This window comes from Rhizobium sp. RSm-3 (assembly GCF_001854685.1).
In the GTDB taxonomy this organism is placed as follows: domain Bacteria; phylum Pseudomonadota; class Alphaproteobacteria; order Rhizobiales; family Rhizobiaceae; genus Rhizobium; species Rhizobium ecuadorense.
This window is the reverse complement of sequence record NZ_MAWZ01000025.1, coordinates 1-41,266: the sequence shown is the minus strand read 5'-3', so window position 1 is coordinate 41,266 and position 41,266 is coordinate 1. Positions and strand designations below refer to the sequence as shown.

The 41,266-nt window shown below is 59.5% G+C and carries 37 protein-coding genes and 11 pseudogenes; 31 read left to right on the top strand and 17 right to left on the bottom strand.

Annotated elements, in window-relative coordinates:
• Window positions 1-91: 91 nt before the first annotated feature.
• Window positions 92-219: pseudogene (locus tag BBJ66_RS34300) on the bottom strand (IS3 family transposase); the annotation flags it as partial.
• 1,016 nt (window positions 220-1,235) lie between these two features.
• On the opposite strand from BBJ66_RS34300, the pseudogene BBJ66_RS33450 reads away from it, so the two are divergent.
• The 3 genes and pseudogenes from BBJ66_RS33450 to BBJ66_RS21545 all read left to right on the top strand — a co-directional run.
• Window positions 1,236-1,683: pseudogene (locus BBJ66_RS33450) on the top strand (Tn3 family transposase); the annotation flags it as partial.
• 525 nt (window positions 1,684-2,208) lie between these two features.
• Entirely contained in the window at window positions 2,209-2,595 is a 387-nt protein-coding gene (locus BBJ66_RS21550; RefSeq protein WP_012489436.1) for an ectoine synthase, read from the top strand.
• 453 nt (window positions 2,596-3,048) lie between these two features.
• Complete coding sequence (locus BBJ66_RS21545) at window positions 3,049-4,170, top strand: saccharopine dehydrogenase family protein (RefSeq protein WP_049731164.1); 1,122 nt, start codon at window positions 3,049-3,051, stop codon at window positions 4,168-4,170.
• Window positions 4,171-4,430: 260 nt separating this feature from the next.
• Here BBJ66_RS21545 and BBJ66_RS34290 read toward each other — a convergent pair.
• Window positions 4,431-4,530, bottom strand: a pseudogene (locus BBJ66_RS34290) (transposase domain-containing protein); the annotation flags it as partial.
• 45 nt (window positions 4,531-4,575) lie between these two features.
• On the opposite strand from BBJ66_RS34290, the gene BBJ66_RS33445 reads away from it, so the two are divergent.
• The 8 genes and pseudogenes from BBJ66_RS33445 (at window position 4,576) to BBJ66_RS35895 (ending at window position 11,297) form a co-directional block, all read left to right on the top strand.
• Entirely contained in the window at window positions 4,576-4,893 is a 318-nt protein-coding gene (locus BBJ66_RS33445; RefSeq protein ID WP_225882929.1) for a tyrosine-type recombinase/integrase, read from the top strand.
• A pseudogene (locus tag BBJ66_RS35425) lies at window positions 4,890-5,372 on the top strand (tyrosine-type recombinase/integrase); the annotation flags it as partial. The gene BBJ66_RS33445 and the pseudogene BBJ66_RS35425, both read left to right, overlap by 4 nt.
• A 43-nt stretch (window positions 5,373-5,415) precedes the next feature.
• Window positions 5,416-5,619 carry a hypothetical protein gene (locus BBJ66_RS33435; RefSeq protein WP_225882931.1) on the top strand — a complete coding sequence of 68 codons (204 nt, stop codon included), beginning with the start codon at window positions 5,416-5,418 and terminating at the stop codon, window positions 5,617-5,619.
• Between the two features lie 114 nt (window positions 5,620-5,733).
• Window positions 5,734-5,835 (top strand): annotated as a pseudogene (locus BBJ66_RS33430) (transposase domain-containing protein); the annotation flags it as partial.
• Between the two features lie 508 nt (window positions 5,836-6,343).
• Window positions 6,344-7,399: a D-alanine--D-alanine ligase family protein gene (locus BBJ66_RS21530; RefSeq protein ID WP_225882928.1), complete on the top strand. Its 1,056-nt coding sequence runs from the start codon at window positions 6,344-6,346 to the stop codon at window positions 7,397-7,399.
• A gap of 511 nt (window positions 7,400-7,910) precedes the next feature.
• On the top strand, window positions 7,911-8,804 hold the full coding sequence (gene dapF, locus BBJ66_RS21525; protein WP_049731162.1) for a diaminopimelate epimerase: 894 nt from the start codon (window positions 7,911-7,913) through the stop codon (window positions 8,802-8,804).
• Between the two features lie 475 nt (window positions 8,805-9,279).
• Window positions 9,280-10,500, top strand: coding sequence for an ATP-grasp domain-containing protein (locus tag BBJ66_RS21520; protein WP_012489441.1), 1,221 nt, complete (start codon window positions 9,280-9,282; stop codon window positions 10,498-10,500).
• Between the two features lie 563 nt (window positions 10,501-11,063).
• Entirely contained in the window at window positions 11,064-11,297 is a 234-nt protein-coding gene (locus BBJ66_RS35895) for a CPCC family cysteine-rich protein (protein ID WP_086004647.1), read from the top strand.
• Window positions 11,298-11,400: 103 nt separating this feature from the next.
• On the opposite strand, the gene BBJ66_RS35665 is transcribed toward BBJ66_RS35895, so the two are convergent.
• Entirely contained in the window at window positions 11,401-11,529 is a 129-nt protein-coding gene (locus tag BBJ66_RS35665; RefSeq protein WP_274534087.1) for a hypothetical protein, read from the bottom strand.
• Between the two features lie 501 nt (window positions 11,530-12,030).
• Here BBJ66_RS35665 and BBJ66_RS21510 point away from each other — a divergent pair.
• From BBJ66_RS21510 to BBJ66_RS35420, 3 genes and pseudogenes are all read left to right on the top strand, one after another.
• Window positions 12,031-12,264: a hypothetical protein gene (locus BBJ66_RS21510; RefSeq protein ID WP_016737406.1), complete on the top strand. Its 234-nt coding sequence runs from the start codon at window positions 12,031-12,033 to the stop codon at window positions 12,262-12,264.
• 67 nt (window positions 12,265-12,331) lie between these two features.
• Window positions 12,332-12,897 (top strand): annotated as a pseudogene (locus BBJ66_RS33415) (ATP dependent DNA ligase); the annotation flags it as partial.
• Window positions 12,898-14,093: 1,196 nt separating this feature from the next.
• Window positions 14,094-14,330 (top strand): hypothetical protein, encoded by a 237-nt coding sequence (locus BBJ66_RS35420; RefSeq protein WP_049731160.1) that lies wholly within the window; start codon window positions 14,094-14,096, stop codon window positions 14,328-14,330.
• 69 nt (window positions 14,331-14,399) lie between these two features.
• Here the strand turns inward: BBJ66_RS35420 and BBJ66_RS21505 are convergent, their stop codons facing one another.
• Window positions 14,400-15,416, bottom strand: coding sequence for a sensor histidine kinase (locus tag BBJ66_RS21505; RefSeq protein WP_012489446.1), 1,017 nt, complete (start codon window positions 15,414-15,416; stop codon window positions 14,400-14,402).
• A gap of 222 nt (window positions 15,417-15,638) precedes the next feature.
• Here BBJ66_RS21505 and BBJ66_RS34275 point away from each other — a divergent pair.
• A pseudogene (locus BBJ66_RS34275) lies at window positions 15,639-16,167 on the top strand (PAS domain-containing protein); the annotation flags it as partial.
• Here the strand turns inward: BBJ66_RS34275 and BBJ66_RS21500 are convergent.
• From BBJ66_RS21500 to BBJ66_RS21470, 7 genes and pseudogenes are all read right to left on the bottom strand, one after another.
• Window positions 16,145-17,105 (bottom strand): annotated as a pseudogene (locus BBJ66_RS21500) (ISNCY family transposase); the annotation flags it as partial. The pseudogenes BBJ66_RS34275 and BBJ66_RS21500 sit on opposite strands and share 23 nt — an antisense overlap.
• A gap of 240 nt (window positions 17,106-17,345) precedes the next feature.
• Window positions 17,346-18,335, bottom strand: coding sequence for a hypothetical protein (locus BBJ66_RS21495; protein WP_012489447.1), 990 nt, complete (start codon window positions 18,333-18,335; stop codon window positions 17,346-17,348).
• Between the two features lie 101 nt (window positions 18,336-18,436).
• Window positions 18,437-19,096, bottom strand: coding sequence for a DUF1007 family protein (locus BBJ66_RS21490; RefSeq protein WP_071089672.1), 660 nt, complete (start codon window positions 19,094-19,096; stop codon window positions 18,437-18,439).
• A gap of 505 nt (window positions 19,097-19,601) precedes the next feature.
• Window positions 19,602-19,727, bottom strand: a complete 126-nt coding sequence (locus BBJ66_RS35660) for a hypothetical protein (protein ID WP_257784634.1) — start codon at window positions 19,725-19,727, stop codon at window positions 19,602-19,604.
• Between the two features lie 93 nt (window positions 19,728-19,820).
• A pseudogene (locus tag BBJ66_RS21480) lies at window positions 19,821-20,715 on the bottom strand (nucleotidyl transferase AbiEii/AbiGii toxin family protein).
• Complete coding sequence (locus BBJ66_RS21475; RefSeq protein ID WP_012489450.1) at window positions 20,708-21,301, bottom strand: DUF6088 family protein; 594 nt, start codon at window positions 21,299-21,301, stop codon at window positions 20,708-20,710. The pseudogene BBJ66_RS21480 and the gene BBJ66_RS21475 overlap by 8 nt, the downstream one beginning before the upstream one ends.
• 121 nt (window positions 21,302-21,422) lie before the next feature.
• Window positions 21,423-21,632, bottom strand: coding sequence for a hypothetical protein (locus tag BBJ66_RS21470; RefSeq protein ID WP_004672578.1), 210 nt, complete (start codon window positions 21,630-21,632; stop codon window positions 21,423-21,425).
• 323 nt (window positions 21,633-21,955) lie between these two features.
• Between BBJ66_RS21470 and BBJ66_RS35415 the strand changes: the two are divergent.
• A pseudogene (locus tag BBJ66_RS35415) lies at window positions 21,956-22,909 on the top strand (hypothetical protein); the annotation flags it as partial.
• A gap of 134 nt (window positions 22,910-23,043) precedes the next feature.
• On the top strand, window positions 23,044-24,564 hold the full coding sequence (locus BBJ66_RS35410; protein ID WP_225882927.1) for a hypothetical protein: 1,521 nt from the start codon (window positions 23,044-23,046) through the stop codon (window positions 24,562-24,564).
• Between the two features lie 208 nt (window positions 24,565-24,772).
• On the opposite strand, the gene BBJ66_RS35405 is transcribed toward BBJ66_RS35410, so the two are convergent.
• Window positions 24,773-25,063: a hypothetical protein gene (locus tag BBJ66_RS35405; protein ID WP_004672580.1), complete on the bottom strand. Its 291-nt coding sequence runs from the start codon at window positions 25,061-25,063 to the stop codon at window positions 24,773-24,775.
• A gap of 25 nt (window positions 25,064-25,088) precedes the next feature.
• Here BBJ66_RS35405 and BBJ66_RS21460 point away from each other — a divergent pair, with 25 nt between their 5' ends.
• The 12 genes from BBJ66_RS21460 (at window position 25,089) to BBJ66_RS21405 (ending at window position 35,657) form a co-directional block, all read left to right on the top strand.
• Window positions 25,089-27,629 carry a hypothetical protein gene (locus BBJ66_RS21460; protein ID WP_225882926.1) on the top strand — a complete coding sequence of 847 codons (2,541 nt, stop codon included), beginning with the start codon at window positions 25,089-25,091 and terminating at the stop codon, window positions 27,627-27,629.
• 304 nt (window positions 27,630-27,933) lie between these two features.
• A complete protein-coding gene (locus BBJ66_RS21455) occupies window positions 27,934-28,191 on the top strand; it encodes a hypothetical protein (RefSeq protein WP_049731157.1) in 258 nt (85 codons plus the stop codon).
• A 50-nt stretch (window positions 28,192-28,241) separates the two neighbouring features.
• Entirely contained in the window at window positions 28,242-28,718 is a 477-nt protein-coding gene (locus BBJ66_RS21450) for a hypothetical protein (RefSeq protein ID WP_004672583.1), read from the top strand.
• Window positions 28,715-29,545 (top strand): type III secretion system inner membrane ring lipoprotein SctJ, encoded by an 831-nt coding sequence (gene sctJ, locus BBJ66_RS21445; RefSeq protein ID WP_049731156.1) that lies wholly within the window; start codon window positions 28,715-28,717, stop codon window positions 29,543-29,545. Before BBJ66_RS21450 ends, sctJ begins: the two co-directional genes overlap by 4 nt.
• 2 nt (window positions 29,546-29,547) lie before the next feature.
• Window positions 29,548-30,177 carry a hypothetical protein gene (locus BBJ66_RS21440; RefSeq protein WP_049731155.1) on the top strand — a complete coding sequence of 210 codons (630 nt, stop codon included), beginning with the start codon at window positions 29,548-29,550 and terminating at the stop codon, window positions 30,175-30,177.
• Window positions 30,174-30,737 carry a type III secretion system stator protein SctL gene (sctL, locus tag BBJ66_RS21435; protein WP_004672586.1) on the top strand — a complete coding sequence of 188 codons (564 nt, stop codon included), beginning with the start codon at window positions 30,174-30,176 and terminating at the stop codon, window positions 30,735-30,737. Before BBJ66_RS21440 ends, sctL begins: the two co-directional genes overlap by 4 nt.
• Window positions 30,730-32,049, top strand: coding sequence for a FliI/YscN family ATPase (locus BBJ66_RS21430; protein WP_029875511.1), 1,320 nt, complete (start codon window positions 30,730-30,732; stop codon window positions 32,047-32,049). Before sctL ends, BBJ66_RS21430 begins: the two co-directional genes overlap by 8 nt.
• Window positions 32,046-33,065, top strand: coding sequence for a FliM/FliN family flagellar motor switch protein (locus BBJ66_RS21425; protein ID WP_049731154.1), 1,020 nt, complete (start codon window positions 32,046-32,048; stop codon window positions 33,063-33,065). Before BBJ66_RS21430 ends, BBJ66_RS21425 begins: the two co-directional genes overlap by 4 nt.
• Window positions 33,065-33,718: a type III secretion system export apparatus subunit SctR gene (gene sctR / locus BBJ66_RS21420; protein ID WP_049731153.1), complete on the top strand. Its 654-nt coding sequence runs from the start codon at window positions 33,065-33,067 to the stop codon at window positions 33,716-33,718. The genes BBJ66_RS21425 and sctR overlap by 1 nt, the downstream gene beginning before the upstream one ends.
• Before the next feature lie 65 nt (window positions 33,719-33,783).
• Complete coding sequence (locus BBJ66_RS21415; protein ID WP_004672590.1) at window positions 33,784-34,053, top strand: flagellar biosynthetic protein FliQ; 270 nt, start codon at window positions 33,784-33,786, stop codon at window positions 34,051-34,053.
• 10 nt (window positions 34,054-34,063) lie between these two features.
• A complete protein-coding gene (locus BBJ66_RS21410) occupies window positions 34,064-34,873 on the top strand; it encodes an EscT/YscT/HrcT family type III secretion system export apparatus protein (RefSeq protein WP_049731152.1) in 810 nt (269 codons plus the stop codon).
• The gene (locus BBJ66_RS21405) at window positions 34,860-35,657 is read left to right on the top strand and encodes an EscU/YscU/HrcU family type III secretion system export apparatus switch protein (RefSeq protein WP_012489462.1); all 798 of its coding nucleotides are present in this window, start codon (window positions 34,860-34,862) and stop codon (window positions 35,655-35,657) included. Before BBJ66_RS21410 ends, BBJ66_RS21405 begins: the two co-directional genes overlap by 14 nt.
• 60 nt (window positions 35,658-35,717) lie before the next feature.
• On the opposite strand, the gene BBJ66_RS21400 is transcribed toward BBJ66_RS21405, so the two are convergent.
• From BBJ66_RS21400 to BBJ66_RS35025, 4 genes are all read right to left on the bottom strand, one after another.
• Window positions 35,718-36,632, bottom strand: coding sequence for a pectate lyase (locus tag BBJ66_RS21400; protein ID WP_049731151.1), 915 nt, complete (start codon window positions 36,630-36,632; stop codon window positions 35,718-35,720).
• 42 nt (window positions 36,633-36,674) lie between these two features.
• Entirely contained in the window at window positions 36,675-38,606 is a 1,932-nt protein-coding gene (locus tag BBJ66_RS21395) for a flagellar biosynthesis protein FlhA (protein WP_049731150.1), read from the bottom strand.
• 23 nt (window positions 38,607-38,629) lie between these two features.
• Complete coding sequence (locus BBJ66_RS21390; protein WP_225882925.1) at window positions 38,630-39,517, bottom strand: SctD/MshK family protein; 888 nt, start codon at window positions 39,515-39,517, stop codon at window positions 38,630-38,632.
• A gap of 169 nt (window positions 39,518-39,686) precedes the next feature.
• Window positions 39,687-39,845 (bottom strand): hypothetical protein, encoded by a 159-nt coding sequence (locus tag BBJ66_RS35025; RefSeq protein WP_004672595.1) that lies wholly within the window; start codon window positions 39,843-39,845, stop codon window positions 39,687-39,689.
• Window positions 39,846-40,098: 253 nt separating this feature from the next.
• Here BBJ66_RS35025 and BBJ66_RS21385 point away from each other — a divergent pair, with 253 nt between their 5' ends.
• Window positions 40,099-40,647, top strand: a complete 549-nt coding sequence (locus BBJ66_RS21385; protein WP_008534289.1) for a hypothetical protein — start codon at window positions 40,099-40,101, stop codon at window positions 40,645-40,647.
• Between the two features lie 9 nt (window positions 40,648-40,656).
• Window positions 40,657-41,070, top strand: coding sequence for a hypothetical protein (locus BBJ66_RS21380; RefSeq protein WP_008534291.1), 414 nt, complete (start codon window positions 40,657-40,659; stop codon window positions 41,068-41,070).
• A 4-nt stretch (window positions 41,071-41,074) separates the two neighbouring features.
• Here BBJ66_RS21380 and BBJ66_RS21375 read toward each other — a convergent pair.
• Window positions 41,075-41,266 (bottom strand): annotated as a pseudogene (locus BBJ66_RS21375) (helix-turn-helix domain-containing protein); the annotation flags it as partial.

Genomic DNA, 41,266 nt, shown 5'->3' with positions numbered 1-41,266 from the left:
TCTGAAATCGACATATGTCCAAGCCCTCTTTCGAGGCTGAACATCGACAATCATACGCTGATCCGGAAGGTGGGGTCAGCACAGCGCTTACGGTGTGAGCAACCGGCGGAAACGCGAAGCCTTCATCTTGCGTAGCGTTGGAGCCGGTTGCGGCATTGTATCGGCATAGCTTGCCGGGGTCTGGTATCCGAGCGATCAGTGCGGCCGGAAATGGTTGTACAACACGACGACAGAACACCCACGGGACCGAGGTTCGCGAGCTTTTGTATCCGTGGCATCCCTGGTCCGGGCAACCCGTTCACGTGCATGAGGCGGTGTCCAAAGGGACGCATATTTCCGCTGCAGCCTTTCTGGTTCTTCTTCTGGTCGACTTCTTGAGGTCCCATCGTGGATTTCGACCGATCAGTGAGTGGTCGTTGGCGCAGCCTGGCGGTCCCGCACGTCGATCTCGCAAGCCTGCATTCTTTGGCAAGATTGCTGAAGGACGCTGATGCCTCATCGCAATCTTCGGTAATGGGCGCAGCACTTTGGTCGACTCAGCCTATTCAACGCCATGGTGAGGCAGCTACAATGCTGACTTCCAAGAGAACCTTGAGCCTGCCATCGATGCAAAATAGCTAAAAGAGCCAGCCTGCCCGTCTAACCAACGCGAGCAGAACTCTCGGGACATTGTCACCCAACTTGTAGAGGGCCATCTTCGGCGTCAAGGCGCAGACCCTAACCGCTTCCGAGCAGAGAACTACGTAGGGTGCTGGACATATTTGTGAAGAACCCAACACGGCACAATACTTTTATCATCACGGAACGGGCGCGGCAGTCGGCCAGCAGCCAGGCGCCTGTAAAATCCAAGTGTCGAGCCGACAGGGCCTTGAAGGCATGCCTGAAACCAGGATGAGGGAACATATCGCCGGACTGGGCCGAGTTGAAGAACGTTGTGGGCAAGAATCTGTGCCCTCGCCTCATCAGTCCAATTCCGCCGCTGCCGCCGACAGGTGATCACCTTGATGAAAGTCTGGTGCCGGAAGCCGGGCCAACTTGCTCAACGATCGGCAAAGGCCGGCTTGCCCAAGACAGTGTTTGTTGCGGAGAGCGCAGAACCCGACGTGAACGTTTCGGCGGCTGCTAGCGTTGGGGCGTCAACCGCGGCTTTGGATGAGGAACTATAGGACGCAACCCCGTAGCTTACGCCAACTGCGTCCGCCACCTCTGCCAGACGGGAGACCACGACACCGGCATGTCCGACCGGACAATCGATTGGCGCCATGCTCGAGCAGGTTTTCCTGTGGTGCCGGGACCGTTGCATATACGGCCCGTCACACAAGGAACTGGAACGCCTGGTGCGTTCGCAACGGCAGCATTATTTCGATAGCTGGTTGACCGGGGTGAGCGCTCGCCTTTCAGCAACTACTGTCGCATTGCTGGAAGGGTCTATTGCCGAGGCAGACGGGCAGACCGGCTTCAATACGATGAGCGGTGATGCTGGCCAGGCATCTCTCGACAACAACCTCAGCATGACGGCGAAACTTGCCTTCATTCAGAAACTTGATCTACCACGGAATATCTTGTCGACGACCGGCAAGGGCATGGGTGGAACCGATCGTCCGCCGCGTCGCCGGCGAAAAGGCCTGGGAGATGCGGCGGCACGCGCCGGCCAGACAAATCGGCCTCTATGCGATTTATCTTTTTCCCTTTCTCCGACGGTAACATAGTCGTGGAGCATCTGCTTGACCGACATCCGACATCTTGTGTTGGTACTGTCGGGTCCGCAACATAGGCTTGTATGGCCAAATCTCATGGTCAACCCTAGTTTAAATAGCTGAAGAGCCGTCAGAATCACTCTTCTAGGCCTCGACCACTAAATTGGCACAAGTTTTGTAACAGCCAATTGCGAGTCCGGAGCCGTCCACCGTTGATTCCGCAATCACTAAGGAAAGCAATGCGTCAGACGCTTAAGCAGCTCGCTGAGGGCCGTTACAAGACTGGAGGCCATTGAGGCATGCCCGGACGCGGCGCGGGCCTGTTCGAAGCAGTTTAGTAGAAAGGAGATCATCAGAAGCGGCAGTCGCTGCCCGTAACTGCATACGCTTTGGGCGATCTCGCCGTATCGGGCTGCCATCGTGAGGCGATTGCGAAATGCTGCCAGATAGGAAGGAATATTTGAACTGGGATTACGGCAACTTTGAAATCTTCTGACATGAGGAGGACGCGATGTTTGTGCGCAGCCTACTGGACGTCGAAGCTACGGATCACTTCGTGGAGTGGGGCAGCGGTACTAGCCACCGTCTGCTGACGGAAAAGGACGGCATGGGCTTCACCGTCTGCCATACGGTGGTGAGGGCGAACACCGTGTCGCTGCTTCAATACCGCAACCATCTCGAGGCTTGCTACTGCATCGCCGGGGAGGGCGAGGTTGAGGACATGGAGGGCAATATCTATCCGGTCCGCCCAGGCGACATCTATGTGCTCGACAAGCACGACAAGCACTATTTGCGCGGGGGCGGCGACCGAGACCTGATCCTCGTCAGCATCTTCAACCCGCCGCTCACGGGGATAGAGCGCCACGACCTCAATGACCAGTCGGGTTCAGCATACTGAGTAAGGCGGCCGTAACTCGGACCTCTTTGATGCCATGCCTCATGGCGAACGTGTCCTAGACAGAACGCAATCTGGGACATTATCGAAGTTGCTAGCCGACTATCCCGAACGTCGCGATCAGTGATATTGCGCGGCGTCCGCAAACAAGTACTTGCAAGATGCCGCGCTTTGACTTCGTTGTTTGAGGAGATATATCTCCTCGAGTGCAACTTTGGGGATTGGCAAAAAATAGCATATTCCGGGCTATGATCAGTGGGCACGGCATGAATGTCATCGACTTGCTATCTTTGCTTTGCAACTCCAAAATATCAGGGAGCCTCATGTCGTGAACTTGGAAGAGACACCCGCTTCAGGTGCCGCCACTTTTGATAAATCTTTAAACGGCGCTGGTGACAATCTTGATATGAACTACGTCCGCGATCGCAGAAGGTGGATAGTTGCAAGGGAACTGATATGAAGGATGTAGTGGTCATTGGCGCAGGCAAGATTGGCGGCGCTATCGCTTTGATGTTGGCTGCGACGAACGACTACACCGTCGTGGTAACAGATCGCGATCAGGCGCAGCTAGATAAGCTCGACAAGCATACTGCGATTTCGAGTAAGGTAGTCGACATCACCGACAAGACTGAGCTCGTAAAGTTGCTGAAGGGAAAATTCGCCGTTTTGTCCGCGGCGCCATTCAACCTGACCGGCAAAGTGGCCGAGGCCGCATTGGAAGCTTCCGTTCACTACCTCGATCTCACGGAAGATGTCGCAACGACAAAGAAGGTCGAAGAGCTTTCCAAGTGCGCCAACGTTTCTTTCATTCCTCAGTGCGGTCTTGCTCCCGGTTTCATCTCGATTGTTGCCAATGACCTCGCAAAGCGTTTCGACACGCTGGATAGCGTTCGGATGCGCGCCGGCGCACTGCCGCAATACCCGTCCAACGCTCTCAACTACAATCTCACCTGGAGCACGGATGGTCTGATCAACGAATACATTGAACCGTGCGAAGCTATTGTAGAGGGCAAATTCGTCACGGTCCCTGCACTGGAGGAACGGGAAGAATTCTCCTTGGATGGCATCACCTATGAGGCCTTTAACACATCCGGCGGTCTGGGCACCCTGGCCAAGACGCTCGAAGGCCGCGTCCGCAATATGAACTATCGGACAATCCGATATCCCGGTCACCAGGCGATCATCAAGGCTCTGCTGAATGACCTCAATCTGAAGAATCGCCGAGACCTGCTGAAAGACGTCTTCGAGAACGCTCTGCCTGCTACGATGCAAGACGTTGTGGTCATCTTCGTCACCGTCTGCGGATGGAAAGACGGTCGCTATTTGCAGGAGACCTATGCCAACAAGGTTTACTCTGGCGTGGTGGCGGGTAAAGCGATGAGCTCCATTCAGATCACGACCGCCGCCGGCATCACAACGGTTCTTGACCTTCTGGCCGACGGAAAGCTGCCTCAGAATGGCGTCGTTCGGCAAGAAGAGGTCGCACTGCCCGACTTCCTGAACAACCGGTTTGGCCGGGCCTATGACCCGGAGGCCCTGCGCTTGAAGCTGGACCTAGAGGTCCTGCCGATGGACTAGGTGAACTTTAACGGCCCTTGTCACCGGTGACGGTCGACTGCCGGCTGTAGTTGTGATGGCTTAAGACACGTGTTTACGACTCGTTTGCGAGGTGTCTTAGGCGAGGCTCGCGATGCGCGTGGAATTCTTGGTCACGAACGGCGGCGTCGATGGGGTGATGCACAGAAGCTCGACATTTCATGTCGGTTGGGATTTCTGAAACTCCGTAACCATCCGGCTAGGGTGTTGTAGGGTTGTAGGGACTTCGGTGGCTGCCAATTTCAGGGGAGCAATTGTTCGAGCCTGCTGATCGAGGTGTCGGGTGCGAGCGAGCACATCGGCGAGCCACGCTTGTGGATCGAGGTCATTGAGCTTGGCGCTGCTGCGTCACGACGTCGGAACAGCGATCGTCGCTTATAATCCGGCATGGGCGGCCCGCTTCGGCGTGTCGACGCCGTTTTCTTGCGAACACTTGCGCCGCACGTGGGATTTGCCTCCGGCTGCGCCATCACAATGATCGCGAAGCAGGCGCTCGAACTGGCAGGCATTGACGGCTATGCGCACCAAGGTGCTCACCTCTTTCGCCACAGCCTCGCGACCGACCTTTTGCGGTCGGGCGCCAGCTTTGCCGAGATCGGCCAACTGCTCGGCCATCGAAGCATCGACAGTACAAGAATCTATGCCAAGCTCGATATTGAGAAGCTGCGTGAACTGAGCCTACCCTGGCCGGGAGGTGTCCAATGAGCCGGCTTCGCACCGCGTTTGAGCGCTACATCGGCATGCGCCAAGGGCTGGGATACAAATATGACGGTCCGGCAAAACGATTGTCGGAGTTCGTCGCTTTCATGGAAGCCTGCGGCGCCGAGACCATCAAGAATGATCTGGCAATGGAGTGGGTCACCTCGATGGACCGGCAGCCGAGTTGGTCAATCCGACTGGCTGATGTGCGCTGCTTTGCCCAGCACCTGACTCATTTCGATCCTTTGACGGAAGTGTCACCGAGCGACGCTGTGGCGCCGACACGGCGGACAAAACCCTACATCTATAGTGAGGTCGAGATTCAGGCACTTCTGGCGGCAGCACTGTCGTTGCCGCCGGCCAACGCCCTCCGGCGCTGGACATATCACTGCCTGTTCGGGCTGATAGCAGTGGCCGGACTGCGCCATTCCGAAGCGCTCAGCCTGCTCCGGGCCGATGTCGATCTCGACCAGGGCGTCCTCACCATCCGAGAGACAAAGTTTGGCAAGTCACGGCTGGTGCCGCTGCATGCCAGTTGCTGCAGGCGGGCGTCGACTGCTCGGTCATTGCCCTGTGGTTGGGCACGAAGCGATGGAAACGACGCTGACCTATCTTCATGCGCATCTCGTACTGAAGGGATCTGCACTCGCAGAGCTGAAGCCGTACGAACGCGCCAAGGCCGAGCGATTTCGACCAAGCGACCGGCTTCTCGAATTCCTGAACGCCCTCTGAGCATGAGGACTATGCCAAGCGCCAAACAACGGCGACCCGCCGAACCGGCCGGGAACGCACGGTTTGATGCAAACAAGAGAAGAGGCGCTCGGCATAGTTCGACGGTCGGCATAAACCGCAAAGCTGAACGGCGGCGATCCAGAGGCTTACCTAGGAGACGGCCTCACTCGCATCGCCGATCACTCCATCAACCGGATCGATGAACTTCTGCCGTGGAGGCTCCAACTTCCCCGCGGAGGGCTTGACCGGACGCTTACTGTCATCGGAGTTGGTTGCGCCACCGACGGAAACCGGGAAGACGGAGGTCAACTTCGCCCTCTTGGAGGCGAGGACAAACTGGGCCGAAACGCTGAGACTACAGCACCCCGACACACCTTCCGTCGACTTTGTGCAATTGATGACACGGCGGTGTTCAGCCCCGCGTCCTGCCGTACTCTCATCGAAGCCATTCAATAAAAAGCAGACATTTCGTGGTGGCTCTTTTTGGCCCAGTTGGCACGCCTGTTGCTGCAATCGATGCAAGTTGCGTGCAGCTGCCAACCGGACTTTAGGTCTGGGCGACAGTGTGAGCGACGAGCCGAGGAGAAAAGCACGAAGTCAGGGTAGCATCGTCATTCAAACCGAGAAACGCGCTGTTTCACTTGTAGGCCCTCACGCCCAGCCCAGAGCCATTGAAGGGACGGCGTCCGGGTCTGGAGCGATGTGTACGAAAAGGTACGTCGAGTTGTTCGACGATGCCGCCCAGGCGGGTAATCAGAACGAGTTCGCCAGCAAGGAGGACGACAAAATGCATGACGCGAAACTGCTATCGGCCGCACGAGAAGTTCTATCCCCGTTGCGGCTAGTTCTTCTTGCTGGAGGATCATCAACTGAGCGCGCAGCATCTCTTGAAACTAAAGATGTACTATTGCCGCACCTCCAGAACCTTTGCCGTTCAGTTGAATTTGTTGAGCCGAACGATGTAGAGCAATTGCTCCGCGCCGTCCTCCAATGCGACTTCGTGCTCAGTGTGGTCTATGGCGCAGGAGGCGAAGATGGTACGATGCAGGGGTTCCTTGACATCCTGCGCGTTCCCTACTCCGGGCCATCAACGCTGCCCTCCGCAATTGGAATGAACAAAGACATCTTTGTCTCATTGCTTCGAGATTGGGGCTATCCAGTCCCGCGAGGCCGTTTAGTAGCAGCCCTGGGAGACCCTCGCTCCTGGCCGCTCGAACTACAGCAGTCGCAGGTACTGGTCCTTAAACCGATTGGCGAGGGGTCCAGTATTGGAATCAAGATGCTGGATGGCCATGCTGCAGCCGCGGAGGCGATTGCCCGAATCGAACCTACTGATTGCTCCAGGTGGCGCCTTGAAGAATTCATCGAAGGGCCATCTGGCACCGTCGGTATCTTTCAAGTGGGATCAGAGCTTATCATCGGAGATGTCGTGTTATTCGACCTTCCAATCGGCTGGCGCTTCTACGATGACCGGCTGAAGCAGAGGTCGGTCGATGAGCATGCTATACCCAAGATACTCCAAGGACCGGCGGCAGAACGTATCCGCGATGATGTCCTCAGGCTTTATAAACAGCTGGACTGTAAGGGGCTTGTACGCTTCGACTTTATCTATAATGACGGCGCCCCCGTCTACCTCGAGGTTAACACCATCCCAGGACTGCTCCCTGAAAGCAATGCGCCGCTCTCGTTCCAATCACGGTTCTCATTCGAAGATCTCATCACACTAAGCACTGCTGCGCAGATACCCGGGCAGCTGATGATCTCTACTAAGGTTGTGTGACGTAGGCTAGTGTCGTGAGGAGGTGCGTAATGAATGGAAACGTCTCCGGCCCGCGCATTTGACGCCGGAGCAGATGGAGGAGTGCTGTCTGACAGCCGCGGCTGCGTTACGCTAGGGGCGGCTTCCCCAGACTGACATCGCCCGATAGATCGGCGTCAACTGCGCGAGTGTCTGTCATTAGGGGCGCTACGCTGGCGCGCCGGCGCCGATTGGCTGCCAAGACACGGGACGGCCGCGGCTTGAGTACCAAGCCTGAGGCCGGCTAGGCAGCCTCCTGGCTAAGGGGTGACGGCTGGCTCTGCCACCGAGTGTTAGACGCGTAAGTGCCATTGCGGGGCTGGTAGAGGGGACCTTGGAGTGCACTAACATCGGCGCAATCTGGAGCGCTGCTTGAAACGCTCAAGGGCTCAGCATGGTCCTGCCACACGAGCCAAGGAGCGGGTGAATCGCAGCCTAGCGTAACACGATTGGATTGCTTTGAGTTGAACACTTTATCTAGCTGGACAGAACAATGAGACACATCAACTTTCTCTCATGCCCTCCACCAGTTGACTTGCCCGGGCAGTGGCCATTTATCAAGATGCACGGCTTACACAACTATTTTGTGATCGTAGATCGGCGCGACGGGTCGAAGTCTTTCGATCGTGAGGACATCGTCCGCATCTGCGATTGCCACACCGGTCCGGGAGGCGAGCAACTGCTCACCATCGAACCGGCCTCGGACAAGGGGCGCAACGTCGGTGCCTACGCGGCGATGAGAATCTTTAACATAGACGGCAAGGAAGTCGGTGCATGCGGCAATGCCACGCGCTGCATTGCGTATCTTCTTCTCGAGGAGACCGGCGAGGACGAGGTGCAGATTGAAACGAAAGCAGGTGTCCTTCACTGTCGAAGAGCAGGGCCAATGCAAATCAGCGTCACGTTTGGGCCAATCAGCATGGACTGGCGCAGGATTCCCCTGTCCAGAGAGGTAGATACGCTTCACTTGCCAGTACAAAGCGGACCACTGAAGGACGGCCTCGCGCTCGATATAGGCAACCCGCACGCTGTCTTCTTCGTCGATTGCCTCGAACTCTTTGACATGGCTCACCATGCGCCGGTGGTGCAGAACGACCCCCTCTTTCCCGAGGGCATTAATGTGGACGCCGCCGAGGTTCTGGACGGGCGGACACTGCGGCTCGCCGTCTGGGAGCGTCCGGGCATATTGACCAAGGCATGCGGAACCGGCGCATGCGTCGCCGCCTATGCGGCACTGAAACGAGGCCTCGTCACTTCCACCAGAATTGCGGTCCACCTTCCGGCCGGATTGCTGAAAATCGAGATCGCAAACGGAGACATGGCTGTCATGACCGGGCCTGTCGCGTTCTGCTGTCATGGCTTTATAGAAGGAGGCAAGAAGTCGTAGGCTAACGTCAGTTAGCTCTTGCGAGGTTGCGCGGGTTGAGGGGCTGAGTGAGCCAGGCAAGTGGATCGACGTTGTTCATCTTCCCCATTTATGCCGACCGTCGACCTATCCCGAGCACCTCTTCCCACATTGACCTTGCCACCAAGTTTTATCCAGCTTTGAGTTCGCTCCAGCGGTTTGAGTTGCTGCGACGTACATCACAGCGCAAGACTCGTTCCACCCTCGTTCTTCCTTTGGCTGACCAATCTCTGACGGATATATCGCGGACGAGCGTAACCCCGCAGACTCAGCAATTTTCTCACGTCCAAAGAAATGCCGTTGTCGGATATATGACATTGACGATAGTCAGCCATCGTCCCTTTCTCCCTCATCTGAGCACTGAACATTAATGATAGAAAGTGCCCCGATGTTTGTGCGGCTGGCACAACTCTTGCTGGTGTGAATTGAAGAGCGGGAGCCGACGAGAGTGCCGAGAGTGACGAGAAGAGCGCTAGTTTTTATCGAAGGTAATACCGCCGGTACCGGACAACTTTATGTCCGGGCCGCGCAGGATCTTGGGCTCCATCCAATAGTCCTGGCAGCTCCGCCCGTCCAATACGACTATCTTAAGGAAAAATGTATCGAGGCAATCGTAGTTGATACGAAAGATCTTGATGCGCTTATCCGCGAATGTTCCCGCCTCCGTTCAACGTATGACGTAGCTGGGATCACCTGCGCCAGAGAGGCATTCTATGCGACTAGTGGCAAACTCTGTCGGCATTTTGGGCTACCAGGCCCCAATCCGGAGGCGGTAGAAAGATGCTGCAACAAATTCACGCAACGTCAGCTCCTTAAGGAAGGAGGCGTTTCCGTACCGTCATATTTTCTAGCAGTGAATACTACCGAAGTTATATCCGCCGCTGCAGAGATTGGCTTCCCTGTAGTTGTTAAGCCAGTCGTAGGTGTTGGTAGTGCCGGTGTACGACTCTGCTGCAATGTCGATGAGCTGTGTGAGCAGACGAGCCATTTGCTGAACAGCACTGACGTGCGAAATTTCTCGTCAGGCATACTGATTGAAGAATTGGCGCGAGGCCCACATTTTTCGGTTGAAACAATGGGGACTGACGTTATAGGGGTCTGTGCCGCTGATTTCGGCCCACCGCCGCACTTCGTGTATCGTCATTTCGCATTTCCGGCCCCGCTGAATGAATACGAGTACCAGCGTATCGTCGACGTTGCACAGAGTTCTTTGCGAGCTCTCGGTCTTGAATGGGGACCGGCCAATATCGAACTCCGGTGGACGAGTCGTGGACCCGTCGTTATAGAAGTCAATCCGCGCCTTGCTGGAACGCCGGACCCACAATTGATTCTCTTAGCATACGGTATCGACCTCATCACCGAGCACATCAAGCTTGCTATCGGCGAGGAGTCGACGTTGCACAGGAGACGTTCGCACACTGCGGCCGCCCGAATACTAGTTCCTGACCGCGACGGCACACTAACGTGGTCTGATAGCGAGAGCCGGTTGGCCGTTTTACCAGGTGTCGCCGAGGTCAAATTGTATCTAGCTACGAACACGCCGATCATTAGGAAAGGAGATGCCCGAGACTGGATCGGGCACGTCATAGCGGTTTCACCGAGCCTAGCCCAGTGCGAGGCGATCCTTCAGAATGCCGTCGATCAAATCGATTGGACAATAACTCCATTTCCGACGTAAACGCCTATTTCTGCCCACATCGCCAGGCCTTTGATCTTCGGTTCCAGCTAGAGGCATTTGTGAGCCGCGTTCCCGCCGTATCGTGTTTCGTCAATTCGCATTTCCGGCCCCGCTGAACGAATACGAGTACCGGCGTATGGCCGACGTTGCACAGATTTCTTTGCGAGCGATCTCACCATCAGTGAAGCAAAAGTAGAGAAAACCCGGACAACCGGCTGATAATTTACGATCGTTTGACGAAACAGCGCGCGCGCATCTTGCAAATACTGCTCATATGCCTGCAGTTGTTGTTCTGCTTCGATTGTGATCGACCTCAATCTCTTCGGCAACGCCAGTTGATCAGGGTCTGGACGGCGAAACGGGTGACGGAGATCATCAATCCGTGGAGCGTCGCGATTGCCCTCCTGCCGTAATCCGATTGCCGGGATAGTCACCAGAACACGCGGTGCGGCAGCAATTTGCCGACCGATTCGGCGACGAAGTAATAGGCACTGCGCGGCGTACTAGGCCCTGTTGACAAAGTCTGTGACTGAGGTGAACCTCTCGCAATGTAGTTTCGCAACATCATTGAGCCTTACGTTGAGGGGCAGGCATACCGGTGCCCGTGCTGCCATTTCGCGACCCTTTCAGAGCGAGGCGGCTACGAGATTCGCCCTGTGTGTTTTTGGGAAGATGATGGGCAAGACGATCATGATGCTGAGTTGGTCCGAGGCGGTCCGAACGGCCCGCTGTCGCTGGTCCAAGCGCGACTGAATTTCGCAGAATCCGGCGCTTGCAACCTTCCACCATCGCAATAATATACGTCCGCCTACCGAAGCTGAACGCTAACGATCCCCAAATGAGCTGAACTCTGATTCAAAGCTGCTCTTTGCTACCAGGAGGACGCGTCTACCCACCAGATCAGAAAAGCTCATGCGCGCGTGCAAGTCCGGTCGCAATTGCAAGCTCCTCGAGGCTGTAGCCTCTGGAGATACGAGCAGCCCTGCGGCTTGCTGCCGGGGTCGTATCTGACATGACAATCTGATCCATGTTCTTTATCTCCAATTTTGCGTGCAAGAAATGTCCTAAGAGGCATTGAGTTCCTAGTGCCGCGAGCTAGTCCGCAGGCGCCCTCTTGCTCTTCTCCTCGCGTAGTCGCGACATCCTCAGACCTTCCGTCAGCGGCGCGCTTGAGTATGCCATCTTCACTACTGAGGAGAAGGGCAGGGTCGTCGACTGGCCGCCCGGTTGTGAGCAGGCGATATTCGGCCGGGTGCTGGACGAGATGCCGGGAAGGCCGCTGCCATTAAGCTGGGCACCCGAAGATTGGGCCGCAGGGGTTCCGGAAGCGAGCTTTCATGTTCGCCGCAACCGCAGCAGACCTCACCGGATCTCTCGTCTTGTTCATGTTCCGAAGCCGCATGAGGTGACCGTTCTCGACTGTGGCGTCCTTTGAGTGGGGAACGACCGCCGTCAGGATCCCGAAGAGTTGGAGACTGAGGTCTTGTTGTAGATCGCTCCTCCGCTATGTCGATAGCTGGAGGATGTCACATGCCAACGCACGACAAACACTTCCGCATGCTTTCGGAAGCGGTACAGGCTTGGTACCGCTATTACGAAGTCGAACCCGACGACCAGGCGTCGCAAACCTTGTGCTCGGCCGCCATCGAGTTCTTCAACGAAGGCGCGAGATCGTTAGAGGATGTCACGACGCTGCTCATCGGCACCTATGTCGGCAGGTGGGCAACACGTGTAAACGCGCCGACGTCGGCTGCCGTTCACTGACCTGCCCGATTGACTGCATAACCAGGCTTCGCCCTGAGCATTCTTAATCGATCGACAGCTTCCAGCCGACGGCCACGACCTCACTGGAACCGAACTCGCCTCGCGACGCCATCTTCTGGAAGGGCTGGTGCCGGCAGGCGGCGAAGACGCCCTTCGACTGTCCGAGGATCGAGACGGACGGAGAGGTTCTCCTGCGCATCGCCTGCGACCACGGGCTTGAGGGGATCATCGCCAAGCGAAGGGACGCCACCTATCGACCCGGTCGGCTGGGTGAAGATCAAATGTGTCCAGAGCGATGGCTTTTTAATCATTGGGCATGAGAAGTCGACGGCGTCATTGCGGGCATTGGGCGGCTGCTGCTCGCCGCGCAGAGGAAAAGAGCTGGTATGTCGGGGGAGTGGGAACCGGCTTCAGCGAATGTTCTGCGGGTGAGTTCCGGAAACAGATAGACAAACTGACCATCGGCAAGCCCCCTGTCGATACGGACGGAAGTGAAATGCGGTCTTCGTCGATCCGAAGCTTGTTGCCGAGATCAAATATCGAGCGTGGACGCACGACGGGAAGCTGCGGCACGCGTCATTTAAGGGGCTGCGCGACGCTGCTGATAACGCAGGCGTTTATGAGGTGCAATAATTCGCCGGCGCCGCTACGACCCGTAGCGGCCAATTCACGCCCGCGATGGGCTGAAATCCGTCCCTGGTCGCTGAATGAGGTTGCAGTTTACAATTTCTTCCGGTCCTCCTGCTTAGGTGTGATTATCCGCACGAAGCGATAGAGCCATGGAACCGGCTGGAAACCTGCGACACGACATCGAGGCGGCACTGCAACGTCAAAACTTGACGGGTTGGCAGCGAACGTTTCTTGCCGACATTCACGCTCGCCTTGAGCGTTCTGGCGGAAATGCTCGCCTCTCAACAGTGGCGAAAGACTTTCGAGATTCTAAGGCAGCGCTCGGCCCGCCCCATCGCAATCCGCGGTCGTTCCCTTTCCCCGATCTCGCCACCAGCCCAAGAAAATGTTCGTCCCCAGTTTTGGTAGAGCAGGCAGACGGCTGGCCATTGGGCTCCTGATCGTTGCTGCTGTGGCCGTCGCACAGCAGGTATCCGATTTGGGAGGGCAATTTCAGTCAACTCCGGCACAGCGAGGACATCTGTGGCCCAGGAATTCACGGTGACCGACGGAGACACCGTACACGTCGTTGGCGATGCCGCCGGAACACGTTTGGTGGGCTTCAACACGCCGGAGAAGTTCTCGCCCCAATGCTAATATGAGCGCCAACAGGGCGAGCGGGCGTCGGCGCGGCTTCGAGAGCTGGTTGCCGGCGGCAGCACCGAACTGAGAAAAGTCGCGTGCTTTTGTCCGCCGGGCACCGAAGGTACGAAGAAATGCGACCATGGCGCTCTTTCGGGATGCTGTTGGTTGACGGGAAGGATGTCGGCAGCATTCTGATCAGCGAAGGCCTTGCAGTACCATTCGTCTGCGGCCGCAAGAGCTGTCCTCCGAGGCCGAGACCATGGTGCAAGGCATAGCCGACGAAATCCGGTGGACCCGTTGGATAGTGAGCGCCTTATGACGACCATCGAAAAAAGCGCCCCTGACTCCTTTTTTGAAAGGAACAAAATGGGAACATTCCTGAGGCGCTCTATTCCATCTCGAATACGGAGGATCCGGCATGCCTACGGTGTTGTTCAGACACGACCAAGACATCTCGCTTAACGATGTACTGAAGATTGCAGTCTACGCGAAGCACGTTGCAGGCAGTGCTATGAAGTGTTCGCGGAAGATGGTTCGAGGTCTCGTCGGACGCTCTGTCGCGGCGAGCGCGGGACGTGTCTGATGCCCTCGATTTCAGTGAAGAACCATATTTCTCGCCGGAGACGACGAGGAAGGTTCTTAAGCTTCGCAATGCGGTGTGGGGTATGTGCTTCGACTATCTCGGTGAATGCGGCCACCTGGGCAAATCAACCGACCTTCTCAGGATGGACCAGGACCTGGAATACGTCGTCGAAAAACTCGTCATCTACCACCTGTCTCCTCAGGAGATCGAAGGCCGAGTAGGCGCATGAAGGCCAGTTGTTTCGCTGATCTTGGCATCGGCGACGACACGGAGCCTCGGGGCAGCATTTGACATCTCTTCATACTTCAAGATCCGGACAATTTTGATATTGCAGTTTCTGAAGCGATGCCTCGAGGTCGAGCTTGAAGCCGGTTGCGGCGTAGTCAAACGAGACGTCTCCGAAAGCGGACAGGCTCGTATTGACCAAGCGGGAGCCGAAGCCCTTCTTCTTTGGGGCTTCCACGGCTGGGCCACCGCTCTCTTGCCAATGGAGATTGAAGCGATCGTCGCCGACATTTTTGCGCACGGACCACTCGATCTCGACAGTTCCTGTATCCCCTGATAGAGCCCCGTACTTTGTCGCATTGGTGACAAGCTCATGCAGCACGAGGGCGAAGCCAAGAGCCGCTTGCGGGTTCAGGCTGACTGCCGGACCGCTTGCTTTGATGCGGCTCGGTTCAACGCCGAGATTCACCGTGGTCGCTTCGATGATCGTATCGACGGCTGCGGATAACCAGTTCTTCTGCAGCAAAATATCGTGCGCGTTTGCATATGCCTTGATGCGCGACGAGATCGACTGCTCCGCGGCTTCGATGCTGGCGGCGTTCCGGAATGACTGGTTGGTGATCGCCTGAACGACTGCCAGCGTGTTCTTGATGCGGTGAGAAAGTTCGTGCATCAGGACGCGCTGTCGCTCCTCATTTTCCCGCTGCTCGGTTCGATCCCTGAGGATCTTCACGAAGCCTTCGAGTTCGCCATCATCCGATCTCAACGCCATCATCTGGCCCGACGCCCAGAATAACGAGCCGTCCTTTCGAAGGTGCCAGCGCTCATCATCTCCATGGCCCTGGGTCAGTGTGGCGGTCATTTCCCGTTGAGGAATGCCCGCCGCGCGGTCTTCCTCAGTGAAAATAACGGCCACGGGATGGCCGACGATTTCGGTCTCATCCCATCCGAGAATTCGGCGGGCACCCTCATTCCAGGTGATCACTCGGGAGTCGAGATCCAGGGCGATGATCGCATATTCGATGGCACTCTGAAGGATTGCTTCGAGAAAGCGCTCCCGAGCGCGACTGGAGGTGGAAATGGGGTTCATGATTTTATTCTGCGCCTGATCCTTCCGGTCGCGCAAGCGGAATTGCCTTACCTCATCCCATACAGGCGCAATGACAACGCCATCGAATCGTGACTCCCGGACGGGCTGGTCGGGAAGCCTGCCGCATAGGCCAGTCGGTCGATCGTCTTTTAGGAAAAAGACGGCGTGCGACGTTATCGGACCTCTTATTGAGCGTGGAAGCATGACGACCCAATTTGACAACTGCACGGCGACTTACCTTCGGTATCGTCAGAAGCAGCCTTGGCCGACCGGAAAGAACTTGCGGCGGTCGCGTTCGAACGAATAGGATGCCGATGGTCGTCAATGGCGCGCGCAAGCCGGATCTGCCGATCGTGCTGGCCTACAGATCATTCCTCGAGCTGACCGGTTGCGCCGCCGGAGAGGTGCTGGGCCGGAATTGTCGTTTCCTTTAGGGCCCGGCGACGTCTCCGATCGCCGTCGCCGAACTTCGCGCTGCATCGCCGACGAGCGGGAGGTGAGCGTCGAGATCTTGAATTATAAGAAGAACGGGGAGCAGTTCTGGAACCGCTTGCATTTAAGTCCCATCCATGGGGACGACGGAAGGATGCTTTATTTTTTTGGATCGTAAATCGACATGACGGAGTACCGGCGGATAGAGGCGCTGGAAGCGTCCGAGCATCGGCTGCTGACGGAGGTCGGCCACCGGTCGAAGAACGTCCTCGCCATCGCGGACAGCATTGTTCGCCTCACCAACGCCGACGATCCGGCCGGAGGCGGGCAAAGAGGGCGAGATTGTAAGCGACCACCGATGACCAGACATAAGCCTTGAAGTGGTCGAGCCCACGCCAGGTGCAGCGCCCCAAGCCACAAGCGCGTTTCAAACATGAGATGCCGGCCTCGATGCCGGCGCGGAAGTTTCTGAGCTTGCGATCGACCCCGGCTACCGACCATATCTTCGATCTTGAGGCCGCACTTCTTGTGGAAGGCCATGTCGCGGATGCCGCAGGCTTTGGCTCGGCTCAAATTATCGCGGCTGGCATAGCCGGCCCTGATGCGGCGCCTGGCCATAAAAGGCGATGTGGCGTTCCAGCATCGGCAGCAAACGCTTGCTGTCTGCCGGTTGCCGGTTTCGACGACGAGGTCGAGGACCAGTCCGCTTCTGCCGGTGGTCAGATTGAGTTTGTGGCCGTAGTCGACGTCGCGGCTGCCTTCGACGATGATGTCGGCATGCGGCTCGAAGAGGCTCACCAGCTTCTCGCCAGCCGGCACCGGCTCGCCGGCCAGGACCCGCCGTTCGGTCTGGCCGATGATCCGGTCGATCAGCAGCTTATAGTGGCGGAGCTGGGTCTGCCACAGTTCGCCGGCCGGGCCAGCCGTCAGGGGCAACTGTTCACTCGCCTGCTGCAGATAACTCAAGGTCGTGCGCGTGATCTTGAGCAGTTCGCGGTAGTGCTTGATCCGTTTGGGGCGGCCGCGGGTATTCGATCGCTCGAGCCCGCTTCTTTGCCGCGCGGCGGTGGTCGTGCCATGGGATGGCGCTACCCAGTGCCACGGCCTGCTGCAACAGCCGCACCGTCACCCGGACAGCGTCCCATAATAGGCTACTGTCGCTCGGCTCATGGATCAGTGCGGCGGTGACGTGCTGTCGACGCGCACGACCTTGCCACTTTCCAGCTTCTCCTGCCGGGCGCTCGCCAGCAGCACCCTGCCAGAATAATTTTGCCCTGCGAGGAAAAGCAAAATTCGTGCGTGTTTGTGCCTGTGGTTCCCAAGGTTGCGAGTGTCGCGGCATTCAGGATAGAACGAGCGAGTTCCATCTCAGTGTGCTCCAAGCATTGGCGGCGACGAGGAGGCTGCTGCAGCAATGTTATACGCAGAGGACTTTGGTCGTCAAAGCTAAAGGTGACATTCAAAACGACGATCGTTTTCTCAGATGCCACCCGCTTTTCAATTGGATGCTTGGCAGAGGGGAATTGGACGCGGCGGTGGTGCTGGATGATCCTGCTTATATCTTGCGATGATCGGCTCCAGCCGCTCTTTCGGCCAGAACTGCGGAGAGCCGATCTCGCCAAGGCAGGTAGCGTTCCAGTATGATCCAGCGCTTACTGGCGACTTGCCCGATGTCGTTGCCCGGCCGACCGCGGCGATGTCGCGCGCCTCCGGGTAGATATAGAGCGTCGTCGGATTATCCTTGACCATCGACAAGACTTCCGGGGTCTCTTCCGGCGACCAGCTGGTGCATCCGTCGCTTCGCCCGCCCGCATAGGTGACCAACTTCCCGACAGGGACATAGCCTTTCCGATCGGCATATGGGCTCTCCGGCTTTTTCTGCATGCAGATCCCAGAGACGAGCGCCGCAGCATGCCCGCCGATTGCGCGTTGTCTGGCGTTGGCGGTATCGCCGATCCCATCGAATTGAACAAACGAGCGGGTCAAAACCGCCTCTCTGTTAGAAGGCGCCAGATAATAGCCTTTGAACGAGGTCTTGATCTCGCTTGTCAGATACGCGCCACCGGCGGTCAAGTTTGAGTCCAGCGCGTTGCCAAAATTCTTAGCGCATTCCCGGCCGTTGGAGAAGTTGACCACGCCAGGGAGGTTGAGGCCGCCACCATGCCCTGCCGAGATCACCCGAAACGACTGCTTCGCCTCGCAGATCACGTAGAACCGGCCAACTGTCAGATCGTTGGGTCGTGTCGCATCCATTGCGAAGTAACAGGCGTTCTTGACCGTTCCCTCCGCGACCTTCTCCAGATATAACCTCCGCGCCCGCTCCAGAACCACGCGCGTGATCTGGCCTTTCCCGTCGCCGACGTAGTCTGCTATCCAAGCCGGGAAAGGCGAACTCTTGCCCGCGGCACGTGCGGGAGTTGATCCGGACAGCATTGGTGCCAGGATGACCAACCCCGTTGCTAGCAAAAGGTTGAGCCTGGAACGCATCTGGTGCTCTCCGTGATGTAAACAAAGACCTGAATGACATCGATCATCATGACAGAGGCGACAACGAGGTTCGATAGTTCGCAATTATGCCTCGACACTCCTTAACAGCGCACTTCCAATCGGGTCGCAACAATCTGCGAGTAGTCTGTGCCCACTGGATCGTTGAAGAACATCGTCGTCAGCATCGCCTGATTTTCGGAAAGGATTTCTTTCGAGCCAGGCCTGACGACTTTGTGAGTGCAACCGCTAAAGCCTTCGCCCGAGATTTTCAGATCGGCATCGCTGGCAAAATCGAGAGCAGTATAGAGTGTCGGATCATAAACGCCGAAAACAATCAATCCTTTGAGCGGCGTCTTGGCCATTGGCTTCTGTGCGAAAGACAGGGTGAGGGAGCCGTTCTCATAGGTCCCATGCAGGATGTCCGGCTTCGCAAGCGCGAGTGTTTTCCCATTGATCGTGATGTTCATATAATAGTTGTACTGCGCAAGCGACTCCCGGACTGTTTTGGCGACGGCAGCAACTTCCGCAGGGTCGAGGGCATTGTTGCGGTTCTTGTCGTAGTCGAGCAGCACTGACGACGAAAACACCTCATCGAACTGCCATGTGTCGCGCAGCTCCTGGAGGCTTCCATCGGGCGCCGCGACCGCCTCGAATTTTGCATCAACGAAGATATGGGGATGGGCGAACGTGTTAGTCGGCATCCCGAGGAAGAGAAGTGAAGTTGCGATAGTGGCGTGGCGGCGTTTGTTCGCGAGGCTCATGCTACGTGAGTGTCGAGAAGATTGCGACGGATTTAAGTTTCGATCGCCGTGGTTTACCGGAATGCACCTTCCGCTATTTCGCCGCCGAGACGTTGGTCGAGTTCCTCGTGCTGGCCGTTGCGGCAACTTGGCGATTCACGCCGCCACCGCGCGCCTATCGCTGCGGCAGCACAGCCGGCTTCGACGCATCTTCATTCAGACAAGGCGATGGCAAAAATCATCGTCACGCCCGGGCGCGCTGGCCCTGTCGAGATTGCGGCCTTCCTGATGAAAGGCGACATCGATCCGCTGGACGCCAAGAAGTGACCTTCGTCTTGTCGACCCCCCCCTGCGGGAATAGAGCCAATCAAGCGTGCGGCGCGCCAGTGGGAGGACGCGTGCCGTTGCGGCAAGTGGAACATCCGTGTCGATTCTCGCGTCAGCGATTTTGAGCTTGCTCGGGCTTCCGGCGAGATTGAAATTGGGAATTAGAATGCCTTCACTGCAAACACACCGGATCTTCATTTTACGTGGCGCAACTTTCCTCAAACGAACCCGCACCCGTGCGGTATTTGGCCACATCCTCGCCGAGGCCGGAGCCGGAATAACCGGGTCCGAGCTTCACTCTCATCACATCAAGGGTGCCTGCCACGAGCAAACGCCTAATAATTGGCGCGAAGCCAAACCGCGTCGGTGACAGGGCACTCACAGTAATGGGCAGGTGCGGCTGTGGGCCGGCAATTGCTTATTTTGACGCGTCGCTTTTGTTGGCATGCGCCTGAATTTGCGTGCATCGCTCGAACAGGTGCTCGAACGGCTCGGAATCGCCGAGCAGCAGACCGTCGTCGACCATGCGCGCGTAATCCTCACCGAGTGCGCGCAGACCTTCTCCGGAGGGTGTCAGAACCAGATTGCCATTGACGGCTGCGGCGTAGTCGATGGGCGAGCGGTCGGCCGCCTTTTCCGCAAAGAACATGGATTTGTGTTTCGCCACGGCATTGGCAAGCTGCCGATCCGCGAATGCCTTGTCGGCGAAACCAGCATCGTTCAACCGGACGACGTCATGCCAATGACGAGCAAAACGATCACCGCGGAGGCGCTCCTGCAGGCAGAAGACATGGATGGCGGTCGCTTTCTCCCAGAACGTCCGCTCCGCGTGCATGACGCGGGGAGTCGCTTTCGGAAATTCGACACCATCAACCTGACCCGACGCGTCACAGTCGACATCGCGAATACTGGCCGGCTCGCCGGTGGATCGGTCCCCGAATTCGAGCATGACGCTCCGGGCGACATAACCGGATCCGCTGCTCACCGCGTCATAGTCCACGCTTCTCCTCGCTGCGGGTTTTCGGCAGCGCCTCATCATTGTCGCCGACCAAGTCCGGCGCCAGGGCGCGGATATCATAGGTCAGGTCGACATCCTCGGAGAACCTTTTGATGACACCGTAGGCTTTCGATAGCGAAGTGCCGCCCTTGAAGACGAGATGCTCACCGAGCTTGGACGAAAAGAGCGTCTGCAGCGTCCAGACGACCCAGACATCCTTTTCGAGGAGATGAATGGGCCGTCCGGTGCGGTCGGCCGCCACCGCCAAGGCTTCGCGTCGGTTATCCTTTGACAAGGTCAGAAACAGATCAGCGATGCGCAGCCTTTCCTACGCTTCTTGCAAGCCAGGTCGGAAACTGCGGAGCCGCCGCCACCAGCTCGCCGAACGCGTCTGGCGGCAGCTTTCGCTTGATCCGCGACAGTGCTTCATCGGCCCTCTCCGGCCCAAGCCATGCAAGTGCGCGGACCGCCACGCCAGCAGGTCGATCTGCCAAGGCCAATTGCCAGCGCGGCACGTGCTTGAGCTCGACCGTCTGCTGTCCAAGGGTCATCGTCCGGCTACGGCCGGATGTCAGGTAGACGGAGCGGACCGGGACCTGGGAGGTCAGGCCCAGGGCATTTGCCGCGGCGGCGCCATTCGAGACGATGACCTCACCGCGCTGCTGCGCCACCGCCTCTACGGCCTGTTCGACCGTCGGCGGCCGACTGCCAAAGCGACTTTTGACGGGCCGCATATAGATACCACGGCCCGCCCGGACGAGCTCGCCACGCTCGGCCAGGCGCGACAGAGCCCGATCCAGGGCGGCTCGATTTCCGAGATGCAAAAAGCTCTTTGCCGAAAGCGCGGATCCTTCCGGCAGTCGTTCAGCATGTCCCATGATTTGCGATGTCAGCTTTTGCATGGCATTTCTCTTGTCAGAAATATATGCAAATTTCTGACAGTTTGCAATGAGAGGGGAAGACGGCGAGCCCGGACGGTGCTGACCAATTTTTATCGGTCAGTGACCCGCTGTCTCTTCACAATCACGATTCATCTATCAGGCCGTCAAACACTTCCACCATCGCATCGCTGATGGCCTTGCCTAGCGCGGCTGCAGCGTTTGCAAGCGCCTCGTCGTCCATATCGCGAGCGGCCATCGCAAAAGCAGTTCCCTCGGACGTTACGATTTCCCGCGCCCGCTCAATTGCCCAAAGGCCGAAGTCGCTGCGGCTGCTGATTTCCACGGTTTCCATGTTGTCTCCTGATTTGTTCGAGAGGACGGCTTATACCGATTTGCCGGACAATGCAGTCTGAAAACCGAGCCCGAGGACCGACTTCGATCTGTCTCGTGAGCGCATTCCCTACGGGACCGTGCTCTATTGCGCCGCACCTTGGCGACTGCGGTGTCACCAGCATTTGTACTGCGGTATAATTTGGAAGCGCTATGTGGGGGTCAATGGTTCAATTTTGCCGCTCCGATAGCACCCATTTGTCATATCACTGAAAAACTTCTGACCTAACGAGGCTTTCCGGGCCTCCGTTCAGGGTGCGGCCGTCGATCAGGAGTGACGAAATCATGTTGCAACGTGTTGGCAGCGGATCGAAAGAGGTCGAAACCCTGGTCGTGGACCTCGGCCAGAAAGACGTGACTGGCCGTTTTGCATCGACAAAAACCATCGACGCCGGCGAAATACGAAAGATCGCGCCGAGCGGTAACGGGCAGGCACTCGACATCTCCGCTGCGCGGGGCTTCGTCGGGTTTACCCAGAGCAAAAGCGGCGCCACCGCGATCCTGGTCGATGCAAAGGTGAGCACGCCCGAAACCGACCCGGGCAACGATCTCAAGATCGACCTGGACGGTTTGAAGAAGGTTGCCGCTTCCGAATTCGGCAGCACCGTGCCCAACAATATCACCCACCTGTTCAACCCGACCATCCAGGCGATGGCCAACCAGCTTTACGGGGGAGACAGCCCCGAGGTGCGCGATCAGTTCAAGGCCGACGTCAAGGCGCTTCTCGGTCCGCTGCTCGACAAGGTCGGTGCCGGAGAGGTCAGTCAGGCTGATCTTGGCGGCCTTCTGGAGCGCCTGACGTCGCAGTTGGCGGCTCCCGGCGGCAAGGAAGTCTGGGGTTACCGCCACGCGGTGCAGACCGCGCTCGAAGGGCTCGTCATGGGCGCCAGCCTGGTCTCGAAGTTGCCGGCCGATGCCGAGTGGGACAAGAGCGTCTCGCCGCTGCCCTCCAGCAATCTCGCCAGCTATTCGTTCAACGACGTCATGGCGGCGATCATGATCGGCACCGGGCTGGCCGGCAAGGGCATTGCCGCCAACGGCTCAGACGGCGGGCGCTTCTTCGCCGGCAGCGGCGGCGACGCCTGGATCGCCGAGCGCATGTTCGCCACCAAGGACAATGGCTGGAGCAAGACCATCCAAAGTCTCGATCTGCCCTATATCGACAGCGACTATCTGACATCCAGCCTCAAGAAGATGGACCTTGTCATGTCGGGCTCGGATGCCATCGAGCCGGTCGTGGAGCGCCCGATCGACGAGAACGACATCCTGGAAAGCAAGGTGCTGCGCGGCTACGCTCCGTCGACCGCCTATGAGCCGACGCTGAAGAAGCTCGACGAACTCAAATACGGCATTCTCGGCGACGCCGTGAAGACGTGAACCGGGATTTCGTCGCGCCCGACAACATGGACCACCTCGACCAGCTGACGCCGGAACAGAAGGCGACGCTGCTCTACGATCTCATCGAGATCAAACAGCAGTTCAATGGCTATATGAACCAGTATGGCGACAGCGTGCCCGATGGCGAGCGCGTCGGCAAGGACCTCGATGCGCGGATCGAAAAGCTGACGGCCGATCCGGCGACGCAGCAGCATCTCTCGGATATCTTCGCGAGCGGCATGAAGGAATATCTGCAGCGACCGGAGAATTCCGATCTGCTCACCAACATCGAGGACGCCTATCTGATCGACATCGGAGGAGGCAAGGCGATCGACCGGGCGCTGAGCGCCGGCAAGAGCTTCGAAGATGCCCTGAAGGATTATTATTCCGAACTCAACACCCTCGTCGATCTCCTGCCCCAGGATTATATCGATGCGCATCTCGACGCCGCGAACGTCACCTTCGCCAATATCGTCAAGGAACATTATATCGGCGACGGCCAGGGTGTCGATCTCGAGCCGCTGCTGTCGGGGCCGGATGACACCTTCGAGCCCGGGGCGACGAATGACGCCATCAGCCAGTTGGCAACTACGTTCGCCGAGGATTTCATCAGCAAAAACGGCCCGGCCGATGGCGGCGAAACGCTGAAACAGAACCTGGCGCAGGATATAGCGCGCGACGTCGACGGCGTTCTGCGGATGGTGCGCGGCGGTATGAAGCTCGACGATGCGCTCGCCTCCTTCAAGGATTCGCTCGATCTGCCGCGCCAGACCCGGACACCTGCCGGCATCGATGCCGAGGTGTACAAGGCCGGTCTGGTGCACGCCGTGCAGATGCTGACGATGTCGAGCGTGCTGGTGGCGCGCGGCCTCGGCGCCGGCGGCAAGTGGACGCCGGCCGATATCGCCGCCGCGGTCGGCTCGGCGACGCAGATCGTCGGCATGACGATGGAAGGTCTCGGCAAGAACCTCGACGTTGCCGGCAAACCGTTCAGCGCCTTCGGCAATCAGCCTGGCAGCTGGGGCAAGGGGATCTCGATGAACTTCTCGCCGAAGACGATTGAAGCGGCAGGCAAGATCCTCGGCGCGGCCGGCGGCCTCGCCATGGCCGGCCTCGGCTTCTATTCGGCGTCGCGGTCGATGAAGGCCGGCGACCGCGCCAAGGGCGCGCTCGAAATAATCGGCGGCATTGCCGGTACCGGCAACGCGCTGATCGGTTTCTCCGAGGCGATGCTTTATCTGACCAATGCCATGTCCCGTGCCTTTTCCGGACTCGCAACGGTGGCGCCGGAAGTCGTGACCATCTTCAGCAGCGCCGCCAAAACCGGCCTTGCCGCGGCCGGACTGGTCACCGGCCTCGTTGCCTCGGCCGTCGGGCTGGCGCTTGGTCTGTGGGATATGGCCAATGGCGTGAAGAAGCTCGACAAAATGGAAAAGCAGCTGAACGAGAAGCTTGAACGCTACACCGGCGAGTCCGTGCATCTCGAATTTGGGCCAGACCCGTCATTCATCTGGTAGAGGCAGAGGGGCGGCAACGATGACCGCCACAGCCTGGGAAATACCCTGCGACCCCTCGGTAAAAATGTGATTTTTGATCTCCAGGCGCGAGGCCGCTGCATTTTATGCAACCGCGATGTCGCGATCGGGCTTGAATTATCACGCAAAGGTCGATCTTATGCCTAACGTAAGGTAAACGACGTCATCCGCGAAAAGCGGAAAAAGAAAATCAAAGGGAACGCATGTCATCGATCGCACCAGCATCTTCGGATATCGATACGGTTTCATTTCTCCGGCTAAACGCCAATTCCGATCCAAAGTCCGAAAATTCCACGAGCCAGGGCAAAACCACGAGCACCACGGTCAAGAAGGCATCGCCTTTTGCCTCTGACGGGACCACGACGGCAGCCCTGACGATTTTCTCCTCTATATCGGCGCAGACGAGCAGTCCGAAGTTCGTTTCGCTGGCCGCCACGTCGAATGGCACGTCCCGCCCTACCGCGCCGATCCAGCCGGTCATCGATCTCCTGTTCAATTCCGATTTCATGAGCGAGATCAATCAGGGCTTCATGGAAGGGCTGAAGGACAAGGACAAATCCTTCGAGAGCATCGACGTCGTCAAAAACCCTCACAATTACACTGCCGAGCAGAAACTGATCATGTATCTCGATCTGCTTCAGACCAAGGCGACCTTCGGCCAATACAAGGACAGCCTCGGCGACAACCAGCGCGGCATCTACAACGACCAGGAGATCCTGAAGGATCTCGACAAGTCGATCGCCATCCTGGGCTCGGACCCCGACGTCAACTCGCTGATGACGGAGAAGGCGCTGAAGGCCTTCAAGCTGATCTTCTCCGGTTATCGCGTGGCGCCGCCCGATACGAACAAGGACGCTTCCGAGATCATCAACGACACGATAACGCGTGACGAGAAGATGAAGGACCTGCGTACGAAGGTCGAGGATGCCTTTGAGCGCGACATCGTCAATGGCGGCCTGCTGAATGACGGTCTCAAATCCGGCAAGGACGTCACCACCATTCTCAAGGAATATAATGCCGCCCTCGGCTTCTATTCCATGGTGCTTCCCGACGATTTCGTAAAGCAGCGCTCGGCGATTGCCGACAAGACCTATGCCGAATTCTTCGACAAGAACGTGCTGCCGACGATCTCCGATCCGACGACGGCGCTCGATGGCCTGATCCGCATGGGACTGGCCGGCAACAAGACCGAGCGGGAACTGAAGGGGCTCGGCTCCATCCTGCCGGTTGTGGATTTCGACCAGTCGCTCGGGCTCGGCGGGAGCCTGTTCCCCGATCTCAAGATCGACCTCGACGGTTTGAAAAAGGTTGCCGCTTCCGAATTCGGCAGCACCGTTCCCAACAATATCACCCACCTGTTCAACCCGACCATCCAGGCGATGGCCAACCAGTTTTACGGGTCAGACAGCCCCGAGGTGCGCGATCAGTTCAAGGCCGACGTCAAGGCGCTTCTCGGTCCGCTGCTCGACAAGGTAGGCGCCGGAGAAATCGGCATCGGCGATCTCGCCGGCAATCTGGAGCGCCTGACGTCGCGCCTGAGCGCACCCGGCGGCAAGGAGGTCTTGGGCTACCGCCATGCGGTGCAGACCGCGCTGGAAGGGCTCGTCATGGGCGCCAGCCTGGTCTCGAAGTTGCCGGCCAATGCCGAGTGGGACAAGAGCGTCTCGCCGCTGCCCTCCAGCAATCTCGCCAGCTATTCGTTCAACGACGTCATGGCGGCGATCATGATCGGCACCGGGCTGGCCGGCAAGGGCATTGCCGCCAACGGCTCAGACGGCGGGCGCTTCTTCGCCGGCAGCGGCGGCGACGCCTGGATCGCCGAGCGCATGTTCGCCACCACGGACAATGGCTGGAGCAAGACCATCCAAAGTCTCGATCTGCCCTATATCGACAGCGAATATCTGACATCGAGCCTCAAGGACATGGGACTTTCCATGTCAGGCCTGATGAAGACGCTGATGCCCGGCACGGATGTGATCGATCCAATCATCGTCGACGGCAAGACCGCCGAAGAGGCGATCAAGAAGATCATCGCCCCGAGCCTCGACGCGCTGGCGGAAACCCTGTTCAAGGGCAATGCCGATGCCATGGCGCAATACAAGACCAATTTCACGACGATCTTCACCGCGCTTTGGGCGACGATGCGACCGGGCGGCAGCGTCGAAACGATCAAGGCCGACCTTGCCAAGCTGATCGACAAGACCGCGACGGCGGCGCCGGCAGGGGTCGATCCTGTCAAATACAAGGCGGCGCTCTCTTCCGGCGTGATGTCGGTGCTTACCGCATCCCGCTCCATCTATGCCGGCCTCAACATGACGAGCCCGACCTGGGACAGCATCGGCATCGTGGTTCTGCACGCCCTTGGCGCTCTCGCGCACATGGGCAGTGCGCTCGGCTCGGCGATCAAAGCCTCGAATTTTTCGCTGCTGGATGGGATCAGTTCACTCGTCGGCGTTTCCGACGAGCTGGCGCGGGCGCAGCGCAGCGTGCTCTCCGCCTTTTTCAAGAATACCGGGACGACGGTTGGCGCCGTTGCCGGCATCGCTTGGCTGCCGGTGGAATATTACCAGTTCCTGCAGGGGCTCACCAGTGGCAAGGGCGATCCGGTCGATCTCATCTTCATGGGTATCGGAACCGCGGCGGACACGGTCGGCGCGATCGAGGGCATCGCAGGCGTTGCCAATATGCTGGTGAATTCCACCTTCCTCGGGCGCACGGGCGCAACGGTAGCGCTCGTCTCCGGCGGCTTCTCGCTCGCCTTCGCGATCGCCGGCGCGGTGTCCTGGGCGGCCTGGGCGGGCTTTGCCATCTACCAGAGCATCAAGCAGGAAAAAGCCTTCCACAAGCAGACCGACATGATGAACGACATGCTTAAGCGCACTGTCAACGACACGGTCGGCATCTACGCCAAAACAGGTCAGCGCGTCGGCGCCAAGGGCGGCGTCGCCCCCGCGCCCCGCGACCCGGAACAGCGCGAGCTGACCCCTGAGAACTGGGACGCGATCATCGCCGATATCGAGAAGCGCCGCGGTACGGCGGTGGGCTGATCCGGGACGCTTTCGCAACACCAAATATCTGGGTACTCACAGGCCCGGTTGGCGTAGAGGCGGTCGGGCCTGTGAACATTTGATAGCAATAAATTTAAGTATGAATTTCATGCGCAATCTGGATATCTGCTGCGCTTTATGGATAAAAACGTTCAATTTTAATATAAAGGTCGAGAAAGTTGTCAAAGCCGATTGTAATTTCCGAAAATTAACCATCGGTTAAGTTTAAACAATTGACCGGCCGTTTTTTTATCCATATCAAATCATGCATTCATTTTGATAACTCCTTGATGGAAGTGCTCATATGGCCGTAGATGCAGTGAATTCCGACCTGAACCTGGCGCCTGCAAACCCTGTCTCGGTGGGGCTGACGACTGATAAGACAGGTTCCAAGGACACCACCGGCAGCACGACGAAAAAGGTCGATCCGAACAGCGAGAGCGAGATACTCTCCGCTGCCGTGGACGCGTTTCTGCCAGGCATGATTTCCAACACCCTGATGCTGAACAATTCGCTTTTCAATTTCGCCAAGGAGGCGATCGACGAAGGCAGCGACGAGTAGCGTTCCCGTTCATCGTTTGCAGTTGACGTGTACCGAGTTGAGGAATTGCAATGAGCGGAGAAGAACTTACCGGCCGCGCCTTTACGCCGCCCGTTGATGGCGTATCGACAGGCAATGTGCTGAAGACCTCGGAGATCGTGGCGGAACGGATCGGGCTGCAGCCGGCGGATTTCGCCGGCCTTCGGCCAACCGAACTCACCTCCATTCCCAACATCCAGGGCCGCAAGATCGCGCCTGAGTCCGACGCCGTCCCGCCCTCCTATTCACCGGAAGGCAATACCAGGCCCTCCAGCATTCTCGACCGGCTGTCGGCATTCTTCATGCCGGTGGCCGGGAACGGCCAGCCGGAGACGCCGCTGGTGCGATTTGCCGCGGACAAGGATCACAGCGGCCCGAAGATCGAAGACATCACGACATCGATCGACCGGCTGGAGAAATCACAGCAATTCGCGACCGGCACGACGCTGCTGTCGTCACTCACCCAGTCGGTGATGTCGTCGTCCAAACGGCTGACGCAGGGCCAGTGAATATCATGATCACATCGGCCCTTGCGAGATCACCGATCACTTCGCCCGCGCGCAAAGTCCTTCCGAAGGCCGCCATGCTCGCCCTCTGCCTGTTCCTCGCCGCCTGCAGCCAGGACGTGCTGACGGGACTCGATCAGCGCGATGCGTTGGATGCTCAGGTCCTGCTCGAACGCGCCGGCATCTCCGTCACCATGAAGAGCGAAAAGGGCGGGACCTATGCGATCGCCGCTGAATCAGCCGATCATGCCCGGGCGATCGAGTTGCTGGCGGACGCCGGTCTGCCGCGTCAGTCGTTCGGAAATGTCGCCGAACTCTTTCCCGGCAACGGCTTCCTTGTGACGCCTTACGAACAAAAAGCCCGGATGAGCTACGCCATCGAGCAGCAGCTTGCCGAAACGCTTTCGGGGCTTGACGGCGTGGCGACGGCGCGCGTCCATGTGGTGCTGCCGGAGGAAAACGGCCGCGGGCTCATCAAGGAAAAGGCGAGGGCGGCGGCCGTGTTGCAATATCGCCCCGGCGCCAATCTCAACGAGATCGACATGAAAAGCCGGTCCGTTCTGGTCAACAGCATCCGTGATCTCTCTTACGAAGATGTCTCGGTGGTGGTCAGCCCCTGGTCGGAGGTCGGCGCGCCGGCGGCCCCGCCGGCAACGGCAGCATCGGCCCCGGCGGCAACCGTGACGCCGGCACCCGCCGCAGCGCCATTCTCGATGGTGCAAAGCGCTCTCTCGGCTTTCAAGGCCCCCAATCTGGCCGTGATCGGCGCAATTATCCTCGCCATCGGGGCATGCCTGCTGCTGCTGTTGCCGCAGCGGAAGGAGCGCTGAGCATGCGCACGCCGCGTTCGGACGGCGAGGCGATCTCGGATGCGGCGAGGATCCGCAGGGCAGCGCTGCTTTCCGCGGATATGCTGACGGCCGCCCGATGGGATGGGACCGCGCCGCTCCTTGCCGATGGGTCTACCCTGTCGCGGCGGCTGCACCGGCGGCTTTTCACGGAGATCGCAGAAGCCCATGGCGACCCCGCCACATTTGCCGACGGCGCCCGCCGCCTGATTTCCATGGACGCGGACGGACTCGCAAAGGCCGCGTTCCGGGCGGGCTTCGCCTATCATCTCGCAGCCTTCTGCCCCGCGGTCGATCGCCCGACCCTTGCGAGGCTCAGGGCCGCCTACGGCGAGGAAGCGGTCGCATTCGCCCTCGGCCACATCAATCTTTCCACGGCAACGCCGCCGCTTGATCTGTTGAGCGAGCAGGCAAGGCATGTCGTCGAGGCCGATGGCTGGTCGATGCTGGCGCTTCTGGCAGACGAATATCGGATCTCTGCGGCATGGCGGTGGGCGGGCTGGCGCGACATGGCCGAAAACGGCTCGGCTTCCCTGTTGAAGAGCCCGGCGCTCGTTCTGGCGACGGCCGCCGTCGACGAGGTCGCCTCCACACAGGAAGGCGCCGGACGATGAGCTCGGGATTTGCACGCCACGACCGCATCATTCCGGCGGAAAACTTCGGCCAGATCAGGGAGGCGGCGCAAATTCTGGCGGCTGCCCGCCAGGACGCCGCCCAATCCCAGGCCACACTTGCAGCCGCCAGCGAGCAGGCCGCCCAAAACGGCTATCGCGACGGGTTCGAACAGGGCGTTCGTGATGCCGCCGCACGGCTTGCCGCCTCGCTCGGAAAAGCCGAACAGGAGATTGCCAATCTCGACAGCTGGGTCGAGGCGGTGGTTCTGAAATCGGTCGGATTGATCCTCGGATCGATGGAGGCCGACGAACGCACCAGGCGATTGGTCCGCCACGCCATATCCCAGACCGCAGAGGCCCAGGAGATCGCCCTCCATGTCGCCCCCGAGGATGCCGCCATGATCGCCCAGGCAATTGCGGATATCGATCATCGCATCACTATCGAAACGGATCCGCTGATGTCTGCCGGCGAGATCGTCCTGGAGACATCGGCGGGACGAAGCCAGATCGGCTTGAAAGACCAGCTCGCCACCGTAATCGAGGCCCTCGTCCATGGCTGACGCATTGCTTCGCATGGAGCGGACGCTCGAACAGACGGACGTGCGACGGCAGAGCGGCCGCGTGACGAGTGTTTCGGGCCTGCTGGTGCGGGCGCTCATCCCCTCGGTTCGGATCGGCGAGCTCTGCGAACTGCATGAGCCGGGCAGGGGCCGCATCGGCCTCGCCGATGTCGTCGGTATCGACGGCGAGACGGCACTTCTCTCGCTTCACGGCGAAACCCGCGGCATCTCCCAGCGCACGGAAATCGTCCCGACCGGCCGGGAGCCGGCGATCTCTGTCGGCAACTTCCTGCTCGGCGCGATCGTCGATGCGCACGGCAACGTCCTGCGTCCCTCCGCCAATCCGGCCGGCGAGGACGCGCGTTTCCTGCAGCCGCTCTACGGCCAGCCGGTCAACCCCTTGTCGCGCCGTCCCATCCGCCAGCCGTTCACCTCGGGAATTGCCGCCCTGGACGGATTGCTGACCTGCGGGCAGGGCCAGCGCATCGGTATTTTCGGCGCGCCTGGCGCCGGCAAGTCGACGCTGGTGTCCCAGATCGTCGCCAACAACAAGGCCGATGTGATCGTCTGCGCCCTGGTGGGCGAACGCGGACGCGAGGTCGGCGAATTCGTTGCCGGCAACATGCCGGAAGGCGTCCCCTCGAATGTGACGCTGGTTGTCGCCACATCCGACCGCCCGGCGCTGGAGCGGTTCAAGGCGGTGATGACGGCAACGGCGATCGCCGAATATTTTCGCGAGCAGGGAAAACACGTGCTGCTCGTCATCGACAGCGTCACCCGCATGGCCCGCGCCTTGCGCGAAGTGGGGCTTGCCGCCGGCGAACCGCCGGTGCGGCGCGGCTTTCCGCCTTCCGTATTCGCCGTCCTGCCGCAAATCTTCGAGCGTGCCGGCAACAGCGCAAACGGCATGATGACGGCTTTCTATACGGTGCTCGTCGAAGGCGAAGAGCAAGACGATCCGATTGCCGAAGAAACCAGATCGCTGCTGGACGGCCATATCGTGCTCTCCGACAAGATTGCCAAGGCAGGCAATTTTCCGGCGATCGATGTGCTGGCCAGCCGAAGCCGGACGATGAGCGCAGTGGTGAGCGAGAGCCATCGCCAGGCAGCCGACAGGCTGCGCGCCCTGCTTGCCCTCTATGACGAGGTGGAACTGCTGATCCGCGTCGGCGAATATCGCCAGGGGCGCGACGCCGCCGTCGACGAGGCCGTCGCCAAACACGGGCTCATCCAGCGCTTCCTGTTTGACGGCCAGGGCAAGCCGCAGCCGTTCGGCGCGATCGTCGAAGCGCTCGAGGAGCTTGTCCGATGAATATCGCCGCGCCCGCATGGCCCCGCTCATCGATGGCCGGGAGCTTCTTTTCCCGTTCCGGCACGACGATGCGCGCCGCCTGGCAAATTCCGGTCCGGGAGCAGACGCTTTCCGTTCGCCCGCTGTCCCCCGATATCGCAGCCGCGCGGATTGCCGATCCAGTCGGCATTCTCTGCCGCGTCGGCGAACGGGAGCAGATGCTGATTGCGTCGGCCGGCGCATTGTGGTTGCTGGCCGAAAGGCTTGAACCGCTGCTCCTCTGGGAAAAACTGTCACCGCACGAACAGGCGGCGGTGGTCGAACATCAGTTCGTCGAGGCCTTCGAGGAAATCGAGAACAAGATCGGCATCAGCCTGTCGCTGCTGCAGATCGGTGCAGAGCCGCAGCCGGATTTCAGCGGCAATTTCGGCTTCGAAATCGGCTGGAGCGGCATGAGCCTGCCCTTGAGCGGCCGTTTCGATGAAACCTTCCTTGCCGGCCTCGTCGGCTGGGCAAGCCGCCTACCGCGCCGCACGCTCAATGCCCTGACGACGGCGGTCAACATCCGGCGCGGTTATGCCGTGCTGTCGGTCGGTCAGATCAAATCCCTGCGATTGGGGGACGGCATCGTCATCGATGGGGGGGCAGCGGAGACCGTGGTCGCGATCACGGGTGAACGTTACCTTGCAACCTGCATGCGCTCGGACAAAGGCGCGGTCCTCACCGAGCCGCTCCTGTCGACGCCAACCGGACCAATGAGGCATTTCATGACGAATGACACCGTCGATCAGGAATTGCAGGGCGAGCCGCGTCCGTCGCCTGTCGATAGCATCCCGATCAAGCTGGTCTTCGATGCCGGACGGCTGGAGTTGCCGCTGCGCGCACTCGAGACGATCGGCGAGGGCTATGTGTTCAACCTCGACAGGCCATTGTCGGACGCCGTCGATATCATCGCCCAGGGCCGCATTATCGGACGGGGCGAAATCATTTCCGTGGATGGGTTGAGCGCCGTTCGCGTCACGGCGCTGCACGACTGATGGAACAGAGCTTTCCTCTTGCCCAGAGCCTCGCGGCAATGGCGGCGATCTCGATGCTGCCGGTCATTGCCGTGATCGCAACCTCCTTCACCAAGATTTCAGTCGTCCTGCTGATCGTGCGCAATGCGATCGGCATCCAGCAGACGCCGCCGAATCTCCTGGTCTTTGCGATTGCCATCGTGCTATCGGCCTTCGTGATGAACCCGGTGCTGCAAAACAGCTGGCAATTGTTGCTCGCCCATAGCGGCGATTTCGGCACGGTCAGTGGCATGGCGGACGGCATGATCAAAGTGGCAGCGCCGCTGAAGGATTTCATGCTGAAATTTTCCGACGCCGAGGTGCGCGACTCTTTCGTGCAGGCGTCGCAGAAGATCTGGGCAAACGCGCCGGCAACCCCCATTGCCTCCGACGATATCACCGTGCTGACGCCGAGCTTCCTCGTTTCGGAACTGACGCGGGCCTTTGAAATCGGATTTCTGATCTATCTGCCCTTCCTGATGATCGACTTCGCCGTCTCCGCCATTCTGGTGGCGCTCGGCATGCAGATGATGTCCCCGACCGTGGTGTCGACACCGCTGAAGCTGCTGCTGTTCGTCTCGATCGACGGCTGGCGGCGATTGCTGGAAGGTCTGGTGCTGTCCTATGCGCAGTGAGCATCGCGCCTTGACGAAAGCCCCGGTTCGAGCGCCTGCCGCGCCCACGCGAAAGGCCTGCCGTCATGGGTGAAGACCAGGTCGCAGCCGAAATCGGCATGTCCGTCATGGCGACCTTCGCCTTGGCCGGCCCCATTCTAGGCCTGGCCGCGCTTCTCGGGCTGATCATCGCCATTTTCCAGGCGGCAACGCAAATCCAGGAGCAGACCATCGCGCAGATCGTCAAGATTTTCGTGATCTCCATCACCCTGCTGCTGTTCGGCCGGGTGCTGGCAACGCCGCTGATCGAACATTCCGTTCATATCCTGAACGACTTCCCGACCATGGTTCAGTGAGGCGGGGCGGATGGGGCCGGATCATCTTCCGCTCGTCGGCATCGAGGTCGCGGTACCGGCCGCGGCGATGCTCGGCGCCGCCCGCGCGCTCGGGATCCTGCTGATCTTCCCGATCTTCTCGCTGTTCAGCATCGTCGGCATTCTGCGTTTCGGCCTGGCAATCGGCCTTTCGGCGCCCTCCGTCGCCTTCGCCTATTCGGTGCTGGCTCTCGGAGATACGTCCTGGTTCGATCTGGCCGCCCTTTCGATGAAGGAACTTTGCTTCGGGGCGCTTATCGGCATGGGGCTCGGCATTCCCTTTTGGGCGGCCCAGGCGGCGGGTGATATGACCGATGTCTATCGCGGCGCCAATGCCGCCAATCTCTTCGACCAGATCAACGCGCTGGAAACCGCGCCGCTCGGTTCGCTGATGATGTCGATCGCCCTGGTGCTTTTCGTCAGCGCCGGCGGCATCATCGATCTGGTCGCGATTTTCTACAAGTCGTTCGAGTTCTGGCCGCTCTTCAAGCTCATGCCCGCCATGCCCGACGATCCGCTCGACATGATCCTCGGTGTATTCGGCCGGCTGTTCAAAGCGGCCGGATTGCTTGCCGCCCCGTTCATGATCGTCACCTGCGCGCTCGAATTGTCGCTGGCCTTCGTTGGCCGATCGTCGAAACAATTCCCGCTGAACGATAGCCTGCCGGCCATCAAGAACTTCGCGGTCGTGGTCATTCTCGTCATCTACACGGCCTTTATTTCCAGCTATTTCCACGATCTCTGGATCGACGGATTCAACGAGGTGAAAGCCATGCTGGAGGTGACCCATGGCCAAAAATGACGATACCGAGGAAAAAACCCTGCCGCCGAGCCGGGTGAAGCTCGATCGGCTCCGGCGCGAGGGCCAGGTTCCCCGCTCGAAGGAAATCCCGGTTGCGATCTCCGTCCTTGCCATCGCCGTCTACGTCACCTGGGGCTTGCCTGCTATCCTCGAGGATTTCACCCGCAGTTTCGATAGCGGCCTGCAGTCCGCCGGACGGGCCGACCTCTCCGACGCCGTCACTGTCGGCTTGAGCGAAACCGGCGTGGCGCTGCTCGATCTCATCTGGCTGCCGCTTGCCACGGGTCTTGCCGCGACCATCCTGGTGTCGATCCTCGACGGGCAGGGGTTTCCCGTATCGTTCAAACATATGAGCTTCGATTTCACCCGGCTCAATCCGTTCGAGGGCATCAAGAGGCTTTTTTCGCTCGCGAGCATCGCCGAGTTCGTCAAGGGGCTCGTCAAGTTTGTCCTGCTCGCCACCGCCGGCGGCGGTGCGATCCTCTATTTCCTCAACAGCATCTTCTGGTCGCCTCTTTGCGGAGAAGCATGCACGCTCTCCGCGACAGCCCATCTCCTCGGCTCGATCCTCGTCATTGCCGCCGGCATCATGGTGGCCGCGGCGTTTTTCGATATCCGCATTTCGCGCGCGTTGTTCAGGCACGAACACCGCATGACCAAGACCGAGGCGCGGCGCGAATACAAGGATACCCAGGGCGACCCGAAGCTGAAATCGGCGCGCCGGCAAATCGGCGCGGAAATGCGCAGCAGCCCGCCGCGCAGGCAAGGACCAGGCCGGCAATGAAAAGCGGGAGCCTAAGCCGCCCGCTTGATCTTCGCTTTGCGGTTCCGGTGGTCGGGCGTCTCAGACGCCCGATTGGTTGTCACCTACACGCGTCCAGTTCTTCACATCGTCCAGCGTGATATCGGAGAGGAACGTCACACTGGCAAGTGAGCTGTCGGTGCGGAAGACGTTGCTGCCGTGGGAGAACGCCCCGCCATCGATGGTGACGTCGGCGTCGATCTGCTTGCCGCCGTTGGTGCGCACGAGCGTGGTAAAGCCGTCAGCGACGAAATCCTTCAGATAGAACCTCGTGTCGGCATTGATCTGGAAGATCTTGTCGGTCGCGCCCTTGGCGGAGCCACCGACAATAGTGACGTCGCCGGCGCTTTTTACCGTCAGCGCATTCTCGCCGACATTCTGCCAATTGACGTTTTCGAGCGTCGCGCCGCCATAAACGTGGATTCCGTCGGCGCCATTCTCGCCGAGATTGACATTCTTGAGCGTCGCGCCGTTCTTGAGAATGAACAGCGGCGATTGGGTTTCGGACTGGCCGCCATCGCCGAGCTTGGACGAGGCCGTATAGGTCGCGCCCTTGCCGTCGAACACGCCGCCATCCACGACGATCGGCTCGTTGACGACGATGACGCTGCCCTCTTTCGAGAGGTCGGGTTTTTCCGTCGTGGTCTGCAAAGTCGTGGCCTGTTTCTCGTCGGATGGATCCACCTTCTTGGAGTGGGATTGCCAGTTGATGTGCTTGCGCAGCAGATCCTTGGGGTCGGAATCCATGCCGTTTTCCGACGTTTCCCGCGACTTCGGCACATAGGAGGTCAGCGTCGGCGGGTTGCCGGAGAAATCTTCGAAGGGCGAGACCTTGCGGGTTCGGATGGCGGTGAAATCCGTGTCGGCCCTATTGCTGCCGCCAAGGCAATCGGACTCAAGGTCGAAACGGGAGGTTCTGTCGAAGTCTATGGGCCTTTGTCCATCTACGCCACACATTGCATTCATCCCCAGTTGGTCTCGTCTACTTCACTTGCTCTATCAGCCCGGCCTTTGTTTGGAGCCGGCAGCGTTCCGGATTTGCCCGATCTCTCCGATGGTTTCGATCGTTATATCCCTGTCGATCTCCTCCGCCGCCAGCACCGGAATGCGGCAGTTGTGGTGGATCATCAGCGTCTGGGTGAGCAGGCGCCACTCGCCCGGCACGATGATGATGGGATCGTATCCCCGCTCGTTGGCGTCCTCGAGAGCCTGCCTGGCTTTCTCGGCCAGCAGGCGCAGCCTTTCGGCTATCTCGATCTTCTCGGTCGCTCCAGCGGCGTCATAGGAGCGGATGAAGTGGTCCCATTCGGCGGGAAGCACCAGCGCCGGCAGCAATCCGCGCCGGTCGAGAAGCCCGAAGGCGATCTGCTTGACCAGCGCGGCGCGCGCCATTTCGGCCAGGGCATCCGGCGCGTGATCGGTGCCGGCGTGCAGCATCACTTCCAGCAGTCCGCGCGGCTGGGAAAGCGTCAGGCCGGAATCCAGCAGGCGTCTGACGACCGCGACCGTCAGCATCAGCGGCACCTGGGTGGCGACGTCGATCGCCAGTTTGCCGAGACGCGGTTCGAGGCTGCCCAGCCATTGTGCCGCGTCGTCGACGCTGAACAGGGCGCCGATATGGCGGCGGACGATGCGCACGATGTCGTCGGCAATCTGTTCGGCCGTCCGTTCGGGACCGCAGCTGACGAGACCGGCGGGCACGTTTTCGACCTGAAGGTGGATCAGATCCTCGGCCATGCGGGGATCGGCGTTGAACGTCGGCACCGTCACGGAGACGCCGACGGCGCGCGCCGCCATGCGGATCCGCCCGTCCAGCATTTCGCCGAGTCGCATCGCCTCAAGCCGCGCCAGCGTTTCCACCGCGACGGTGGCGATGACGGGATCGCCATATTTCGTCCTGTCGAGCGGATAGGAATTGGCGCTTTCCACGGCATTTGCCGATCCGGCCGCGGCTGGGCCGGCGCGCCGGCGATGCACCATGAAGGCAAGGCCCGCCAGACACAGGCCGATCGCGCCGAGCACGCCTGTGGGAAATCCCGGCACGAAGCCCGCGCAGATCGTCAGCGCCGCCGCAATCGCCAATGCACGGGGCTCCCGGAAGAGTTCGCGGCCGATATCGCTGCCGAGACTGCCGTTGCCGTCATCGGACACGCGGGTCACGACGATACCGGCCGAGACTGCCATCAGAATGGACGGAATCTGCGACACCAGACCGTCGCCGATCGACAGCAGCGTATAGAGATGGGCGGCCTCGGCGAAGCTCAGGCCCTTCTGGAAGATACCGATCGCCAGGCCGCCGATGAGATTGACGGCGACGATCACCAATCCTGCGACCGCATCGCCCTTGACGAAGCGCATCGCGCCGTCCATCGCCCCGAAGAACTGGCTCTCCTGTTCGAGGCGCGACCGGCGCTTCTGCGCGGCTTCCGTGGTGATATGGCCGTTACGCAGGTCGCTGTCGATGGCGAGCTGCTTGCCGGGCATGGCGTCGAGCGTGAAACGCGCGCCGACCTCGGCGATGCGCTCGGCGCCCTTCGTCACCACGATGAACTGCACCAGCGCCACGATCAGGAAAATGATCAGCCCGACGACGACATTTCCCGCAACGACGAAATCGCCGAAGGCCATGATGATCTCGCCGGCATCGGCGTCCGCCAGCACGAGCCGGGTCGAGGAAATCGTCAAGGCCAGGCGGAACAGCGTGCCGATCAGAATGACCGCGGGAAAGGTCGAGATTTCAAGCACGCTCTTCAGATAGGTCGTGGTGATCAGCACCACGAAAGCGAAGGAGAGATTGAAAGCGATCAGCACGTCCAGAACGATTGTCGGAAGCGGCAGCACCAGCATCGTCACGACGGAGGCGAAAAACACCGCAAGCAGCATATCGGTGCGTTGCGCAAGCATGGCGATGGCGGATGACCTTACCTTCATGATCCGGCTTCCGACGCCATCGCCTATTCTTGTTCGCTGCTGGAAATTTCGGCGAGCTTCGGCTCGGCACTGCCGGCGGGGGCGAAATTGACCGTATCGTCCTCACTGTCGCGGGAAACGGTCATCTGGTCTTTGCCGATCTCCTTGATCCGCCAGCCGCTCGAAACGACATCGCCTTCCTCGTAGCGGCGGCCGTCGGAGCCGATGATGAATCTGACGGGCGTATAGCCGGCGGCGGCGACGAAGCCGTCGAGACCGGAAGAGAGGGCGGTGAGATCGACGATGGAAACGGAACCGCGCCGGCTCATCGAGGCGATGATGCTGCGCAGCTTGGCCTTGTCGGGCAGGCAGAGAGGGCGCGATCCTTCGCCGATGCGAATCTCGTCGGCGGTGGCGACGATGCTCAGATCTTGGGGAAGCTGAGCCATACGAATGACCTGGCGGATTTCGGCAGCAATTGCCGCCGATGACGGCGCCGGTTCCGGCGCGGCGGAAACCCTGACGAGCGGGGCTTCGTGAGCCGGCGCATCGCTGTTGTAAAGCCCGGCCAGCAAAAGCAACGCCGCCAGCCCGAGAAGGCCGGCAGCCGCAATCCGGCGTGGCGCGAACCGCACGCGCCCGGCGCCGAGACCTTCGAGTTCGCAGGCCGTGCCGTCGAAGGAGATGGTCTGCCTCTTCGTAAGGGTCATCGTCCGATCGCGTGGGATGGAACGACCGTTGATCACGACGTCATCCCGCAGCGCGGTCAACGACACCGTGTCGGAGCCGCGGGAGCGCTGCAAACTGATGGCAAAGGCGGGTTCTGGTTTGGCGCCGAGGATGATCAGGTCGCAATCGGCGCTGCCGCCGACCACCTGCCGCTCCGCCGTCAGCGGCAGATTGGAGCTGCGCCCGGCACGCGTGATGCGCAAGACCGGTCCGCCGCTGCCTGACGCAGCGTTGCCGGCGTTACCTCTGAATGTCGGCGAAGAGGAATCTAGATCCATAACCATCTTGTTCCCGAACCGTCCGTCGAGCGGCTTTTATTGTCTTCGAGAGCGGGGAAGCGAGACGGGCGAACCCGTCTCGCCATTGTTTCAATCAGCCTGGGCCGATCTTCTTGATGGCGTTTGCGACGCCGTTGATCTTGGTGATTTCGGTTGCAACCTTCAGGCTCTGCTCGGTCGCTTCGTTCTGGGCCGACTTGAAGGCGGAAATCGCCGAGCCGATGCCCGCATCAAGTGTCGAAGTACTAGCCATGTCTTGAACTCCTTGCATGGTTTTGGCGGCCAGAGCCTTGCAGAATTCAAGATCGAATTCAATAGCTTATGTTAAAAAGTTATTAATTCGCGATATGTACAACAAATGCGCGAAATGGATATCCGTCCTGTTCCCAGCGGACCGATGATCTGCAACAGTAGATCAGATAATTATTAATAGATTGGATTTCGCAGCCCTGCCTTCATTCGTTCATTAGTTGTCGGGCGATATCCGGATCGTGAGGTAAACTCAGATGTTTGCGCGTTTTGTTTACATGGCCGCTATCGGACTGCTGGCCTCCTTTCCTCCACCGGCCGGCGCCAGCGAGCGGGAGGTGCGCCTGGATGTCGTCTCCCTGCCGCTTGGCGATGTCGTCCAGACGCTGTCCTTCATGTCCGGCATCCCGGTCACGACAGTCGGGACGCTGAGCGGCAAGGTCGAGCACTGGTCCGTCCGGGAAAGCGGAGCCAAGGCCTTTGTCAAGCTTGGCGATGCCAGCAATCTCTTCGTCGCCTATGACGGCAGCCGCATCATCATCGCGCCGAAGCAGGAGGTCTCCACCGTTGTCCTCGATCGCGGCGGCCGCAGCTGGAAGACCGAGCAAAACGCCATTCGCGCGCTGTTCCCGCTGCTGCCGGACGATGCGCTGCGTGAAGATCCCGCCAGCGGCTTGGTGCTGGTGCGCGGGCCCGCCGTCTTCACCAAGGCCGTCGAAGACGTGCTGAGCCGGCAGCAAGCCGACAGCATCAAGGTCATCAAGGGCGGCCAGCTGGAAATCCTGACGACGAACAACGGTGCCTGAGCGGCTGATATGAAGGCGTTGAAATCTCTCAGGCAGTTGCTGCAGATCCGCAGCCTGCGGGCGGACAATCTTTCCCGCAGCCTCTCCGAGGCGCGGGCGGATGCCGAAAGCGCGCGGGAGCGGGAAACGAAAGCCTCCGAAGCGCTCGACATCGCGGCAAGCCGGGCCGCCGGCAATCCTGTCGTCGACGTATTGCGCAAGAGTGGTGTCATCGCCGCCGCCGAGCTTCAGGACGCGCTGATGCGACAATCCGTATTGCGCAGCCATGAAGCCGATGCCGGCCTATCGCTTGCGCAACACAAAGCCGCCCGGCGCGCCGCGCAAGAGCGGGCAGAACACGTCGCCGCCGATTTTTCGCGAGCACAGAAGGCGGTATTGCGCGTCGAATTTTCGCTTGAAGCAGCGGAGAAAATCGACCGGTAGGGAGCTAAGAACCAGCAGATGAACCAACCGGCTTCTGTTCTTCCATCTCTTCATCGACAATCGAGCTGACGAGGGCAACGACCCGGCTGCGCACACGCGGAGAAAGGAGCAAAACGTCGTCTATCAGACGCCGTCCCTCCGCCGTGGAAATGTAGGCAATCTTCTCATCGATCTCTGTTATGATTTGCTGGCCCTG

Bases quoted from the DNA above. Each gene is read 5' to 3' on its own strand.
- BBJ66_RS21550 (WP_012489436.1), top strand. From the start codon at position 2,209: ATGTTTGTGCGCAGCCTACTGGACGTCGAAGCTACGGATCACTTCGTG.
- BBJ66_RS21545 (WP_049731164.1), top strand. From the start codon at position 3,049: ATGAAGGATGTAGTGGTCATTGGCGCAGGCAAGATTGGCGGCGCTATC.
- BBJ66_RS33445 (WP_225882929.1), top strand. From the start codon at position 4,576: ATGGGCGGCCCGCTTCGGCGTGTCGACGCCGTTTTCTTGCGAACACTT.
- BBJ66_RS33435 (WP_225882931.1), top strand. From the start codon at position 5,416: ATGCCAGTTGCTGCAGGCGGGCGTCGACTGCTCGGTCATTGCCCTGTG.
- dapF (WP_049731162.1), top strand. From the start codon at position 7,911: ATGAGACACATCAACTTTCTCTCATGCCCTCCACCAGTTGACTTGCCC.
- BBJ66_RS35665 (WP_274534087.1), bottom strand. From the start codon at position 11,529: ATGGATCAGATTGTCATGTCAGATACGACCCCGGCAGCAAGCCGCAGG.
- BBJ66_RS21510 (WP_016737406.1), top strand. From the start codon at position 12,031: ATGCCAACGCACGACAAACACTTCCGCATGCTTTCGGAAGCGGTACAG.
- BBJ66_RS21505 (WP_012489446.1), bottom strand. From the start codon at position 15,416: ATGAACCCCATTTCCACCTCCAGTCGCGCTCGGGAGCGCTTTCTCGAA.
- BBJ66_RS21495 (WP_012489447.1), bottom strand. From the start codon at position 18,335: ATGCGTTCCAGGCTCAACCTTTTGCTAGCAACGGGGTTGGTCATCCTG.
- BBJ66_RS21490 (WP_071089672.1), bottom strand. From the start codon at position 19,096: ATGAGCCTCGCGAACAAACGCCGCCACGCCACTATCGCAACTTCACTT.
- BBJ66_RS21475 (WP_012489450.1), bottom strand. From the start codon at position 21,301: ATGCAAAAGCTGACATCGCAAATCATGGGACATGCTGAACGACTGCCG.
- BBJ66_RS21470 (WP_004672578.1), bottom strand. From the start codon at position 21,632: ATGGAAACCGTGGAAATCAGCAGCCGCAGCGACTTCGGCCTTTGGGCA.
- BBJ66_RS35405 (WP_004672580.1), bottom strand. From the start codon at position 25,063: ATGACCGGCTGGATCGGCGCGGTAGGGCGGGACGTGCCATTCGACGTG.
- BBJ66_RS21460 (WP_225882926.1), top strand. From the start codon at position 25,089: ATGAGCGAGATCAATCAGGGCTTCATGGAAGGGCTGAAGGACAAGGAC.
- BBJ66_RS21455 (WP_049731157.1), top strand. From the start codon at position 27,934: ATGGCCGTAGATGCAGTGAATTCCGACCTGAACCTGGCGCCTGCAAAC.
- BBJ66_RS21450 (WP_004672583.1), top strand. From the start codon at position 28,242: ATGAGCGGAGAAGAACTTACCGGCCGCGCCTTTACGCCGCCCGTTGAT.
- BBJ66_RS21440 (WP_049731155.1), top strand. From the start codon at position 29,548: ATGCGCACGCCGCGTTCGGACGGCGAGGCGATCTCGGATGCGGCGAGG.
- sctL (WP_004672586.1), top strand. From the start codon at position 30,174: ATGAGCTCGGGATTTGCACGCCACGACCGCATCATTCCGGCGGAAAAC.
- BBJ66_RS21430 (WP_029875511.1), top strand. From the start codon at position 30,730: ATGGCTGACGCATTGCTTCGCATGGAGCGGACGCTCGAACAGACGGAC.
- BBJ66_RS21425 (WP_049731154.1), top strand. From the start codon at position 32,046: ATGAATATCGCCGCGCCCGCATGGCCCCGCTCATCGATGGCCGGGAGC.
- sctR (WP_049731153.1), top strand. From the start codon at position 33,065: ATGGAACAGAGCTTTCCTCTTGCCCAGAGCCTCGCGGCAATGGCGGCG.
- BBJ66_RS21415 (WP_004672590.1), top strand. From the start codon at position 33,784: ATGGGTGAAGACCAGGTCGCAGCCGAAATCGGCATGTCCGTCATGGCG.
- BBJ66_RS21410 (WP_049731152.1), top strand. From the start codon at position 34,064: ATGGGGCCGGATCATCTTCCGCTCGTCGGCATCGAGGTCGCGGTACCG.
- BBJ66_RS21405 (WP_012489462.1), top strand. From the start codon at position 34,860: ATGGCCAAAAATGACGATACCGAGGAAAAAACCCTGCCGCCGAGCCGG.
- BBJ66_RS21400 (WP_049731151.1), bottom strand. From the start codon at position 36,632: ATGTGTGGCGTAGATGGACAAAGGCCCATAGACTTCGACAGAACCTCC.
- BBJ66_RS21395 (WP_049731150.1), bottom strand. From the start codon at position 38,606: ATGAAGGTAAGGTCATCCGCCATCGCCATGCTTGCGCAACGCACCGAT.
- BBJ66_RS35025 (WP_004672595.1), bottom strand. From the start codon at position 39,845: ATGGCTAGTACTTCGACACTTGATGCGGGCATCGGCTCGGCGATTTCC.
- BBJ66_RS21385 (WP_008534289.1), top strand. From the start codon at position 40,099: ATGTTTGCGCGTTTTGTTTACATGGCCGCTATCGGACTGCTGGCCTCC.
- BBJ66_RS21380 (WP_008534291.1), top strand. From the start codon at position 40,657: ATGAAGGCGTTGAAATCTCTCAGGCAGTTGCTGCAGATCCGCAGCCTG.